Source organism: Alkalithermobacter thermoalcaliphilus JW-YL-7 = DSM 7308, assembly GCA_001584565.1.
In the GTDB taxonomy this organism is placed as follows: domain Bacteria; phylum Bacillota; class Clostridia; order Peptostreptococcales; family Peptostreptococcaceae; genus Alkalithermobacter; species Alkalithermobacter thermoalcaliphilus.
The window spans coordinates 57672-112997 of record LSFY01000001.1 but is presented as its reverse complement, the minus strand read 5'-3'; the positions used below and the strand labels follow the sequence as shown (position 1 = coordinate 112997).

Sequence of the window (55326 nt, the reverse complement as noted above, 5' to 3'; positions counted from 1 at the left end):
TATTCTATTTTCAGTTCCTGAAAGCTCATCCATAAGTTTTGATACATTTTGATTCGATTTAAGTTCTGGATAATTTTCCATAACTACAAGTAATCTTCCTAAAGCTCCTTCTAATTGGTTAGATGCTAAAACTTTCTCTTCTGTAGTTTGTGCTCCTGCCATTTTAGCTCTTGCTTCAGCTATTTGACCAAATATTTCTTGTTCTTGTTTCATAGACCCTTTAACTGCTTCTACTAGATTTGGTATAAGGTCATATCTTCTTTGTAGTTTACTTTCAACATTTGCCCACTGACTATCTACTTCTTCTGCTTTAGATACTAATCCATTGTATGTTCCTATTAAAGACATAGCTATAAATCCTATAACTAAAGCTATTGCTATTAATATTTTATTCATAATCTTACCTCCTCCTTCTTAATATATTTATGACTATTATATCATGTGAACATAACTATACAAACCTATCATTTGTGTATTGAATTTATAATTTATATTGCAACTTTCCATCGCTTCTGTTATATAATATATATAACAACTAGTGTAAAGGAGGTAAAAATGCTACTGAGTATAGATTTTGAATCTGAAATTCCTATATATCAGCAAATAAAAAATCAAATAATCAAAGGAATTGCTACTGGTCAGTTGTCTCCTGGGGAAAGTCTTCCTTCTGTAAGACAGTTAGCTGCTGATATTGGAGTTAATTTTCACACTATTAATAAGGTATATACACAACTTAAACAAGAAGGATGGGTTGTAATTCATCGTAGACAAGGAGTTATGATAAATCCTGAACTTAGTATTAATATCACTCAAGATTATATAGAATCACTAGAATCAACTCTTGAAGTTATTGCAGCCCAAGCATATTTAAGAGGAATATCTAAAGAAAAATTCATAGAAATTATAAATGAGAAATTTTCAAAATTTGCTAAGAAAGGGAGTGAGTAGGTGCTTTCGTTTGTGCTTTTTATAAATTTTTTTACTATATATCTTCCACTTTTGGTATTTGGTATATTAATGCCATATTACAGTAAAAAAACTTTACTTTTCGGAGTCAATGTGCCTCAGAATATATCTAGTGATGAAAAGGTTAAAAGACTTAAAAAAATTTATATGAGAAACTATAGTATATCTTTAACACTAGTTATGCTAATTTTTTATACTGTAGGGTTTATATATGAAATTCCCAATGCTTTCAATGTCAGCGTTTTTGCATTTATACTAGTTCTTACAGCTAACTATATTTATATACATCTTAAAGTTAAGAATCTTAAAAAAACTGAGGGCTGGATTATTGATAAAAAACAAGTTGTAATTGTAAGTACTAATAGTAATTCTCCTAAAAGAAAAATTTCTATGAAATATCACATAATACCCGCTGTCATAGTTTTGTTTACTTGGGTGATTAGTGCTATTTTATATCCTAATCTCCCAGATCAAATACCTACTCACTTTGACTTTAAGGGAGCAATAACTACTTATAAAGCTAAAAGCTTTGTTACAGTGTTTTCAGTTCCTATGACACAATTAGGTATGCTCATTATGTTTTATTTTATTTCTGTTATGATAAGTAAATCTAAGATGACAATTGATCCTGCAAAGCCAAAGACATCAGAAAAACAAAATTTAATAGCTAGTAGGCGTTGGGGACTGTTTACTATACTTACTTCTATTTGGATCATAACACACTTTTTATATATTCAGCTTTGTATTTTAGGAGTTATAAATTTTTCTCATACTTTTAATATTATTATAAATATTTTATCCATTGTATTTCCTCTAGTAGTCTTAACTGTTTTTTCTTTAATAACTGGTCAAAGTGGAAGTAGAGTTAATGTAGATAGTAATGAAATTGAGAATGAAAAATTAATTCATAAAGATGACGATGACTATTGGAAATGGGGTCTATTTTATTACAATCCTGATGATCCTAGCTTATGGATAGAAAAGCGTTTTGGAATTGGGTGGACTGTAAACTTTGCACATCCTGTAAGAATAGTTCTTGGCATTGCTACTATAATTATACTTATAGTATCTATAGTACTTGTTTTTAATACTTAGATAAGGGGTGAATATTTTGCTTATTTTAAATAACGTATCAAAAAGCTATGATAAGTCTAAAAAAGCAGTAGATAATATTTCTTTAGAAATAAACAAAGGAGAAATTGTTGGATTTATTGGTCCAAATGGTGCAGGTAAGACAACTACTATAAAAATGATAACTGGAATGATATCTCCTGATAGCGGAAAGATATCAATAAATGGATTAGATATTACTAAAGATCCTGTTGAAGCAAAGAAAAACTTTACTTTTGTTCCAGATCATCCTACTATTTTTGATAGCATCAAGGGTATAGATTATCTTAACTTTATTGCAGATATGTATGATGTTTCAATAAATGATAGAAAAAAAAGAATTGAAAAGTTCACTAAGACATTTCAAATTTACGATGCTCTCACAAAAACTATTAACTCGTATTCTCATGGTATGAGACAAAAACTGTTAATATCCGGAGCTTTACTTCCAAACCCTAAGTTATTTATATTAGATGAACCTTTAGTTGGCCTTGACCCTCATTCAGCTAAGATTTTGAAAGACCTAATGAAAGATCATTGTAAAAATGGCGGTACTGTATTTTTCTCATCTCACTTATTAGAAGTTGTTGAAAATCTTTGTGATAAGGTAGCTATAATCCATAAGGGAAGGCTAATAGCTTATGATACTGCTGAGAATATAAAAAGTAAATCTAATTCAACATTAGAAGAAATTTTCTTGGAGATGACTAAAGATGAATAAGATTATATCTTTAACTAAAATTCAATTAATAGATTTTTTTGCTAAATATACTCAGCAGATCAATGCAAGGAATAAGTATTTAAAGATTATTTCTCTTTTGATACCACTAGTTGTAGTTATGCCTGTTATTCAATTTGTATTAAAGATATATGATAATTTCTCGATGATAGGATACAAACAGCTTACAATTACTTATGTCTATATAGGTAGTGTTATGATTATGTTTTTTTCTAGCATTCCATTTGTTATTTCATCATTTTTTTATTCAAAAGACTTAAAGTTTTTAACTACACTTCCTATAAAAGCTAGTAATATTATATTTGCAAAATTGAGTGCTATCTACATTTATTTGTTTGGCATGGGACTATTATTATTTGGATCATCTTGCATAGTTTATATATTTAAATCAGGATTTGATCTATATACACTCTTAGCTTGCATAATAGCTTTATTACTTTTACCTATAGTTCCTTTACTTTTATCTATAATAATTGTACTTCCATTTATGTCTTTCTTAGCAAAAACTGATAAAAGAAATTTTTTAGTTCTTATAGGTAATATAGTTTTAATCGTTACTATAATATATGTTCAAATATATTTAGCTAAGGTTCAAATGGATCCTGAAAATTTTTCTAGTTTTTTACTTAAGGAGGATGGGCTTTTATACCTTATAGGAAGGAGATTCCCTCCTAGTATATGGTTAACTAAGATGGTTCAAGGCTCATTTATTAATGCTTTATACTTTATTTTGTTAAATATAGTTTTTGGGTTTGTATTTTACTTTATTTCTAGTTTACTTTATAAAAAAGCTTTACTTATATTTAATCAAGAAAGTAGTTCATTAGTTCAAAGAGGAAAAGTATATTATAAAAAGAAAAGTAAATCATACCAGATGGTTAAAAGACATATACTAATAATCTTTTCTAATCCTATATTTCTTTTAAATACAGTGCTTACAATGATGCTTCCTGTTATTATGTTTATAGTTTTGTTTTTTACAGGAGAAATTACAACAGATATATTTAATTCACCTGAAATTAAACCATACATTATATATATATATTCTCTAACAATTACAGCTCCTGCTATTGTAGGTGGCCTTTCTGCTACAGCAATTACCAGAGAAGGTAAGGCCTTTTGGGAAACAATGATTTTACCTATCTCTGCAAAAGATAATATAAAATATAGAGTTTATTCAAGTATAGTCTTATCACTTGCTTGTTCATTAGTTCTTTCACTTTTAGGAGGAATTTATTTACCAATATCTTTAAAGGTGCTTACTTTATCTTTAGTATTTTGTATTTGTTCAACTTTATTTTTCTCTACTATTGACATGATTATAAACATAAAAAGACCGCTGCTTAACTGGAGTAATCCAACTGCAGCAGTTAAAAACAACCTTAATGTGTTTTTATCTTTGAGTGTTAGAATTGTTATAGGTTTTGTATATTATTTTATTTATAAGATTATGGTAGGCTTTAGCGAAAGTGCTATTGTTTTAATATTTAGCGTAATATTCTTTATGCTCTACATTGCTACTAGATATATTCTTTATAATCACTATACTAAAGACTTTATGAATATAAGTTAGAAAAAAAGTACGATTATATCAAATGATATAGTCGTACTTTTTTGTGTTTATGAGATATTGTTATTTTTCAATAACTTTCTTAGTTGTATCATAAATAACTACTGATCCTAAAATCTATTCAACTGTTACTGATTTTGCTAAGTTTCTTGGCTTATCTACATCGCATCCTCTTTTTACAGATACATAGTAAGAAAGAAGTTGAAGTGGTATTACTGTTAATATACTTGCTAATATATCATTAACTTTTGGTATATAGATTACTCTATCTGCAGCTTTTTCTACTTCTTTGTTTCCTTCTTGAGCAACTGCTATAACATAAGCTCCTCTAGCTTTTACTTCTTCCATATTTGAAACCATTTTTTCAAATAAGCTACCTTGACTTGCTATTGCAACTACAGGAATATTTTCTTCTATTAAAGCTATTGTTCCATGCTTTAACTCTCCTGCTGCAAATGCTTCTGCATGCATGTAAGAAATTTCTTTTATTTTAAGAGCTCCTTCCATAGCAACATAGTAGTCAAGTCCTCTACCTATATAGAAAGCATTTTTTGCTTCTTTTATTTCCTCTGCTATTTTTTCTATTTCATCAGAGTTATTTAGTATTTCTTCTATTTTGCTTGGTATATTTTCTAAGTCATTTATAACTTGGTTATAAAACTCTTGTGTTATTGTTCCTTTTTTCATAGCCATATCAAGAGCTATCATATATAAAGAAACTAATTGTGTTGTATAAGCCTTTGTAGATGCAACTGCTATTTCTGGTCCTGCCCAAGTATAGAATACATCATCAGCTTCTCTTGATATAGAAGATCCTACAACATTAGTTATTGCAAGTATTCTTGCTCCCTTAGACTTAGCTTCTCTAAGTGCTGCTAGTGTATCTGCAGTTTCTCCAGATTGACTTACAACTATCAGTAGTGTATTTTCATCAACAAACGGATCTCTATATCTAAATTCAGATGCTACATCTGTTTCTACTGGTATCTTAGCAAACTTTTCTATAGCGTATCTTCCAACAAGCCCTGCGTGATAAGCTGTTCCACAGGCAACTATATATACCTTATTTATTTTATCTAAATCTTCTTTTGTAAGGTTTATATTATCTAGTTTTATATTTCTGTTTTCATCAAGCCTTCTAACTAATGTTTCTTTTACTCCATTTGGCTGCTCATTTATCTCTTTTATCATAAAGTGGTCATATCCACCTTTAGAAGCGGCTTCAACATCCCATGTTACATGGTAAACTTCTTTTTTAACTTCTTCTTTATTTTCGTTATATACCTTTACATCGTCTCTAGTTAAAACTGCTACTTCTCCATTTTCAAGTAAATATATATCTCTTGTATATTTTAATATAGCAGGAATATCTGATGCTATGAAGTTTTCTCCTTCTCCAAGTCCGACTATAAGTGGGCTATCTTTTCTAACTGCTATTAACATATCTGGATAATCTTTGCATGTAATTCCTAAAGCATATGCCCCTCTTAATTTTGCTACAGCTTTATATACTGCATCAAACAAATCTCCTTTATAGTATTTATCTATTAAATGAGCTACTACTTCTGTGTCTGTTTCTGATTTAAATACAACTCCTTCACTCATTAATTCTTCTTTTAATTCCATATAGTTTTCTATTATTCCATTGTGAACTACAGCTATAGTCTCATCCATATTAAGATGTGGATGTGAGTTTTTGTCAGATGGAGCTCCGTGTGTTGCCCATCTAGTATGACCTATCCCTAAATTCCCTTCTACTGGAAAATTCTTTAGATTTTCTTCAAGAACAGCAAGTCTTCCTTTAAACTTTCTTACCTGTAAACTTTCTCCAGTATTGATAGCTGCTCCTGCTGAGTCATAACCTCTGTACTCAAGCTTTGATAATCCTTCTACTAATACATCTGTTGCCTTTTTGTTTCCTATATAACCTACTATACCACACATAAAATATTTACCTCCTTAAAATTTATATTTTTTATTTAAGGAGGAAGGTCCATCCACTAATGTTCCTTTGTCCCTATAATCACTTATAGGTTTTGTGAATCATCTAACGACAGTGGATATGCCGCAGGGTATCCGCCGATATTCGATAAACCCTGTCCTCGTCAACTTAATATATATTAAGTCCTGGCGCTTTAGGCATAAAAATTTATGCCTATGATAATTTTGATTGTATTAAATTAGCAAGGTTTGTTGCTAATTCTTTTATTTGACCTTCCTCTTTTCCTTCAAGCATTACTCTAACTAGTGGCTCTGTACCAGATGGTCTTATTAAAACTCTTCCATTGCCATCTAATATCTTTTCTATTTTTTCTATTTCTTCTTTTATTTGTATATCTTCTAGATATTTATCTTTATTTTCATTTTTAACCTTTGCATTTACTAATACTTGAGGGTATTCCTTCATTATAGATGCAAGGTTTGAAAGAGTGCTTTTTTCCTTTTCAACTATTGAAGATAATATTAAAGAACTTAATACTCCATCTCCTGTAGTGTTGTAATCTAAAAATATTAAATGTCCTGATTGTTCTCCTCCGACATTATAGCCAGATTTAATCATTTCTTCAAGAACATATCTATCTCCAACTTTTGTTGAAACTGTATTTAATCCATTTTCTTTTGCTGCTATGTGAAGGCCTATATTGCTCATTACTGTAACTACTATTGTATCTTTTTTAAGTTTTCCACACTTTTTAAAGTACCTTCCACATATAGCCATTATATGATCTCCATTTACAATTTGACCCTTCTCATCTACTGCTATTAATCTATCTGCATCTCCATCATATGCAAGACCGATATCTGCACCAGTTTCTAAAACTTTTTGCTTAAGTTTTTCTGGATGAGTTGATCCACAATCTAAATTTATATTTTTTCCATCTGGATTGTTATTTATAGTAATTACTTTTGCTCCTAGTTCTTCAAATACTATAGGTGCAACCTCAAATGCAGCTCCATTTGCACAATCTAAAACTATTTTTAAATTAGTAAGATCTATATCTACTATTTCTTTGAGATAATTTATATAATCTCTCTTTGCATCTATTTTTTCTATTTTTCTACCTACATTTTCTCCTGTAGGTTTGTATTGTATTTTTTCTATGTTCAATATATATTCTTCTATTTTATCTTCTATTTCATCTGCAAGTTTATACCCGTCTTTGTTAAAAAACTTAATTCCGTTATACTCTACTGGGTTATGTGATGCTGATATTACAACCCCACAATCTGCTTCATATAGTCTTGTAAGATATGCAACTGCAGGCGTTGGAACTACCCCAACAGTTATTACATCAGCTCCAACTGACATTAATCCAGAAATTAATGCCGCCTCAAGCATATCACCTGATATTCTAGTATCTTTTCCTACTATTACTTTTATGTTCTTTTTTCCCTCTGTAAGAACATATCCTCCAGCTCTTCCTAATTTATATGCAAGTTCACATGTAAGCTGTGTATTTGCTATACCCCTTACTCCATCAGTTCCAAATAACCTTCCCATACCTGTGCCGTTACAGAAAACTTATAAAACTTTATAAAGTTTTTATCAAACCTTATAAAAGTTTACGTTTCCTTCCTTGTTCATCGTGTCCAGTTTCGAAAAATCTACTCCTGTTTATTTAACACTCCGAAGGCTTAAATTCCCGACTAACGAATCGGTACATATCAATAATAGCTTTAGGTGCTATGCTATTGATTTACCATAATTTTTTAGGTTTATACTTGCATTTAAGTCTCTATCTATCTCATAGCCACATTTATCGCATATAAATTTTCTTTCTGATAAAGAAAGTTTGTTTTTTAAAGCACCACATATGCTACAAGTTTTAGATGAAGGATAGAATGTATCTGCAAGTATAAATTTTATATCATTTAAGGCACATTTATATTCCATTTGTCTTTTAAATTCGTAAAATAGCTGCTCTTGTATAGCTTTTGATAATCTTTTATTTTTCAGCATTCCACAAGTATTTAAGTTTTCCATAACTACATACTCTGGCTTGGCTTTCACCAAAGATGCAGTTATCTGATGAATATAATTATGCCTTATGTTTTTAAGCCTTCTTCTCATTTTTAAAACAAGGAATTCTAACTTTTTTATATTGTTAGTTTTTCTGTAACGGTATTCACCTCCGTTCATTTGAATTTTGTTTAATTCATATTTTTTAGATAGCTTTTTTTGTAATCTTTTTTGTCTTTTCTCAAGTTTTTTAACTTTACTTGTTTTATTTATGTTTTTGTACTTTTGTCCTGTACTTATTGTATCTTGATAAAAACTTGGCTTACTTTTCTTTTTTGACTTAAACTTAGGAAAGTTTGCTCTACCTTCAAAGAAGTTTTTATATGCAATACAGGCATCTTTTATAGCTTGTTTTGTTATATTATTTGAGTAATTGTTAAGCCAAGTATATTCTTTTGTCTTTTTTAACTCTGTTAATCTTTTTCTAATCTCACCATCATTTAAAAATTTACCACCATTTTTATAGTTTTCTTGCTGTGTTGCTAACGCAAAGTTATATGCCCATCTTGCAACTGAAGCACACTCGAATAGCTTTGTTCGTTGTTTATTGTTAGGTAAAAGCTTAACTTTGTAAGTTTTAATCATCTTCTACCAGCACCTTAATCATTTTCTTAGATTTGTTTGCTCTATTTTTTATATCAACTTAGCAAATTCACCTATACTATAATATTTCATTTCCATCACCTCATAATAATCATAACGTGATGTTATAAAAGTTATAAGATTTTTGTATGAATTTGTAAATATTTTCTAACTGTTTGCACGCCTCCTTAAAAAAAATAAGGGCATAGATACCCTTTTAATATATTATCATAGTACTATTTTTTTTACAATAAATTTACACAAGTTAATATTTAGCTAAAAATTAAAGGCCACATATGTGGCCTTTAAAACTATCTTACACAAGCTGCTCCTCTTTCAAGAGCTTGTTCATTTATTGGTATTAGTTTTTCTTTAGATGGTCCGAATACTTTTCTAAGAGCTTCTATTACAGTTTCTACTTTCACTATTTTTGTAAGCTCAAGATATGCTCCAAGCATAACCATATTAGCAACTTTTATATTTCCTATTTCTAGTGCTATTTCATTAGCTGGTACATAATACGCTTTTATATCTTCTCTCTTAGCTTTTTCATCTATTAATGAACTATTTATTAATAAATTTCCACCTTCAACAACAGCTTGTTCAAACTTTAATAAGGACGGTAAGTTCATAACAATAGCCGTAGTACAATCATTTGTAACTACTGGTGATCCTACTGGCTTATCAGAAACTATAACAGAACAGTTAGCAGTTCCACCACGCATTTCTGGTCCGTAAGAAGGAAGCCAAGAAACTTCTTTTCCTTCAAGCATTCCTGCGTAAGCCAAAAGTTGTCCCATAGACATTATTCCTTGTCCACCAAATCCTGAACAGATTATTTTTTCTGTTGCCATACTATTTCACCTCCGCTACGTCTTTAACATTTCCTAATGGATAATAAGGGATCATGTTTTCTTCTAACCATTTAAGAGATTCTACTGGATGCATTCCCCAGTTTGTTGGACAAGTAGATAACACTTCTACTATTGTGAATCCTTTTCCTGCTATTTGAATTTCAAAAGCTTTCTTTATAGCTTTTTTAGCTTTTCTTATATTTGCTGGATTGTTAACTGCTACTCTTTCAACGAATACTGCTCCATCAAGAGTTGCAAGCATCTCAGAAACTCTAATTGGTGCTCCTGCATGATTTACATCTCTTCCATAAGGAGATGTTGTAGCCTTTTGTCCTGGTAAAGTTGTAGGTGCCATTTGTCCACCAGTCATTCCATATATAGCATTGTTTACAAATATAGTAGTTATTTTTTCACCTCTTGCTGCAGCGTGAACTATTTCAGCAGCACCTATAGAAGCTAAGTCTCCATCTCCTTGATATGTAAATACTACACTATCAGGATGAACTCTTTTTATTCCTGTTGCAACAGCAGGTGCTCTACCGTGAGCTGCTTCATGCATATCACAGTTAAAGTAATCGTATGCTAAAACTGAACATCCAACCGGAGCAACTCCTATAGCTTTTCCTAATACTCCTAACTCTTCTAAAACTTCCCCTACTAATCTATGGATTATACCGTGAGTACATCCTGGACAGTAGTGAACTTCTTTCTCTGTTAATCCTTCAGTTCTCTTAAATACAACTGCCATTATCTAGCACCCCCTAATACTTCTTTAGCTTTCTGTGCGATTGCATCTGGAGTTGGTATCATTCCACCAGTTCTTCCGTAGAAATGAACTGGAACTTTTCCTTCTACTGCTAACTTAACATCTTCTACCATTTGACCCATACTCATTTCAACAGACATTACATGTTTTGCATTTGGAATTTCATTAAATGCTTTGAATGGGAACGGCCATAATGTCTTAGGTCTTATAAGTCCTGCTTTTATTCCTTCTTCTCTTAAAGAATCCACTGTGTTTTTAACTATTCTTGCAGTTGTACCATAAGCTACAAATACAAACTCTGCATCTTCTGTTTTGTACATTTCGTATTGAACCTCATTTTTCTCTATTTCTTTATACTTAGCATCTAGTTTTATACAATGATCTTCTAACTGTTGAGGTTGTAAGAATAAAGAGTTTATTATGTTTGGTTTTCTTTCTCCTTTAGTTCCTGTTGTAGCCCAAGTTTTTTCTTTTAATTCTCTTTTCTTAGGAGCTTTAAATTCTACTGGCTCCATCATTTGTCCTATCATACCATCTGCTACAATCATAACTGGAGTTCTATAATAATCTGCAACATCAAATGCTTCCATTACCATATCAACTGCTTCTTGTATTGTAGCTGGAGCATAAACTGGAGTTCTATAGTCACCATTTGCTCCTCCTCTTGTTGACATGAAATAGTCAGCTTGAGATGGTTGTATACCACCAAGACCAGGTCCACCTCTCATTATGTTAACTATAACAGCCGGTAGCTCTGCTCCTGCTATATACGATATACCTTCTTGTTTAAGAGCTATTCCTGGTGAAGAAGATGAAGTCATAACTCTTGCACCTGAACCTGCAGCTCCATAAACCATGTTTATAGCTGCTACTTCTGACTCTGCTTGTAAGAAAACTCCATTTACTTTTGGTAATTCTCTTGACATATATTCTGGTAACTCATTTTGAGGTGTTATAGGATATCCGAAGAAATATCTACAACCAGCTTCTATCGCTGCTTTTCCTATAGCTTCGTTTCCTTTCATTAAAACTTTAGCCATTTTATTTCCCTCCTTATATGTTTATGTGTAATTAGTCTCTTTCTACTGTTATAACTAAATCTGGACACATCATTGCACAGTTTCCACAGCCAACACATTTTTCTTCTTCACTTACAGTTGCTGGGTTGTATCCTTTTTTGTTTATTTTACTTCTATCCATTATAACTATATTTACTGGACATACCGTTGTACAAAGTTCGCATCCTTTACAACGATTTTGGTCAAAACTTACTCTTCCTCTAGCCATTTTGTACCCTCCTTATGTTTAAAGTGTTAGGCATTTATGTTAATTAGGCTCATAATCCTAATTACATCCATTCTTCTCTCATATAAAGCTTTATTGGGAATACTTCCCCTTGTATGTCTTCAGGTAGACTATCTACAAGATGTTCTATGCAAGTTACATATCTAATAGGTATATTTGTTATTTGTGAAACTTGCCTTGTAATATCTTGCCCTTTCAATATATCCTCTAAAGTAGTTTGTCTTATTAAATGAGTGTTATTAACAAGTCCTGTAACCTTTAAATTAGTGGTTCTTTCTATTGCTTTTATATGCTCTATGACATCTTGTGCTGTTGATGTTTTTTCTCTATTGGCATTTACTATAAAAAACATATCATAGTTATCTTCTTTCAAAAGATGTGAAAATCTCGCTAGAGCCCTAGCTCCAACAGAATCTCCTCCAACATCCATTACATAATTAAAGCTTTCATCTTGAAGTGGTGCCATAACCTGAGCAGATACTGCCGGTACATCAACTGCAGATGCTTGAACTGATGCATCTATTGCAATTATATTGTTGCTTTCTAAAAGTTGTCTTTTTTCTCGAGTTCTAAAGTATACATTAACTACATCTAAATCTGCTATTGCAACTTTACCTTCAACTTCATTTCGCAACTTCATTACATAATTTATAGCAAACTCTGTTTTGCCACTTCCGTAGTGTCCTATTATTATTCTTATTCTTTTATCATCTTTTATCATTTGATCACCTACTAATATGACTTAGCTTCTTCTTCTCCTTTTAATACTCTAAGTCCACCTTGAGCTAAAGCTATCATTTCATCTTCTCCAGGATATACTTTAACTTCAGCTATAAATGATACTCTCTCTTTTATCCAGTTAACAAACATTTCTGAATATGCTATTCCACCTGTTAAGATTATAGCGTCTACTTTTCCTTTAAGAACTGCTGCACATGATCCTATTTCTTTGGCTACTTGATAAGCCATAGCTTCAAATATAAGTTTTGCTTTTTCATTTCCTTCTTCTATCATCTTAGTAACTTCTCTTGCATCATTAGTTCCAAGGTAAGCTACAAGTCCACCTTTTCCCTTTATCATTTTCTTTATTTCATCTAAAGTGTATTTTCCAGAAAAACACATTTTAGCTAAATCTCCAACTGGAAGTCCTCCACTTCTTTCTGGTGAGAAAGGTCCTTCACCGTCTAGTGCATTAGCAACATCTATTACTCTTCCCTTTTCATGAGCTCCAACTGATATTCCTCCACCCATGTGAGCTACTATTACATTTACCTCATCATAAGACTTGTTTACCTCTTTTGCAAACCTTCTTGCTGTAGCTTTTTGATTTAAAGCGTGGAATATACTTTTTCTTTCTATTTCAGGCATACCTGATATTCTAGCAACATCTTGAAGTTCATCTACTACAACTGGATCAACTATGAAAGCTTCACATCCTGCTTTTTGAGCTATTTCCTTAGCTATTATTCCTCCAAGATTTGATGCATGTTCTCCTAATACGCCTACTTTTAAATCTTTTATCATTTCTTCATTAACTTTATATGTTCCACCTGCTATAGGCTTTAAAAGCCCTCCCCTTCCTACAACAGCGTCAAGCTCTTCTATTTTAACTCCATTTTCTATCATAGCTTCTTCTATAACGTTTTTTCTAAATTCAAATTGATCAGAGATTCTATCATATTTTCCTATTTCCTCTGCAGAATGTCTTAATGTCTTTTCAAATACTAAATCTTCATTATCAAATACAGCTATCTTTGTTGATGTAGATCCTGGATTTATTGTAAGTATTCTAAATTTTGTATTCATAATGCCCTCCTACATACTATTTTAGTTTGCTTGCTGCTAAAACACCTAATGCTATAGAATTTAATTTTGTTTCCTCATTGTCTGCTCTTGAAGTTAATATGATAGGTGCTTTTGCTCCTACTATAACTCCAGCATTTTTTGCATTTGCAAAGAAAACCATAGATTTATAAAGTACATTTCCAGCTTCTATATCTGGAGCTAATAATATATCTGCTTTTCCTGCAACAGGATGATCTATTCCTTTATGCTTTGCAGCTTCTACTGATACAGCATTATCAAGAGCGAAAGGCCCTCCAACTATACATCCTTTTATTTCTCCTCTTTTATTCATTTCTTCTAATTCCTTAGCATGAACTGTATCTATCATTTTAGGATTTACTTTTTCTTTTGCACATATTACTGCAACTTTAGGCTCATTTATATCTAATCCATATGCTATTTGACAAGCATTTTCTATAATTTGCTTTTTAGTTTCAAGATCTGGAGCTAAGTTCATAGCAGCATCAGTTACAAAGAACAATCTATCATACCCTGGTACATCAAATACTGCAACATGGCTTAGTACATTTCCTGTTCTAAGTCCTATTTCTTTATCTAAAACTGCTTTTAGTATTATAGATGTATCAACAAGACCTTTCATAACCATATGAGCTTTTCCACTTGAAACCAGCTCTACAGCCTTTCTCGAAGCTTGTGTTAAATCTTTTTCGTCTATTAATTCATAGTTAGCAAGATCCATATTAAGTTCATCTGCTAACTCTTTAACTTGATCTAAATCACCAACTAATATCGCATTTGCTATTCCTTCTTTTCTAGCCATCTCAACTGCCATTAAAACTTCTTTATCTTGTGCACAAGCTACTGATATTGTTTTAGGTCCTCTTTCTTTTGCATATTTTATTACTTCTTCAAAGTTTCTCATTAAAACTTCACCTCTTGTTCGTATATTTTAGGAGTTTCTTCATTATTTATAACTCTTAACGCACCTTCATTAAGGGCTTTAAGTTCATCTTCTCCTGGCTCTACAATAACAGGTGCAATAAAGCTTACCATATCAGTTATGTAGTCAGTTAAGTATTTAGAATATGCAAGCCCTCCTGTTATTACTATAGCTTTTACATCTCCATTTAACACAGTTGCCATAGCTCCTATTTCCTTACCTATTTGATATGCCATTGCATCAAATACAAGTTTTGCCTTTTCATCACCATTTTCTATTCTTTTCATTACTTCTCTAGCATCATTAGTTCCAAGGTAAGCTACAAGTCCACCTTTTCCTCTTAGCTTAGTCTTTATTTCATTGAATGTATACTTACCTGAAAAACACATTTTTGCTAGATCTCCAACAGGTAATCCTCCTGTTCTTTCTGGCGAAAACGGTCCCATCTCATTTGCATTGTTATAATCTACATTCTTTCCTTTTTTAACAGGAGCTATACTTATTCCTCCACCTAAATGAGCTACTATCATGTTCATATCTTCAAATTTATATCCAAGCGAATTTGCTACTTTTCTTCCAACAGCTTTTATATTAAGTGCATGTCCTAATGACCTTCTAGTTATCTGTGGTATTCCTGATATTCTTGCTATATCCTCAAATTCGTCTACTGCTACAGGGTCAACTATATAGCTTTCTATATTTTCCATATCTGCTATTGCTTTTGCTATAATTCCTCCAAGATTTGAAGCGTGTTCACCTTGAACTCCTATTCTCAAATCTTCTATCATTTTATCAGTTACTTTATATGTACCTCCTGGCATTGGTCTTAAAAGACCTCCTCTACCCACTACAGCTATAAGTTGTGAAGTAGAATATCCCTCTTCTTCCATCCACTTTATTATCATGTTTTTTCTAAATTCATATTGATCTATTAATTTTTCATATTTTTCTAGTTCTTGTGAAGAATGTACCAAAGTTTTTTGGATAACGTTTTCTTTGCCTTTAAATATCCCTACCTTCGTTGAAGTAGAACCTGGATTTATAACAAGAATATACTCTCTTGACACAATATCACCTCATAAAAAGTTTTATCCTAATTTATATGATATCTCTAAAATATAAAAAATGCAATAAAAAATGCAGTCATAAGACTACATTTTTACATAAAAAATTATTATCATTTGTATATTTCAACATACCTAGGTACTACATCTACTCTTTCAACTGGATAAGGTATATTATACTTTATTTCGTATTTTGAAGTTTCTAAGATGTCATCTTGCATATTGACAAAAATTTGTATATCTTTTTCATCTATATCTCCTGCTAATTCCTCTAGATAAACTACTTTTACTAATATGTTTTCAGGAAGATTATTTTTTGAAATATCTAAATTTTGTATATTATTAAATATTATGCGTGATTTAGGTATATGAAAATCTTTTGTTATGAGTTTTGAAACCTTAAATTCTATCTCTATATCTTTAACAGATGCCTGTATATTTGGAGGGATTTCTAAATTTGCTATTATTTTTTTATCTTCTCTTATATTAGATATATCTATCTTGCTAGTGTATATTTCTTTTACTTTATCTAATTCATTTTGTTTTCCATAAATTACAACTGTATCATTTGATATATTATATGATATTAATTTGTAATCTTCATCTAGCTTACCTGTTAAATTTACTTTTATAGGAACTCTTTTTGAATTTGAAACACTAACATTTAAATAAGCGTATCTATCTTTTAAATTTATTCCCTCAATAACATTCCCTTGTTTATCTAATGGAACAATCTCTGTTCTTACATTAAAATCAGAATCTTTATTGTCTAAATTAAGTCTACACACTAATTTGTCTACCTTATTAACTATACTCTTTGGGCCTTCTATCCATGTGCTTTTAGGGCTTATATTAATATCTGTAATTTTTACTCCTTCTTTTAATCTTCCTGATTTTTGAACGTCTATCTCTTTTCTAATTACAACATTTTGCTCTAAAATTACGCCTAATTTTTCGGGCATAATTGTATACTCTATATTTTCTGGTAAACTTGCCTTTATATTGACTATGTTTTCTCCTAATTTAGGATTTTCTATCTGTCCATACAAAGATATTTTATCTTTTGTTATATCCTTAAATAAAGACCTTCTTCCTCTTAGTACTATGTTGCTCTTAAGATCAGAATCATAAGATATAGTCATTCCTTTTTCTTTTATCTGTTCTATATTAGTTATTCTAACTGGTATATCATTAAAATCTCTTATTACAATAGGGTCTGCCTCAACCATGACATAAATCCACATAATAAAAGCTAAAAATAAAGATAATAGTTTTATTTTTAGATTATTTTTGAATATATTTATCATTTAAATAAACCACCTTTTTTAAATATTCCTTTACCCTCTACTTCTTGCTTTAGTAATTTACTTAATACATCTTTAATATATTCTTTACTTATATTTCTATATATTTTACCGCTTTTAGCCATAGATATATATCCAGTCTCTTCAGATACCATTAATGATATGCAATCAGATCTTTCACTTATTCCAATTCCTGCTCTGTGTCTTGTTCCAAGTTCTTTATTTAAATTTTTATTTTCTGTTAAGGGTAAGAAACATCCTGCAGCTTTTATTTTACTTCCTTTTACTATTACTGCCCCATCATGAAGTGGTGTATTAGGTATAAAAATATTTATTAATAATTGTCTTGTTATTTTTCCTTCTACTATAGTTCCAGTTTGAATTATATCTCCTAATCCTGTTTCTCTTTCAATTACTATAAGTGCTCCTATTTTTTGTCTTGAGAGGGAATAAAGCGCTTCTACAATTTCTTCGATGCTTTTATCTATGCTTTCATTTTCGAATTCACTGCTTGATCTTATTATAAATTTAGTTCTTCCTATATATTCTAAAGCTCTTCTAAGTTCAGGTTGGAAAACTATCAAAAGAGCTATCAATCCTACAGTCATAGTATTTTTTAATATCCAGTTTACAACGTGAAGCTGTAAAACTTCGCTAGCTTTTGTTGCTACTAAAAGAACAACTATTCCCTTTACAAGCTGTTCAGCTCTTGTTTCCTTTATCAGTGTATAAAGCTTGTAAAAGGCATAAGCTACTATAACTATATCTATTATATCCAGTATTCCTATATTAGTTATTATGTCCTGTATATTCCACAAATTCAACCCTCCCGCTAAGCATCTTTCCTGTTGATTATTTTAATTATTTCACAAGTTATGTAAATTTTCAATAAGCAAAGCGTCCCTATTTTACTACATTATTCGCTCAATAAACAAAGCCAAGTCTTTTTTGAAAAATTAATAAAGAAAACTTTATTGTAACACATTACGGAAATTATAGCTTTCTTACAATTTATTAAAGTACATAATTTCCTATGTGTTATAAAATAGAAAAAGAGTTCCATAGTACTATGGAACTCTTTTGTATTGGCGTGCCTGAAGGGATTCGAACCCCTGACACGTGGCTTAGAAGGCCACTGCTCTATCCAGCTGAGCTACAGGCACATATTGGAGCGGAAGACGAGATTCGAACTCGCGACCCTCGCCTTGGCAAGGCGATGCTCTACCACTGAGCCACTTCCGCATAAAATAAAAAAGCTTCCCTCAGATAATTTAAAGGAATACTTTATTAGAATGCATAATTAGAATGCATAACACAACTTGCTGTGTTATAATGTGGTGCGGGTGGAGGGACTTGAACCCCCACGGTTACCCGCTAGATCCTAAGTCTAGTGCGTCTGCCAATTCCGCCACACCCGCATTATTTGGAGCTGGTGATGGGACTCGAACCCGCAACCTGCTGATTACAAGTCAGCTGCTCTGCCAATTGAGCTACACCAGCATATTGAATTTTGGCGACCTGGAAGGGACTCGAACCCTCGACCTCCAGCGTGACAGGCTGGCATTCTAACCAACTGAACTACCAGGCCATTTTATTGGTGGGATCAACAGGGATCGAACCTGTGACCCCCTGCTTGTAAGGCAGGTGCTCTCCCAGCTGAGCTATGATCCCACTTTATTTGGTGACCCATAGGGGATTCGAACCCCTGTTACCGCCGTGAAAGGGCGGTGTCTTAACCGCTTGACCAATGGGCCATTGGTTGCGGGGGTAGGACTTGAACCTACGACCTTCGGGTTATGAGCCCGACGAGCTGCCAACTGCTCCACCCCGCGATGTTGTGGTGCCGAGGACCGGAATCGAACCGGTACGGTCTGTAAGGACCGCAGGATTTTAAGTCCTGTGCGTCTGCCAGTTCCGCCACCTCGGCATTTTATTGGCTCCAAGGGTGGGACTCGAACCCACAACCTATCGGTTAACAGCCGAGTGCTCCACCATTGAGCTACCTTGGAACACAAACTGGCTACGTCCTACTCTCCCAGGAGGCTTCCCTCCAAGTACCATCGGCGCAAAGGAGCTTAACTTCTGTGTTCGGAATGGGAACAGGTGTATCCTCCTTGCTATAGTAACCAGATTCATTATCTTGAGAACATTTAATATATTATCACACTTTTGTGTTTGTGTCAACATATTTTTTAGCACACTCAAAACTGCATAGCATTTTTGGTCAAGTCCTCGACCTATTAGTACTCATAAGCTAAACACATTGCTGTGCTTACACCTTGAGCCTATCAACCAAGTAGTCTTCTTGGGGTCTTACCTTAAAAAGTGGGAAATCTTATCTTGAGGGTGGCTTCGCGCTTAGATGCTTTCAGCGCTTATCCAGTCCATACATAGCTACCCAGCTGTGCCACTGGCGTGACAACTGGTGCACCAGAGGTATGTCCATCCCGGTCCTCTCGTACTAAGGACAGCTCCTCTCAAATTTCCTACGCCTGCGACGGATAGGGACCGAACTGTCTCACGACGTTCTGAACCCAGCTCGCGTACCACTTTAATGGGCGAACAGCCCAACCCTTGGGACCTACTACAGCCCCAGGATGTGATGAGCCGACATCGAGGTGCCAAACCTCCCCGTCGATGTGGACTCTTGGGGGAGATCAGCCTGTTATCCCCAGGGTAGCTTTTATCCGTTGAGCGATGGCCCTTCCACTCGGTACCACCGGATCACTAAGCCCGACTTTCGTCCTTGCTCGACCTGTATGTCTTGCAATCAAGCTCCCTTTTGCCTTTACACTCTATGCACGATTTCCGACCGTGCTGAGGGAACCTTTGGGCGCCTCCGTTACTTTTTAGGAGGCGACCGCCCCAGTCAAACTGCCCACCTGACAGTGTCCCAAGACCGGATTCACGGCCTGTGGTTAGAATCCCAATACTACAAGGGTGGTATCCCAAGGATGGCTCCACCGAAACTGGCGTCCCGGCTTCTTGGCCTCCCACCTATCCTGTACATGTAGTATCAAGATCCAATGTCAAGCTACAGTAAAGCTCCATGGGGTCTTTCCGTCCTGTCGCAGGTATCCAGCATCTTCACTGGAATTACAATTTCACCGAGTCCCTTGTTGAGACAGTGCCCAAATCGTTACGCCTTTCGTGCGGGTCGGAACTTACCCGACAAGGAATTTCGCTACCTTAGGACCGTTATAGTTACGGCCGCCGTTTACTGGGGCTTAAGTTCAGTGCTTCGCAAAAGCTAACACATCCCCTTAACCTTCCAGCACCGGGCAGGCGTCAGCCCCTATACATCATCTTTCGATTTAGCAGAGACCTGTGTTTTTGGTAAACAGTCGCTTGGGCCTATTCTCTGCGGCCTCCTCGGGCATACACCCTAACGAGGCACCCCTTCTCCCGAAGTTACGGGGTCATTTTGCCGAGTTCCTTAACAAGGGTTCTCTCGCTGGCCTTAGGATTCTCTCCTCACCTACCTGTGTCGGTTTGCGGTACGGGCACCTCTTACCTCGGTAGAGACTTTTCTTGGCAGCATGAAATCAGCTACTTCGCTACTTAAATTCGCTCCCCATCACACCTTAGGATATGTTAAGACGGATTTGCCTATCTTAACTCCCTTGATGCTTGGACCTACGCGACCAGCGGTAGGATAGCCTATCCTTCTGCGTCATCCCATCCCTCAAACGGTAATTGGTGGTACAGGAATCTCAACCTGTTGTCCATCGCCTACGCCAATCGGCCTCGGCTTAGGTCCCGACTAACCCTGAGCGGACGAACCTTCCTCAGGAAACCTTAGGTTTTCGGCCCGTGGGATTCTCACCCACGTCTCGCTACTCATGCCAACATTCTCTCTTCTCTAAAGTCCACTAATCCTTACGGTTTAGCTTCAGCCCTTAGAGAATGCTCCCCTACCCATCCTTACGGATGCCGTAGCTTCGGTGATGAGTTTTAGCCCCGGTAATTTTCGGCGCAGGATCACTCGACCAGTGAGCTATTACGCACTCTTTAAATGAATGGCTGCTTCTAAGCCAACATCCTGGTTGTCTGTGCAATCCCACATCCTTTTCCACTTAACTCATACTTAGGGACCTTAGCTGACGGTCTGGGCTGTTTCCCTCTTGACTATGAATCTTATCACCCATAGTCTGACTCCCGAGCAAAAGAATAAGGCATTCGGAGTTTGATAGTCTTCGGTAACCCAAAGGGCCCCTAGGACAGTCAGTGCTCTACCTCCTTTTCTCTAAGCTCGAGGCTAGCCCTAAAGCTATTTCGGGGAGAACCAGCTATCTCCAAGCTCGATTGGAATTTCACCGCTACCCACAGCTCATCCCCGCACTTTTCAACGTGCGTGGGTTCGGACCTCCACGAAATTTTACTTTCGCTTCATCCTGTCCATGGGTAGGTCGCCTGGTTTCGGGTCTACGGCAAGTAACTAAAACGCCCATTTAAGACTCGCTTTCGCTGCGGCTCCAGACCTTAAGTCCTTAACCTTGCTACTTACCGTAACTCGTTGGCCCGTTCTACAAAAAGTACGCGGTCACACTAAAAATGTGCTTCCACAGCTTGTAGGCACAGGGTTTCAGGTTCTATTTCACTCCCCTCCCGGGGTTCTTTTCACCTTTCCCTCACGGTACTATGCGCTATCGGTCACCAAGTAGTATTTAGCCTTGGGGGGTGGTCCCCCCTGCTTCCCACAGGGTTTCACGTGTCCCGTGGTACTCTGGAGTATGCTCAAAAGGTTTCGTGTTTAATCTACAGGACTGTTACCTTCTGTGGTGGGCCTTTCCAGACCTCTTCGACTACACTACTAACTTTCTAAAGAGCATATCCGCAACCCCTATAAAGCGAAGCTTTATAGGTTTGGGCTAATCCCCTTTCGCTCGCCGCTACTTAGGGAATCGAATTTTCTTTCTCTTCCTCAGGGTACTTAGATGTTTCAGTTCCCCTGGTTCCCCTCCTTAGACTATGTATTCATCTAAGGATACCTAGACATTACTCTAGGTGGGTTTCCCCATTCGGAAATCTCCGGATCAAAGGTTGCTTGCACCTCCCCGAAGCTTATCGCAGCTTACCACGTCCTTCATCGGCTCTTGGTGCCAAGGCATCCGCCCTGCGCCCTTAATAACTTGACCAGCTATAATGCTATGCAATTTTCAAAGTGCTAAAGCACTTTAACTAAGTGCTAATTGGTGGAGATGAGGAGGATCGAACTCCTGACCCCCTGCGTGCAAGGCAGGTGCTCTCCCAGCTGAGCTACATCCCCACGTTTTCAGCAATGAACGCTGAAAACTAAACAGCAGGTAAAACTCCTTAGAAAGGAGGTGATCCAGCCGCACCTTCCGATACGGCTACCTTGTTACGACTTCACCCCAGTCATCGATTTCACCTTCGGCAGCCCCCTCCTTGCGGTTAGGTAGCTGACTTCGGGTGCCCCCGACTCCCATGGTGTGACGGGCGGTGTGTACAAGACCCGGGAACGTATTCACCGCGGCATTCTGATCCGCGATTACTAGCAACTCCAGCTTCATGCAGGCGAGTTTCAGCCTGCAATCCGAACTGAGACCAGCTTTAAGGGATTAGCTCAGCCTCACGACCTTGCAGCCCTCTGTACTGGCCATTGTAGCACGTGTGTAGCCCTAGGCATAAGGGGCATGATGATTTGACGTCATCCCCACCTTCCTCCGAGTTATCCTCGGCAGTCCCTTTAGAGTGCCCAACTTAATGCTGGCAACTAAAAGTAAGGGTTGCGCTCGTTGCGGGACTTAACCCAACATCTCACGACACGAGCTGACGACAACCATGCACCACCTGTCACCTCAGTCCCCGAAGGGAAGGCTCCGATTAAGGAGCTGCCTAAGGGATGTCAAGCCTAGGTAAGGTTCTTCGCGTTGCTTCGAATTAAACCACATGCTCCGCTGCTTGTGCGGGTCCCCGTCAATTCCTTTGAGTTTCACTCTTGCGAGCGTACTCCCCAGGCGGAGTGCTTAATGCGTTAACTACGGCACCGAGAGGGGTAACTCCCGACACCTAGCACTCATCGTTTACGGCGTGGACTACCAGGGTATCTAATCCTGTTTGCTCCCCACGCTTTCGTGCCTCAGCGTCAGTTGCAGTCCAGAGAGCCGCCTTCGCAACTGGTGTTCCTCCCAATATCTACGCATTTCACCGCTACACTGGGAATTCCACTCTCCTCTCCTGCACTCAAGCCCAACAGTTTCAAAGGCTTACTACGGTTGAGCCGTAGCCTTTCACCTCTGACTTGAAGGGCCGCCTACGCACCCTTTACGCCCAGTAATTCCGGATAACGCTAGCCCCCTACGTATTACCGCGGCTGCTGGCACGTAGTTAGCCGGGGCTTCCTCCTTGAGTACCGTCAGAATTCTTCCTCAAGGACAGAACTTTACGACCCGAAGGCCTTCATCGTTCACGCGGCGTTGCTGCATCAGGCTTTCGCCCATTGTGCAATATTCCCCACTGCTGCCTCCCGTAGGAGTCTGGACCGTGTCTCAGTTCCAGTGTGGCCGATCACCCTCTCAGGTCGGCTACCCATCGTCGCCTTGGTAGGCCGTTACCCCACCAACTAGCTAATGGGACGCGGGCCCATCCTGTACCGCAAAAACTTTGATCAAAAGAAGATGCCTTCCTTTGATATCATCTTGTATTAGCACACCTTTCGGTGTGTTATCCAAGTGTACAGGGCAGGTTACCCACGCGTTACTCACCCGTCCGCCGCTGAGGCAATACTTAACATTCAATACTCATCATGTGTTATGCTTTATTTTGCGTAAAGCTCGCTATCGCGTGCTTGACGCGGCTAGCTAATAATCTTTTTAGATAAATACTCAATGTTAAGCATTGCCTCCGCTCGACTTGCATGTGTTAGGCACGCCGCCAGCGTTCATCCTGAGCCAGGATCAAACTCTCAAATATAACTTTTATATTTAGTAACTGGCTTAATTACCTGCTGTTTAATTTTCAAAGTTCATTGTGAAGATGGTAGCGGCAACTAGATTCGAACTAGTGACCTTTCGGGTATGAACCGAACGCTCTAGCCAACTGAGCTATGCCGCCATGTATGGTGCCCAGAGGCGGAATCGAACCACCGACACGGGGATTTTCAGTCCCCTGCTCTACCGACTGAGCTATCTGGGCAAGTGGTGGGCCTTCAGGGACTCGAACCCCGGACCTGCCGGTTATGAGCCGGACGCTCTAACCAACTGAGCTAAAGGCCCCTATCACTTGTGGTGGGCTTAGCTGGACTCGAACCAGCGACCTCACGCTTATCAGGCGTGCGCTCTAACCGCCTGAGCTATAAGCCCGCATATTTTGGTCGAGGTGGAGGGACTCGAACCCCCGGCCCCATGGTCCCAAACCACGTGCGCTACCAAACTGCGCTACACCTCGTTTTTCTGGCGGAGAAGGAGGGATTTGAACCCTCGCGCCCCTTGCGAGACCTACTCCCTTAGCAGGGGAGCCTCTTCAGCCACTTGAGTACTTCTCCATTATGGCGGAGGGGGTGGGATTCGAACCCACGGCCCCTTGCGGAGTCACTGGTTTTCAAGACCAGCTCCTTAAACCACTCGGACACCCCTCCTTAGTTGGTGACCCATCCGCGACTCGAACGCGGGACACCCTGATTAAAAGTCAGGTGCTCTACCTACTGAGCTAATGGGTCTTATTAAGTTGGCTGGGGATGCTGGACTCGAACCAGCGAATGCAGGAGTCAAAGTCCTGTGCCTTACCGACTTGGCGAATCCCCAAAATCATGGCGTGCCTGAAGGGATTCGAACCCCTGACACGTGGCTTAGAAGGCCACTGCTCTATCCAGCTGAGCTACAGGCACATATTGGAGCGGGTGAAGGGGATCGAACCCTCGCAGCCGGCTTGGAAGGCCGGAACTCTACCACTGAGCTACACCCGCATGTCCATCTTGCTTGGTGGGCTTAGCTGGACTCGAACCAGCGACCTCACGCTTATCAGGCGTGCGCTCTAACCGCCTGAGCTATAAGCCCGCATATTTTGGTCGAGGTGGAGGGACTCGAACCCCCGGCCCCATGGTCCCAAACCACGTGCGCTACCAAACTGCGCTACACCTCGACTTATCATAGACTCAATATTGTATTTTGGCAGGGGTGGCAGGACTTGAACCCACGGCATACGGTTTTGGAGACCGTCGTTCTACCAACTGAACTACACCCCTAAGTTGGTGGGCCTTCAGGGACTCGAACCCCGGACCTGCCGGTTATGAGCCGGACGCTCTAACCAACTGAGCTAAAGGCCCTTGTTTAATTTGGTGGAGGGGACTGGATTCGAACCAGTGAAGGCGTTGCCAACAGATTTACAGTCTGCCCCCTTTGGCCACTCGGGAACCCCTCCTAATTTGGAGCTGGTGATGGGACTCGAACCCGCAACCTGCTGATTACAAGTCAGCTGCTCTGCCAATTGAGCTACACCAGCATATTGAATTTTGGCGACCTGGAAGGGACTCGAACCCTCGACCTCCAGCGTGACAGGCTGGCATTCTAACCAACTGAACTACCAGGCCATTTTATTGGTGGGATCAACAGGGATCGAACCTGTGACCCCCTGCTTGTAAGGCAGGTGCTCTCCCAGCTGAGCTATGATCCCACTTTATTTGGTGACCCATAGGGGATTCGAACCCCTGTTACCGCCGTGAAAGGGCGGTGTCTTAACCGCTTGACCAATGGGCCATTGGTTGCGGGGGTAGGACTTGAACCTACGACCTTCGGGTTATGAGCCCGACGAGCTGCCAACTGCTCCACCCCGCGATGTTGTGGTGCCGAGGACCGGAATCGAACCGGTACGGTCTGTAAGGACCGCAGGATTTTAAGTCCTGTGCGTCTGCCAGTTCCGCCACCTCGGCATTTTATTGGCTCCAAGGGTGGGACTCGAACCCACAACCTATCGGTTAACAGCCGAGTGCTCCACCATTGAGCTACCTTGGAACACAAACTGGCTACGTCCTACTCTCCCAGGAGGCTTCCCTCCAAGTACCATCGGCGCAAAGGAGCTTAACTTCTGTGTTCGGAATGGGAACAGGTGTATCCTCCTTGCTATAGTAACCAGATTCATTATCTTGAGAACATTTAATATATTATCACACTTTTGTGTTTGTGTCAACATATTTTTTAGCACACTCAAAACTGCATAGCATTTTTGGTCAAGTCCTCGACCTATTAGTACTCATAAGCTAAACACATTGCTGTGCTTACACCTTGAGCCTATCAACCAAGTAGTCTTCTTGGGGTCTTACCTTAAAAAGTGGGAAATCTTATCTTGAGGGTGGCTTCGCGCTTAGATGCTTTCAGCGCTTATCCAGTCCATACATAGCTACCCAGCTGTGCCACTGGCGTGACAACTGGTGCACCAGAGGTATGTCCATCCCGGTCCTCTCGTACTAAGGACAGCTCCTCTCAAATTTCCTACGCCTGCGACGGATAGGGACCGAACTGTCTCACGACGTTCTGAACCCAGCTCGCGTACCACTTTAATGGGCGAACAGCCCAACCCTTGGGACCTACTACAGCCCCAGGATGTGATGAGCCGACATCGAGGTGCCAAACCTCCCCGTCGATGTGGACTCTTGGGGGAGATCAGCCTGTTATCCCCAGGGTAGCTTTTATCCGTTGAGCGATGGCCCTTCCACTCGGTACCACCGGATCACTAAGCCCGACTTTCGTCCTTGCTCGACCTGTATGTCTTGCAATCAAGCTCCCTTTTGCCTTTACACTCTATGCACGATTTCCGACCGTGCTGAGGGAACCTTTGGGCGCCTCCGTTACTTTTTAGGAGGCGACCGCCCCAGTCAAACTGCCCACCTGACAGTGTCCCAAGACCGGATTCACGGCCTGTGGTTAGAATCCCAATACTACAAGGGTGGTATCCCAAGGATGGCTCCACCGAAACTGGCGTCCCGGCTTCTTGGCCTCCCACCTATCCTGTACATGTAGTATCAAGATCCAATGTCAAGCTACAGTAAAGCTCCATGGGGTCTTTCCGTCCTGTCGCAGGTATCCAGCATCTTCACTGGAATTACAATTTCACCGAGTCCCTTGTTGAGACAGTGCCCAAATCGTTACGCCTTTCGTGCGGGTCGGAACTTACCCGACAAGGAATTTCGCTACCTTAGGACCGTTATAGTTACGGCCGCCGTTTACTGGGGCTTAAGTTCAGTGCTTCGCAAAAGCTAACACATCCCCTTAACCTTCCAGCACCGGGCAGGCGTCAGCCCCTATACATCATCTTTCGATTTAGCAGAGACCTGTGTTTTTGGTAAACAGTCGCTTGGGCCTATTCTCTGCGGCCTCCTCGGGCATACACCCTAACGAGGCACCCCTTCTCCCGAAGTTACGGGGTCATTTTGCCGAGTTCCTTAACAAGGGTTCTCTCGCTGGCCTTAGGATTCTCTCCTCACCTACCTGTGTCGGTTTGCGGTACGGGCACCTCTTACCTCGGTAGAGACTTTTCTTGGCAGCATGAAATCAGCTACTTCGCTACTTAAATTCGCTCCCCATCACACCTTAGGATATGTTAAGACGGATTTGCCTATCTTAACTCCCTTGATGCTTGGACCTACGCGACCAGCGGTAGGATAGCCTATCCTTCTGCGTCATCCCATCCCTCAAACGGTAATTGGTGGTACAGGAATCTCAACCTGTTGTCCATCGCCTACGCCAATTGGCCTCGGCTTAGGTCCCGACTAACCCTGAGCGGACGAACCTTCCTCAGGAAACCTTAGGTTTTCGGCCCGTGGGATTCTCACCCACGTCTCGCTACTCATGCCAACATTCTCTCTTCTCTAAAGTCCACTAATCCTTACGGTTTAGCTTCAGCCCTTAGAGAATGCTCCCCTACCCATCCTTACGGATGCCGTAGCTTCGGTGATGAGTTTTAGCCCCGGTAATTTTCGGCGCAGGATCACTCGACCAGTGAGCTATTACGCACTCTTTAAATGAATGGCTGCTTCTAAGCCAACATCCTGGTTGTCTGTGCAATCCCACATCCTTTTCCACTTAACTCATACTTAGGGACCTTAGCTGACGGTCTGGGCTGTTTCCCTCTTGACTATGAATCTTATCACCCATAGTCTGACTCCCGAGCAAAAGAATAAGGCATTCGGAGTTTGATAGTCTTCGGTAACCCAAAGGGCCCCTAGGACAGTCAGTGCTCTACCTCCTTTTCTCTAAGCTCGAGGCTAGCCCTAAAGCTATTTCGGGGAGAACCAGCTATCTCCAAGCTCGATTGGAATTTCACCGCTACCCACAGCTCATCCCCGCACTTTTCAACGTGCGTGGGTTCGGACCTCCACGAAATTTTACTTTCGCTTCATCCTGTCCATGGGTAGGTCGCCTGGTTTCGGGTCTACGGCAAGTAACTAAAACGCCCATTTAAGACTCGCTTTCGCTGCGGCTCCAGACCTTAAGTCCTTAACCTTGCTACTTACCGTAACTCGTTGGCCCGTTCTACAAAAAGTACGCGGTCACACTAAAAATGTGCTTCCACAGCTTGTAGGCACAGGGTTTCAGGTTCTATTTCACTCCCCTCCCGGGGTTCTTTTCACCTTTCCCTCACGGTACTATGCGCTATCGGTCACCAAGTAGTATTTAGCCTTGGGGGGTGGTCCCCCCTGCTTCCCACAGGGTTTCACGTGTCCCGTGGTACTCTGGAGTATGCTCAAAAGGTTTCGTGTTTAATCTACAGGACTGTTACCTTCTGTGGTGGGCCTTTCCAAACCTCTTCGACTACACTACTAACTTTCTAAAGAGCATATCCGCAACCCCTACAAAGCGAAGCTTTATAGGTTTGGGCTAATCCCCTTTCGCTCGCCGCTACTTAGGGAATCGAATTTTCTTTCTCTTCCTCAGGGTACTTAGATGTTTCAGTTCCCCTGGTTCCCCTCCTTAGACTATGTATTCATCTAAGGATACCTAGACATTACTCTAGGTGGGTTTTCCCATTCGGAAATCTCCGGATCAAAGGTTGCTTGCACCTCCCCGAAGCTTATCGCAGCTTACCACGTCCTTCATCGGCTCTTGGTGCCAAGGCATCCGCCCTGCGCCCTTAATAACTTGACCAGCTATAATGCTATGCAATTTTCAAAGTGCTAAAGCACATCGCCAACGAAATCAAAGATTTCCGTTGCTCAAAGTGCTAGTGCAGTTTAACTAAGTGCTAAACTCTCAAAATCAAACAGCAGGTAAAACTCCTTAGAAAGGAGGTGATCCAGCCGCACCTTCCGATACGGCTACCTTGTTACGACTTCACCCCAGTCATCGATTTCACCTTCGGCAGCCCCCTCCTTGCGGTTAGGTAGCTGACTTCGGGTGCCCCCGACTCCCATGGTGTGACGGGCGGTGTGTACAAGACCCGGGAACGTATTCACCGCGGCATTCTGATCCGCGATTACTAGCAACTCCAGCTTCATGCAGGCGAGTTTCAGCCTGCAATCCGAACTGAGACCAGCTTTAAGGGATTAGCTCAGCCTCACGACCTTGCAGCCCTCTGTACTGGCCATTGTAGCACGTGTGTAGCCCTAGGCATAAGGGGCATGATGATTTGACGTCATCCCCACCTTCCTCCGAGTTATCCTCGGCAGTCCCTTTAGAGTGCCCAACTTAATGCTGGCAACTAAAAGTAAGGGTTGCGCTCGTTGCGGGACTTAACCCAACATCTCACGACACGAGCTGACGACAACCATGCACCACCTGTCACCTCAGTCCCCGAAGGGAAGACTCCGATTAAGGAGCTGCCTAAGGGATGTCAAGCCTAGGTAAGGTTCTTCGCGTTGCTTCGAATTAAACCACATGCTCCGCTGCTTGTGCGGGTCCCCGTCAATTCCTTTGAGTTTCACTCTTGCGAGCGTACTCCCCAGGCGGAGTGCTTAATGCGTTAACTACGGCACCGAGAGGGGTAACTCCCGACACCTAGCACTCATCGTTTACGGCGTGGACTACCAGGGTATCTAATCCTGTTTGCTCCCCACGCTTTCGTGCCTCAGCGTCAGTTGCAGTCCAGAGAGCCGCCTTCGCAACTGGTGTTCCTCCCAATATCTACGCATTTCACCGCTACACCGGGAATTCCACTCTCCTCTCCTGCACTCAAGCCCAACAGTTTCAAAGGCTTACTACGGTTGAGCCGTAGCCTTTCACCTCTGACTTGAAGGGCCGCCTACGCACCCTTTACGCCCAGTAATTCCGGATAACGCTAGCCCCCTACGTATTACCGCGGCTGCTGGCACGTAGTTAGCCGGGGCTTCCTCCTTGAGTACCGTCAGAATTCTTCCTCAAGGACAGAACTTTACGACCCGAAGGCCTTCATCGTTCACGCGGCGTTGCTGCATCAGGCTTTCGCCCATTGTGCAATATTCCCCACTGCTGCCTCCCGTAGGAGTCTGGACCGTGTCTCAGTTCCAGTGTGGCCGATCACCCTCTCAGGTCGGCTACCCATCGTCGCCTTGGTAGGCCGTTACCCCACCAACTAACTAATGGGACGCGGGCCCATCCTGTACCGCAAAAGCTTTGATCAAAAGAAGATGCCTTCCTTTGATATCATCTTGTATTAGCACACCTTTCGGTGTGTTATCCAAGTGTACAGGGCAGGTTACCCACGCGTTACTCACCCGTCCGCCGCTGAGGCAATACTTAACATTCAATACTCATCATGTGTTATGCTTTATTTTGCGTGAAGCTCGCTATCGCGTGCTTGACGCGGCTAGATGATAACCTTTTTTAGATAAATACTCAATGTTAAGCATTGCCTCCGCTCGACTTGCATGTGTTAGGCACGCCGCCAGCGTTCATCCTGAGCCAGGATCAAACTCTCAAATATAACTTTATATATTTAGTAACTGGCTTAATTACCTGCTGTTTAATTTTCAAAGTTCATCTTTGCTTGTCTTAGCGACAAGTAATAATATATCATCTTTCATTGTTTAAGTCAACATTTTTTTGTTGTTATTTTTTGGAGCGGGTGAAGGGGATCGAACCCTCGCAGCCGGCTTGGAAGGCCGGAACTCTACCACTGAGCTACACCCGCATATTCTTTTGTGTCTGGCACGTGTAATAATATATCATGCATAAAGTTTTGTGTCAATATATTTTTAAATATTTTTTTGTTGTATTTTGTGCCCATATTATATTAGCAATTATACATTCTTGACATTCTCTTATATCTTTAAATACAAAAAGGATAGACTTTAAAGTCTATCCTCTAGATAGTTAATTTAATATACTATATTAACATACCTGCTATTGTAGCTGTTAAGAACGCAGCAACAGTACCTCCAATTAAAGCTTTAACTCCTAATTGAGCTAAATCCTTTCTTCTATTTGGAGCTAATGATCCTATTCCACCTACTTGTATAGCTATAGAAGCAAAGTTAGCAAATCCACATAATGCATAAGTTAGTATTACTATTGTTCTTGGAAGCAATGTTCCATTTGCTATATGATCAGCTAACTGTGCATAGGCAACAAACTCGTTTATAACTGTTTTTTGTCCAAGTAAAGAACCTGCAGTAACTATATCTTGAGTTGGTACTCCCATAACAAATGCAAATGGTGCAAATAAATATCCTAAGATATTTTCTAAAGTTAATCCTTGTATTCCTACAAGATTTCCTATAGATTCAAATCCTACATTTATCATAGCTATCAAAGAAACAAAAGCTAAAAGCATAGCTGCAACATTTAATGCAAGTTGAAGTCCTTCTGATGCACCTCTAGCAGCTGCATCTATTATGTTAGCATCTATCTTTTCTATTTCAAACTTAACTTCACCTTTAGTAACAGGTTCTTCAGTTTCTGGAACTATTATTTTAGCAGCAACTAAAGCAGCTGGAGCAGACATTACCGATGCAGCAAGTAAGTGTCCTGCACTAACTCCCATTCCAACGTATCCTGCCATAACTCCTCCAGCAACAGTAGCCATACCTCCTACCATTACTGCAGCTAGTTCTGATCTTGTCATTTTCTCAATGTAAGGCTTTATAACAAGTGGAGCTTCTGTTTGTCCAACGAATATATTAGCAGCTGATGATAAAGATTCAGCTCCAGAAGTTCCCATAAATTTAGCCATAACGCCTGCTATATGTTTAATTATAAACTGCATAACTCCTAAGTGATATAATACCGCCATAAATGCTGAGAAGAATATTATAGTTGGTAATACTTTAAATGCAAATATAAAACCAACAGCTTCAACATTTACTAAGTTTCCAAATAAAAACTCTGCTCCGTGTCCACTAAAGTCTAATAGTGCAGTTATTATGTCTGATAATTTTTGGAATATCGCTTGTCCTATCTTAGTTTTTAAGATTACAAATGCAAATATTACTTGCATTAATATTCCTATCGTTACTAGTTTAAAGTCGATTTTCTTTTTGTTCTCTGATACTAAATAACAGCAACCAAGTAAGATAAATATACCTAGAAAACTTATTAACCTTTCCATTTTCTTCTCTCCTTTTTAATATTTATTTATATTTGTAACGTTTTCATCTCAGCTTTTATATAATATCATATTTTGTCGAAGAAAACAATTGCCTGGCGAAATTTTTTTTTGTTTTTTTATCTTTTTCTAAAGTTATATTTTAAATTTTATTATTTTTCTGAAAAATAAAGTCTTCCTTTAATCTTTTAAAGGAAGACTTTGCTCGATATTTTAATGAACACTCTATTCTATGGAGCTAAAATATTTTTGTATTCCTATATATATAGCCCATGCTATTTTATCTTGATAACTATCTGTTTTTAAAAGCTCAGCTTCTCGTTCATTTGATAAAAAGCCACACTCTATAAGAACTGATGGTATATTATTATTTTCTAACAAATATATATTATCTCTAGGTTTTATATTTCTTTTATTCTCTTTATCTAATACTCGCCTTAACTCTTCTTGTATAAACTGTGCTATTTCCTTGCTTTTTTTATCTGATTTTGGATAAAAAACTTGTGCTCCATAATACTTTTTTTGTGGAAAACTGTTCAAATGTATAGATATTAATAAATCTGCTTTAGAGTCTTTTATTAGTTGCTTTCTATTTCTCAAGTCTTCTAGATACTTTTCTCTTATTGTCTGTGCTTTATCATATAATCTTTGGTCTTTTTCTCTAGTTAATATAACTAATGCTCCACTTTCTTCTAGTAAAGTCCTTAATTTTAATACTATTTGTAAATTTATATCTTTTTCAAATGTATTGTTCTCTCCAACAGCCCCTGTGTCTAAATCTCCATGACCTGCATCTAATATTATAACTTTGTTTGTAACAGGCATATTTGTACTTACTTTTGATGTATTGTCATTTACTAAATATATACTTAAACATAATAATAATATAAATGCAAATATTCCATATATAAATTTTTTATTAATAAATATAATCATTCTCCTCCCCCCAAGCCAAACTTTAGAAACAAAGTTTGTCAATCTAAAATCTGATCGGCTGTTATGAATATATGAAAAAAGACTCTGGAATATTCCAGAGTCTTTTTTGCATATTATCTCTTTGAGAATTGTGGAGCTCTTCTTGCTGCTTTTAATCCGTATTTCTTTCTTTCTTTCATTCTTGGATCTCTAGTTAAGAATCCTGCTTTCTTTAAAGTAGGTCTTAACTCTGCATCTACTTTAAGTAAAGCTCTAGAGATACCATGTCTTATAGCTCCTGCTTGTCCTGTAAAACCTCCACCTTGAACCTTAACTATAACATCATATTTTCCTGCTGTTTCTGTAAGTACAAGAGGTTGCATAACTTCTCTTTTTAAAGTTTCGTAGTTGAAGTATTCATCTAAAAATCTTCCATTTATTATTACATTTCCTTCTCCAGGGATTAATCTAACACATGCTACTGAGCTTTTTCTTCTACCTGTTCCGTAATATTGAACTTTTTCCATGAGTATATCCTCCTTTCAAGATAAGTAACAATTATATATCTAATACTTCTGGTTTTTGAGCTTCATGAGTATGTTCTGATCCTGCAAATACTCTTAATCTTGTCATCATTCTTTTTCTTAGTTTGTTTTTGCAAAGCATACCACTTACAGCATGTCTTATAACTTCTTCAGGTTTTTCAGCTAAAAGTCTTCTGTATGGTATTTCTACTAGGTTTCCTACGTATCCAGTGTGATATCTGTATAATTTTTGATCTAATTTCTTTCCTGTTAATTTAACTTTTGCTGCATTAACAACAATAACAAAGTCTCCACCATCTACATGTGGTGTAAATGTTGGCTTGTGTTTTCCTCTTAATATTTTTGCAACTTCACTTGCTAAACGACCTAAAGTCTTTCCTTCAGCATCAATGATATACCATTTTCTTTGAACTTCATTTGGCTTTGCTATATATGATTTCATTACTTTTCCCTCCTTACTCAATTCTTAAAGTTTATACCGTGTATATAAAGTCCGGGGCTAGTGGACTTATCAACATACGCATTCTTATATAGTTTAATACATAGAGCCGGGTGTGTCAAGCTAATAATATACTTTTTTCAAAAACAAACCCTTAGCTGGTGCAGTATGTCCAGCTTTGTTTCTATCTTTAGATTCTATTATTAAGGTTAAGTCTTCATTAATTTTTCCTCGTCCTATATCTACTAGTGTTCCTACAATTATTCTGACCATATTATATAAAAAACCATTTCCTTCTACTTCTAAAATTATAAAGTCATCTTTCTTGTATAGATCAATATCATAAATTGTTCTAACTGTATCTTTTACAGATGAACCACTACCCATAAACCCTACAAAATCGTGTGTTCCTATTAAGGATTTAGCTTGTTGTTTCATCTTTTCAATATCTAACTTATACGGAATATTATATGCATAGTTTCTATATAAAGGCATTTCAAAACTAAAGTTTGTCATAATGTACTTATATCGTTTCTTTATCGCACTGTATCTAGAGTGAAAATCTAGCGAAACCTCATCAGCTGAAATTATCCTTATATCAGGAGGCAATTTAGAATTTATAGCTTTAGGAATACTTTTTAAAGGAATTTTAGTATTTGTTAGAAAGTTTGCTACTTGTTCTAATGCATGAACTCCACTATCTGTTCTTCCAGATGAAATTAAGTTTACTTTTTCTTTTGTTATACTAAATATAGCTTCTTCTATTATTTGTTGTATACTTACTGCGTTTTTTTGCCTTTGCCAGCCAGCATAGTTTGTTCCATCGTACTGTATTGTAAGTCTTACATTTATCATTTTTACCACCTAAGTTGAAATGCTATTACAATTATAAAATATAAAGCAAGAATAGAAAATGCGATATAATCTTTTTTGCCTAATTTAATTTGTTTCATTTTTGTTCGATTTTCTCCACCTCTATAACATCTAGCCTCCATAGCCATAGCAAGTTCATCTGCTCTTCTAAATGAGCTTATAAATAGTGGTACTAAAAGCGGTATTAGACTCTTTGCTCTATTTAAAAAATTCTTGCTCTCAAAATCTGCCCCTCTAGCCATCTGCGCTTTCATTATTTTATCTGTCTCATCTAAAAGCGTAGGTATAAATCTTAATGCTATTGTCATCATCATAGCAAGTTCATGAGAAGGAACTTTTATTTTCTTGAATGGATCAAGAAGTTTTTCTATTCCATCTGTAAGCTCTATTGGAGATGTAGCTAGTGTAAGCAAAGAAGTTCCTGTTATTAAAAATATAAGCCTTATGACCATGAATACTCCTTGTGTTAATCCTTCTTTTGTTATTGTAACTGTTTTTATAGAATATATTACTTCTCCTGGTGTCATAAATGCATTTATAACTAGCGTAAATATAAGAATAAATAAAAGAGGTCTTAATCCTTTTAGTACATATCTAACAGGTATTTTAGATAACCTTAAAGAAAATATTAAAAACATTAAAACCCATATATATGTTCTAAAACTATTTATGATAAACAAAGAAATCATAAATAAAAAAGTTCCTATTATCTTAACTCTTGGATCTAATTTATGAACTATTGAATTTGTAGGGTAATACTGACCAATTGTTATGTCTTTTATCATATTTTTTTACCTCTCATGTACTTTATTATTTCCTCTTTAGCTTCTTGTATAGTAATTATATCCTCTCTTATATTAAATCCATTTTGTCTTAATTTTTTAACTAAATCACAAACAAGAGGAACATCAAGTCCTACACTCTTTAGTTTATCAGCTTGCATAAAAACTTCTTTAGCTTTTCCTTGCATATAAACTTTACCTTTTGCCATAACTACTATTTTAGTTGCTATTTTAGCCATATCTTCCATACTATGAGAAGACAATATGATTGTCATTTTTTCATTTTTGTGCAAATCTTTTATTTGACTTAATATTTCATCTCTTCCTTTTGGATCAAGGCCTGCAGTTGGTTCATCTAGTACAAGTATTTTAGGTTTCATAGCTAATACGCCAGCTATAGCAACTCTTCTTTTTTGGCCTCCTGAAAGTTCAAAAGGTGATCTATCTTTTATTTGTTCATAATTAAGTCCTACTAGTTTCATAGCTTCTATAACTCTTTTATTTATTTCATCTTCACTAAGTCCCAAATTCGAAGGACCAAATGCTATATCTTTATATACAGTTTCCTCAAATAACTGATACTCTGGATATTGAAATACTACTCCTACTTTTTTTCTTATATTAGATAAGCTTATATTTTCATCTGTTATATCTACATCATCTATGAAAATTTTACCACTTGTTGGTTTTAGTATACCATTTAGATGCTGTATAAGAGTAGATTTTCCTGATCCTGTATGGCCTATAAGCCCAACTAATTCTCCGCTTTGTATTTCTAGATTTATATCATCTAATGCTAAACTTTCAAATGGTGTATTTTGATTATACACATGTTTGAGGTTTTTTATTGATATTGACATAAATTGATCACCATCTCATCTACCGTTAATATATCTTTGTCTATATTTAATCCTGATTTTTTAAGTTCATATGCAAGCTCTGTCATGCTCGGAACATCTAGTCTTAGTTTTTTAAGTTTATCTACTTGAACAAATATCTCTCTTGGTTTCCCATGCATAACAATTCTTCCGTTTTCCATAACTATAACTTTGTCTGCTTCTACTGCTTCTTCCATAAAGTGAGTTATATGGATTATTGTAATTTTTTCTTCTTTATTCAATTTAGTTATAGTTTCCATAACCTCTTTTCTTCCTGATGGATCAAGCATAGCTGTTGCTTCATCTAGTATTATGCAATCTGGCTTCATAGCTATTATTCCAGCTATAGCAACTCTTTGCTTTTGGCCTCCTGAAAGCAAATGTGGAGCTTTATTTCTAAATTCATACATATCTACAGCTTTTAGTGAGTTTTCTACTCTTATTTTTATTTCTTCAGGATCTATTCCTAAATTTTCTGGTCCAAATGCAACATCTTCTTCTACTACAGTTGCTACGATTTGATTATCAGGGTTTTGAAATATCATTCCTGCACTTTGCCTTATTTGCCATAGCTTGTCTTCATCTTTTGTGTTTATCCCTGCGACTATAACATTTCCATGTTTAGGCTTTAATATAGCATTTAAGTGTTTTGCAAGTGTTGATTTCCCTGAACCATTGTGCCCTATTATTGCTACAAATTCTCCTTTTTTTATATCTAAGTTTACATTGTCTAAAGCTTTTAAACTATTTTCTTCTTGAGAATATTCATAAACTACATCTTTTACCTGTATTATGTTATCCATAAAAATACCTCTCTTAATGTTTTTTCATTCCTTAAATATTATATAAAAATAAAGGTATTTTTAAAAGAAAAATATATAAGTATATATAGTAAAAGGGAATTAAGCAGTTTGCTCAATTCCCGTAAGTTTTACACTAATTCTATTATAGACATTTCTGCTCCATCGCCTCTTCTAGGACCAACTTTTACTATTCTAGTGTATCCACCATTTCTCTCTTTGTATTTAGGAGCTATTTCTTCAAATAACTTAGTAACAACACTTTCATCTAATATATAAGCTAATGCCTGACGTCTAGCGTGAAGATCTCCTCTTTTAGCTAGAGTTACCATTTTCTCAGCCATTCTACGAGTTTCTTTTGCTCTTGTAGTTGTTGTTTCTATTCTTCCATTTCTAAGTAAATCTGTAACTAGGTTTCTAAGCATCATATTTCTATGAGCAGTTACACGACCAAGTTTACGATATACAGCCATGCCTATCCCTCCTTTTCTGCCTGCTATTCTTCAGAAGGCTTAAGACCTAAGCCTAGTTCTTCTAATTTTTGGATAACTTCTTCTAGGGACTTTTTGCCAAGATTTCTTACTTTCATCATTTCTTCTTCTGTTTTATTAGTTAATTCTTCAACTGTGTTTATTCCCGCTCTTTTTAGACAGTTGTAAGATCTAACTGAAAGATCTAGTTCTTCTATTGTCATTTCTAGAACTTTTTCTTTCTTATCTTCTTCTTTTTCAACCATTATTTCAACATTGCTTACATGTTGAGTTAAATCTATGAATAGATTTAAATGTTCAACTAAAATCTTAGCTCCTAAAGATATCCCTTCTTGAGGATTAACGCTTCCATTTGTCCATACTTCAAGTATTAGCTTGTCATAGTCTGTTACCTGACCTACTCTAGTATTTTCAACTCTATAGCTAACTTTTTCTACAGGAGTATATATAGAATCTACTGGTATTACTCCTATAGGCATATCGTATGTTTTATTGTTTTCAGCTGGAACGTATCCTCTTCCTTTGTCTATAGTTATTTCCATATAAACTTTAGCATCTTTGTCTAAAGTCGCTATGTGTAAATCTTTGCTTAATATTTCTACATCAGGTGGGCATAATATATCCTTACCTGTTATTATGCCTTCACCTTGTGCTTGTATTTTTAGAGTTCTTGGCCCTTCTCCATTTATCTTAGCAGATAACTCTTTTAAAGAAAGTATTATCTCTGTAACATCTTCCTTTACTCCTGGTATAGTTGAAAACTCATGTAAAACTCCATCTATCTTAATAGATTTTACAGCTACACCAGGAAGAGAAGACAATAAAACTCTTCTTAAAGCATTTCCTAAAGTTATCCCATAGCCTCTTTCTAGAGGTTCTATAACAAACTTTCCGTATTTGTTGTCTTCGCTTATTTCTACTATTTCTATTTTTGGCTTTTCTATTTCTATCATTAATAAAACCCTCCTTAAAGTTTATTAATCCACTGAGGGCAACTAATTCTTTGTCAAAGCTGAGTCTACTATTTAGAGTAAAGCTCTACTATTTGATGCTCTTCTATGTGAAGATCTATATCTTCTCTAGTTGGAAGTGCAACTATTTTTCCTGTCATGTTTTCTAGATTCATTTCTATCCATTTCGGAGCTGTTTTAGTAGTATCTTGTACTAATCCTTTGAATTTGCTTGAAGATCTTGATCTTTCTTTAACTTGGATAACATCTCCTAGATCAACTATTAGTGATGGTATATCTACTTTATTTCCATTTAAAGTGAAATGACCATGTCTAACTAATTGTCTAGCTTCTTTTCTTGATGATGCAAGTCCCATTCTGTAAACAACATTGTCTAATCTTCTTTCTAACAGGCTAAGTAAATTTTCCCCTGTTATTCCTGGCATTTTTTCTGCTCTTTCATATAAATTTCTGAATTGAGTTTCTAAAACTCCATATATTCTCTTAACTTTTTGTTTTTCTCTTAACTGAGTACCATAGTTAGATAATTTTTTTCTATTTTGTCCGTGTTGTCCTGGAGCGTAGTTTCTTCTGCTTACAGCACATTTATCTGTATAGCATCTATCTCCTTTAAGGAATAATTTCATTCCCTCTCTACGGCAAAGTCTACATACTGCACCTGTATATCTTGCCATGCTTTAATACACCTCCTACTATTAAATTACACTCTTCTTCTCTTTGGTGGTCTACAACCATTGTGTGGTACTGGAGTAACATCTTTTATTGTTGTAACCTCAAGTCCTGCTACTTGAAGAGATCTTATAGCTGCTTCACGACCTGCTCCTGGTCCTTTAACAAATACTTCTACTGTTCTTAATCCATGCTCCATAGCTGATTTTGCTGCAGTTTCAGACGCAACTTGAGCTGCAAATGGAGTAGATTTTCTCGAACCTTTAAATCCTAACTGACCCGCACTTGCCCATGAAATTGTATTTCCATTAACGTCAGTTATTGTAACTATTGTATTGTTGAAAGTCGATTGAATATGAACATGACCACGCTCTATATTTTTACGCTCTCTTCTCTTAACACGAGTAGCCTTATTTTTAGGTTTAGCCATTTATCTTCCCTCCTTACTTACAAATTATTTTTTCTTCTTACGAGATACAGTTTTTCTAGGACCTTTTCTAGTTCTAGCATTTGTCTTAGTTCTTTGACCTCTTACAGGAAGACCTTTCATATGACGAATTCCTCTGTAACATTTTATATCTCTTAATCTTTTTATGTTTAGAGCTATTTCTCTTCTTAGATCTCCCTCTACTAAGTACTCTACATCTATTATTTTTCTTAGAGTATTAACTTCTTCTTCTGTTAAGTCTTTTATTCTTGTATCTGGATTAATGTTTGCTTTGCTTAATATTTGTTGAGAAGTCTTTCTACCTATACCATATATATAAGTTAGGCCTATTTCTACTCTTTTATCTCTTGGTAAGTCAACTCCGGCTATTCTCGCCATGCTTTTACACCTCCTAAACTGTAAGTTAACAAAAGCTTCTAAAAAGTTTTATAATCATATTCCGAAGGCTTAGTTTGTCTAATTTTAAGCTCTTTTTACCACAATTTAATATTATAATATATTAAATATTAAATTACTAGCCCTATATTATCCTTGCTTTTGCTTGTGTTTTGGATTTTCGCAAATAACCATTACTTTTCCTTTTCTCTTGATTATTTTGCATTTTTCACATATAGGCTTTACAGATGGTCTAACCTTCATTAATATCCCTCCTTAGACTACTTCTTTCGCCAAGTAATCCTTCCTCTTGCTAAATCATAAGGTGAAAGTTCTACATTTACTTTGTCACCTTCAAGTATTCTTATAAAATTCATTCTAAGTTTTCCTGATATATGGCATAATATCTCATGTCCATTTTCTAGTTTAACTTTAAACATAGCATTTGGTAGAGCTTCTACAACCGTACCTTCTAGCTCTATGACATCTTTTTTGGCCATTAAGTAACCAAACCTCCAATCTGCAAATTAAGCTTTTAAACTTAATCGCTTCAGCTCACTTCTTAAAAAAGCATTGTTAATCTGTTTGTTTTGTAATATTGCTTCTTTTAAATCTTGAGACATTTTATTAGTTTTTTTCAGGTGTCTTATTTTTTTTAGCTTTGGCTTTTCTATTTTTCTTAGATCGCCATCTGCAACTAATAGATATTCATCATCTACTAGTTTTACGACAAAGAAATATCTGCCTTTGTCTCTTCCAGCTTTTGATATAACCACCTGACCTATATTTATATCACTAATTTCCACTAGTTTCACCTCTTTTACTGGATTAAAGAGACGTTAATATTAACGGCTCATCTCCAGTTATAGCTATGGTATGCTCATAGTGAGCTGACTTTTTACCATCTACTGTAACAGAGGTCCATCCATCTTTTAATATTTTAACATGGTAAGATCCAGCGTTAACCATTGGTTCTATAGCTAAAACCATTCCTTCTTGGAGTCTTACCCCTTTACCTTGTGGTCCATAGTTAGGAATTTGAGGGTCTTCATGTAAATCTGATCCTATCCCATGTCCTACAAAATCTCTTACAACCGAAAATCCATTGGCCTCAACATAACTTTGAATTGCATAAGATATATCTGAAAGTCTATATCCTACCTTTGCAAATTTTATACCCTCATAAAAACTACTTCTTGTAACTTCTATAAGTTTTTTATCTTCATCTGATATTTGGCCAACAGGATATGTTTTTGCTGCATCACCGTGGTATCCTTTATAGAAAGCTCCTACATCAATGCTTATTATATCCCCTTCTTTTAAGACTCTATTTCCTGGTATTCCATGTACAACTTCCTCATTTACTGAAGCACATATTGATGCAGGATATCCACTATATCCCTTAAAGGAAGGTATTGCATTTAGCTTTCTTATAGTTTCTTCTGCTATTTCATCTAATTCTTTTGTTGTAATGCCCGGTCTTATAAATTTTTTCAATGCTTCATGAGTTTTAGCTACTATCTGACCTGCTTCTCTCATAAGCTGAATTTCGCTACTAGACTTTATTATAATCATTATTCTACACTTCCTAAAGCAGCAACAATATCTTCAAAAACTTTGTCTATTGATTGTTCTCCATTTATATTAAGAAGTATACCTTTTTTAGAATAATAATCTGTTAAAGGTTTTGTTTCATTTAAATAAACTTCTATTCTCTTAGACACCGTCTCTTCATTGTCATCTGCTCTTTGATATAACTCTCCGCCGCAAACATCACATTTGCCTTCAAGTTTTGGAGGATTAAATTCTACATGGAATGTAGCTGAACAGCTTTTACAGATTCTTCTTCCTACCGCTCTTTTAACTAATATATCCATGTCTACTTGAATATTGATTACTTTGTCTAAGCTCATATTCATTTGCTCTAAAACTTGATCTAAGGCTTCAGCTTGCACTACAGTTCTTGGAAATCCATCTAGTAAGAATCCACTTTTGCAATCTTCTTCTGTAAGTCTTGATTTTACTATTTCTACAACAAGATCATCTGGAACTAATAATCCTTTATCCATGTATTCTTTTGCCTTTTTCCCAAGCTCAGTTCCCTCTTTTATATTTTTTCTAAATATATCTCCTGTAGATATATGAGGTATTTTATATTTTTCAACTATACCTGAAGCTTGTGTTCCTTTTCCAGCTCCAGGAGGTCCGAGTAATATAAGTCTCATCAAATCATCTCCTGGGTAATTTTATTTTAAGAAGCCTTGGTAATGTCTTACTACCATTTTAGCTTCAACTTGCTTCATAGTTTCAAGTGCAACCCCAACTACTATAAGTAATCCAGTTCCTCCTAATCCAAATGGAATAGTAGTGAATCTAAATACAAACATTGGTAGCACTGCTATTAAAGCAAGGAATACTGCTCCTGCTAAAGTTAGCCTCATAAGAATTTTGTTTAAGTACTCTTCTGTAGATCTTCCTGGTCTTATTCCTGGTATAAATCCACCGCTGTTTTTCATATTGTCTGAAATCTCTTTTACGTTAAAAGTAATGGATGTATAAAAATAAGCAAAGAATATTATAAGTATCACTTCAAGTGCCATGTATATCCAAATTCCAGGATCTCCAGATGGTGATAACCATTTATTTATAAAATTTTGATAGTTTCCCTTAAAGAAAAGTGTTAAAGTCTGTGGGAAAACTAACATAGATGATGCAAATATTACTGGTATAACACCTGCTTGATTTACCTTCATAGGTATATGAGTACTTTGTCCTCCATACACCGTTCTTCCTACAACTTTCTTAGCGTATTGAACTGGAATTTTTCTAGTAGCTTGAGTTATTGCAATTACAGAAACTACTATAGCTAATCCAATAGCACCAAATATTATCAGCTGTATTATGTTTATCTGTTTTTCTCTTACAAGTCTATAAGTATTTATAACAGAACCTGGCAATCTAGATATTATACCTACAAATATTATTAGCGAAATTCCGTTCCCTATGCCTTTTTCAGTTATCTGTTCTCCTAACCACATTAAAAACGTAGTACCGGCAGTTAAAGTCAACACTACTACTGTAACTGAAAAAGCATCTTTAGATATCAAAGCGTTATTAAACAATCCTACACTTATAGCTGTTGATTGCAAAAGTGCAAGAGCTATAGTTGTCAATCTTGTATATTGAGTTATTTTCTTTCTTCCGTCTTCTCCTGATTTAGATAATTCTTCTAGGCTTGGAATTGCAAATGTTAAAAGCTGTATTACTATTGATGCTGTAATGTATGGAGTTATACTTAGTGCAAATATTGTAAAATTACTAAATGCTCCTCCAGCAACCATATCATAGAAGGAAAGAAGACCTGCCTGGTCTACTACCTTCTTTATGATATCTATATCAATTCCAGGAACAGGCACAGATGATCCAATCCTAAACACAACAAGCATTAACAACGTATATAACGCTCTTTTTCTTAGATCATGAATTTTCCAAGCATTCTTTAAGGTAGTAATCACCTTAGATCACCTCTGCCTTTCCTCCAGCAGCCTCTATTTTTTCAGTAGCTGATTTAGTAAACTTATGAGCTTTTATGTTTAATTTTCTCTCTAAGTTACCTTCTCCTAATATCTTAACTCCGTCTTTCTCAATTTTTCTTATTATTCCTTTTTCTTTTAAGATTTCTGGAGTTACATCAGCACCATCTTCGAATATATTTAACTTTTCAATGTTCACTAGTGAATAAACTTTCTTGAATGGATTGTTAAATCCTCTCTTAGGAAGTCTTCTGTATAGAGGCATTTGTCCTCCTTCAAATCCTGGTCTTACTCCTCCACCAGAACGAGCTCCTTGTCCTTTTTGTCCACGTCCAGCAGTTTTTCCTTGACCAGTTGCAGTACCTCTTCCTAATCTTTTTCTTTCTTTAACAGCACCTTCGGCAGGTCTTAATTCATGTAACTTCATGAGTACACCTCCTTATCTTGAAAATTAACCTTCTATTACTTCTACTAAGTGACTTACTTTTTCTATCATTCCTCTGATTTGAGGATTGTCTGGTTTCTCAACTACTTGCTCTCTTTTTCTTAAACCAAGAGCTTGTATAGTTTTTCTTTGTTTAGGGTTAGTTCCTATTACGCTTCTTTTTAGCTTTATTTTTAAAGTAGCCATTACATTTCCCTCCTAACCTAGAAGATCTTCTACCTTTTTACCTCTAAGTTTAGCTATTTCTTCAGCAGTTTTTAAAGTTTTAAGACCTTCTATAGTAGCATTAACCATGTTTCTTGAATTGTTTGTTCCGATAGATTTTGCTCTAACGTCTTTTAATCCAGCTAATTCAAGAACTGCACGAACAGGACCTCCTGCGATAACTCCTGTACCTTCTTTTGCTGGCATTATTAAAACATTACCCGCACCAAAATGTCCTTGTACTTGATGAGGAATTGTAGTACCAACTATTGGTACATGTATAAGGTTTTTCTTAGCATCTTCAATAGCTTTTTTAATTGCATCTGGTACTTCCATCGCCTTACCAGTACCAATTCCAACATGTCCGTTTTCATCTCCAACAACTACTAAAGCTGAGAATCTGAATGTTCTACCACCTTTAACAACTTTAGTAACACGTCTTATCTCAACAACTTTTTCTTTTAGATCAAGTTGTCTTGCATCTATAGGCTTACGAAGCATTTATTTCCCTCCTTCTATTAAAAGTTCAGTCCGCCTTCTCTAGCACCTTCAGCTAGTTCTTTTACTCTTCCATGATATAAGTATCCACCACGGTCAAATACAACTTTATCTATTCCTTTTTCTAAAGCTTTCTTAGCAACAAGTTTTCCTACAAGTCTAGCAGCTTCTTTGTTTCCTGTAGATTTTACTTGCTCTTTTACTTCTTTTTCTAGGCTAGATGCAGCAACTAATGTAGTTCTATTTACATCATCTATTATTTGTGCATAGATGTTGCTGTTACTTCTAAACACATTTAATCTAGGTCTTTCAGGTGTTCCGAAAACTTTTCTACGAACTCTTTTGTGTCTTTTTAGCCTAGTTTCGTTTTTGCTAACCTTTTTGAACAATTCGATTCACTCCTTTCTATTTCTTACCTGTTTTACCTTCCTTACGTCTTATAACCTCACCAGCATATTTAATACCTTTACCTTTGTATGGCTCTGGCTCTCTCCAAGCTCTTATTTTAGCAGCATAGTTACCAACTAATTGTTTGTCTATACCTTTAACTATAATCTCAGTTTGACTTGGAACTTCTACAGTTATTCCTTCTGGATCTTCCATTTCAACAGGATGTGAGAATCCTAAACTCATAACTAGTTTCTTTCCTTGTTTTTGTGCTCTATAACCTACACCAACAAGCTCTAGTTTCTTCTCGTATCCTTTAGTAACACCTTCTACCATGTTAGCTATTAAAGTTCTTGTTAATCCGTGTAATGATTTATGTTTTTTGTTGTTAGTTGGTCTTTCAACTGTTACAACATTTCCCTCAACGCTTATTTTCATATCAGATGAAAATTGTTTTGTAAGTTCTCCTTTAGGTCCTTTTACTGTTACCGTATTGTTTGAATCTACTTTAACCTCTACACCTTGAGCTATTTCAATTGGTTTAACACCTATTCTTGACATTCCTACACCTCCTTACATTTGCGTGATTTATTACCAAACGTAGCAGATAACTTCTCCACCAGTGTTTTCTTTTCTCGCTTGTTTGTCAGTTAATATACCTTTTGAAGTAGATATTATTGATATTCCTAATCCATTTAAAACTCTTGGTATTTCGTCTTTAGCAGCATAAACTCTCATTCCTGGTTTTGATATTCTTTTTATACCGCTTATTACTCTTTCTCCATTTTTTCCGTACTTTAGTTGAATTCTTATTATTCCTTGCTTTCCATCTTCTATAACATCGTATCCTTTTATGAATCCTTCTTCTAAAAGAATTCTAGCTATTTCCTTCTTTATATTTGAAGCAGGTATGTCAACTGTTTCATGTTTAACCATGTTAGCATTTCTTATACGAGTTAGCATATCTGCAATTGGATCTGTCATTGTCATCGCTTAAACCCTCCTTCCGTTTATCCTACCAACTTGCTTTTTTAACACCAGGTATTTGACCTTTGTAAGCTAATTCTCTAAAGCATATACGGCAAATACCGAACTTTCTTAAAACAGCATGCGGTCTTCCACATATAGTACATCTTGTATATTCTCTAGTTTTGTACTTTTGCTTTCTTTGTTGTTTAACAATCATCGCTTTTCTAGCCACTGGAGTCCCTCCTTATTTACTTACTAAATGGCATTCCTAATAACTTTAATAATTCACGAGCTTCTTCATCAGTTTTCGCAGTAGTTACAAATATTATGTCCATACCACGAATCTTATCAACTTTATCGTACTCTATTTCAGGGAATATTAATTGTTCTTTTATTCCTAAAGAATAATTTCCTCTTCCATCGAAAGAATTAGATTTTACACCTGCAAAGTCTCTAACCCTTGGTAAAGATATATTCATTAATTTATCAGCAAAGTGATACATTTTTTCTCCTCTTAAAGTTACTTTAGCTCCAACAGGCATACCTTCTCTTAATTTGAAGTTTGCTACTGATTTTTTAGCTCTAGTAACTACAGGTTTTTGACCACTTATTATTGTTAACTCTTCAACTGCTTGCTCTAATCCTTTTGGATTATCCTTAGCATCTCCAAGTCCCATGTTTATTACTATTTTTTCTAATCTAGGTACTTGCATTATATTTTTATATCCAAACTTTTGCATTAAAGCTGGCACAACTTCTTTTTTGTATTTTTCAGCTAATCTTGAAGCCATTTTGGTCCCTCCTTTCGATATTGCATTGCGTTATATTTCTTCTCCGGTCTTTTTAGATATTCTTACTTTTGTTCCATCAGCTAATAATTTGTATCCTACTCTTACACCTTTTCCTGCTTTTGGATCAAATAGCATAACGTTCGAAACATGAATTGGCGCTTCTTTGTTGATTATTCCTCCTTGAGGAGATTTTGCGTTTGGTTTTTGATGCTTTGTTATCATGTTCACGCCTTCAACTATTACTCTTTGCTCTTTAGGCATTGCTTTTAAAACTTTGCCTTTTTTTCCTTTGTCTTTTCCCGTTATAACTACAACAGTGTCACCTTTTTTAACGTGCATTTCGTACACCTCCTTAATTATAATACCTCTGGCGCAAGTGAAACTATTTTCATAAAGTCTTTTTCTCTTAATTCTCTTGCAACAGGTCCGAAAATACGAGTTCCTACAGGAGTTTTGTCATCTTTTATTATAACTGCAGCATTTTCATCGAACTGAATATAACTTCCGTCTTTACGTCTTAAACCTTGTTTTGATCTAACTATTACAGCTTTTACAACTTTACCTTTTTTAACAACTCCACCAGGTGTTGCACTTTTAACGCTAGCAACTATAATGTCACCTATATTACCAGCTTTTCTCTTACTTCCTCCTAAAACACGTATACATAATAATTCCTTAGCTCCTGAGTTATCCGCAACTTTTAAACGTGTTTCTTGTTGTATCATGGTAATACCTCCCTTCGTTTTTACTTATCAGCTTTCTCTATGATTTCAACTAATCTCCAGTTTTTATCTTTAGATAAAGGTCTTGTTTCCATTATTTTAACTTTATCGCCTATTTTACACACATTGTTTTCGTCGTGAGCTTTATATTTTTTAGTTCTTTTTACTGCTTTTGAGTAAAGAGGATGACGAATAAAGTCTTCTACAGCAACTACTATAGTTTTGTCCATTTTGTCACTAACTACACGACCGATTCTTACTTTTCTTCTTGCTCTTTCCATTTAAAAGCCTCCCTTCTGTATTAAGCTCTAGCTTCCTTTAATTCTCTTTCTCTTAGGATGGTTTTTACTCTAGCTATACTTTTCTTTACAGCTTTTACTCTAGCTGTATTTTCAAGCTGTCCTGTAGCTAATTGGAATCTTAAGTTGAATAGCTCAGCTTTTAGCTCATTTAGCTTTTGCCCTAATTCTTGACTTGTCATATCTCTTAATTCTTTAGCTTTCATCAGCTTCACCACCCTTTGTTTCAATTTCTTCACGTTTTACAAATTTACATTTAACAGGGAGTTTATGCATAGCTAGTCTCATAGCTTCTCTAGCTTTTTCTTCTGATACACCAGCAAGTTCAAACATTACTCTTCCTGGCTTAACTACTGCTACCCAGTATTCTGGTGAACCTTTACCAGCACCCATACGTGTTTCAGCTGGCTTTCTAGTTACAGGCTTGTGAGGGAATATTTTTATCCAAACCTTACCCCCTCTTTTTATATATCTTGTCATAGCAATTCTGGCAGCTTCTATTTGGTTAGAAGTTATCCAAGCTGGCTCTAAAGCAACAAGTCCGAACTCTCCATAAGTAACTTTATTTCCTTTATGAGCCTGACCTGTCATTCTACCTCTATGAACTCTACGACGTTTTACTCTTTTAGGCATTAACATGAGTATCTTCCTCCTTCCTTAACTCTGTATTACTCTTCTCTTTTTTCTCTTCTTGGTTTAAAGTTTCTATTTTCTCTTCTTTTATTGTCTCTTCTTTCTCTTCTCTTTGGCTCTTCTACTCTTGGAGTTTTTTCATTTCTTGTTGGAAGTACTTCTCCATGGTAAATCCAAACCTTTACTCCGATTTTTCCGTAAGTAGTGTTTGCTTCAGCAAATCCATAGTCTATATCTGCTCTTAATGTTTGAAGTGGCACGTTTCCTTCGCTGTATCCTTCAGTTCTAGCCATTTCCGCTCCACCAAGTCTACCCGAAGTTGCAACTTTAATTCCTTTTGCTCCAGCTTTCATAGCTCTTTGAATAGCTTGTTTCATAGCTCTTCTGAAAGCTACCCTTCTTTCAATAGCTAATGCTATATTTTCTGCTACTAACTGAGCATCTTTTTCCGGGCTCTTAACTTCATTTATATTTACAACTACATTTTTCTTAGTCATATTTTCTAATTCATTTTTTAGTGTTTCTATTCCAGCTCCACCTTTTCCTATTACCATTCCAGGTTTAGCAACGAATAGATTAACTTTAACTTTATTTGCCGTTCTCTCTATTTCAATTTTAGATACTCCAGCAGTGTATAGCTTTTCTTTTAAACTCTTACGAACTCTGTGGTCCTCTAATAATAAGCTTGCGAATTCTTTTTTGTTTGCAAACCATCTAGAATCCCAATCTTTAATTATTCCAACTCTCAGACCGTGTGGATTAACCTTTTGTCCCATTTATTTCCCTCCTATCTTTCTTTTAATACTACTCCTATATGGCTCGTTCTTTTTCTTATCGCAGTAGCACGACCCATCGCTCTTGGCATAAATCTTTTCATTGTAGGTCCTTGGTTAGCATATATCTCTGCAATATATAATTTATCTGGATCCATGTTTTTATTGTTTTCTGCATTAGCCATAGCAGATTTTATAACTTTAGCAACTATTGGCGCAGCTGCTCTTGGAGTATATTTTAATATAGCTAACGCCTCATTTACATTTTTTCCTCTTACAAGATCAGCTATTTGTCCTGCTTTTCTTGGTGTTACACGTACGTATTTAGCAATTGCTCTAGCTTCCACGTTGGTTACCTCCTTCCCTAAGCTACTATTTTCTTTTTGTAGTTTTTTCGTCGCCTTTATGTCCTTTGAATGTTCTTGTAGGAACAAATTCTCCTAATTTATGCCCTACCATATCCTCTGTTATATAAACCGGAACATGCTTTCTTCCATCATGAACTGCTATTGTGTGTCCTACCATTTGAGGGAATATAGTTGACGCTCTTGACCAAGTTTTTATAACTTTCTTTTCATTTGCTTCGTTCATTTGCTCTATTTTCTTTAAAAGCCCAGCGTGAATAAAAGGTCCTTTCTTAGTTGATCTTCCCATTTGTATTCCTCCTTTCCAGGTTTTTAGATGTTATCTATTTCTTTCTTCTTGAAACTATCATCTTATCAGAAGCTTTATTTTTCTTACGAGTCTTATGTCCAAGAGTTGGTTTACCCCAAGGAGTAACTGGTGTTGGTCTTCCTATAGGAGCTCTACCTTCTCCTCCTCCGTGTGGATGGTCGTTAGGGTTCATAACAGATCCTCTAACTGTAGGTCTTATACCCATATGTCTCTTTCTTCCTGCTTTACCTATAGTAACATTTTCATGTTCTAAGTTACCAACTTGTCCTATTGTAGCTTTACAATTTGCGTTTATATATCTCATTTCTCCTGATGGTAATCTTAATAAAGCATTTTTTCCTTCTTTAGCCATTAATTGAGCAGCTGCTCCAGCTGATCTAACTAATTGACCACCTTTTCCTGGTTTCATTTCTATGTTGTGAACTAATGTACCAACAGGAATATCTTTTAATTTTAAAGCATTTCCTACTTTTATATCCGCTTCTTCTCCTGATACTACCATGCTTCCTACTTTTAATCCATTAGGAGCTAGTATATATCTTTTTTCTCCATCTACATAGTGAAGTAGCGCTATGTTAGCTGATCTATTTGGATCATACTCGATAGTAGCAACCTTAGCAGGTATACCATCTTTATCTCTCTTAAAGTCTATTAATCTATATTTTCTCTTAGCTCCACCACCTCTGTGGCGAACAGTTATTTTCCCTTGAGCATTTCTACCAGCATTTTTCTTTAATGTAACAAGTAATGATTTCTCTGGCTCATGTGCTGTTATTTCATCAGAAACTAAAACCGTCATGTGTCTTAAACTAGGAGTAATCGGTTTAAACTTCTTAATTGCCATCCTGTTTTCCCTCCTTTTTATATGCGTTTATTAATTAAGCTCCTTGAAAGAACTCTATTTCTTTGCTATCAGCTGTTAACTTAACTACAGCTTTTTTGTAGCTTGCTGTTCTTCCTTCGTGTTTACCCATTCTCTTAACTTTACCGCTGTAATTTAAAGTATTAACTTTTTCTACTTTTACACCGAATATAGTTTCCACAGCTTTTCTTATTTCAGTTTTATTAGCCTTTTTACTAACTATGAAAGTGTATTTTTTCTCAGCCATATCTGCCATACTTTGCTCAGTTACAACAGGCTTTATTATTATATCGTGTGGATTAGTCATTATGCGTACACCTCCTCCACTTTTTTAACAGCATCTTTAGTTATTATGAACATATCGTGTTTTAATATGTCGTATACATTTATAGTGTTTGTTAAAGCAGTTTGTACTCCTTGAATGTTGTTTGCTGATTTTATAACATTTTCATCTTTCTCAGCTAAAACAACTAAAGCTTTTTTATCAACTTTAAGGTTGTTTAGTATTTTAACGAACTCTTTAGTTTTAGGAGCTTCCATAGTTAATGAATCTAAAACTATTAATTGTCCATTTTTAACTTTAGCACTTAAAGCACTTCTCATAGCTAGTTGTCTTACTTTTTTAGGTAAAGTATATCTGTAATCTCTTGGTTTTGGAGCAAATACAACTCCTCCACCTATCCATTGTGGAGATCTTATACTACCATGTCTAGCTCTTCCTGTTCCTTTTTGTCTCCAAGGTTTTCTTCCTCCACCTCTTACTTCTGCTCTTGTTTTAGCAGATTGAGTACCTTGTCTTTTATTAGCTAATTGATTTTTTACTACCTCGTATAAAACATGTTCGTTTATTTCAGCGCCAAACACGTTTTCAGATAATACTATTTCATCAATCGCTTCACCATTTATATTGTATACCGCTACTTTTGGCATATTGTATCCTCCTTTCCTACCTTAAATATTAATTATTTATTTTTAACCGTTTCTTTTATCATTACTAATGATTTTTTAGGTCCTGGTATAGCACCTTTAACTAATATGATGTTCTTTTCAGCATCTACTCTAACTACTTCTAAGTTTTGAATAGTTACTCTTTCAACTCCCATGTGTCCAGCTAATTTTTTACCTTTGAACACTCTTCCTGGGCTAGTTCCTGCTCCTAAAGATCCTGGTCCTCTGTGGTATCTTGAACCGTGGCTCATAGGTCCTCTGCTCTTACCATGTCTTTTGATAGGTCCTTGGAATCCTTTACCTTTAGAAGTTCCCGTAACATCTACTTTGTCTCCAGCAGCAAATATATCTGCCTTTATTTCTTGACCTACTGTATATTCTTGAGGATTTTCAACTCTAAATTCTCTTAAGAATTTTTTGTAAGGTAAATCAGCCTTTTCGAATTGTCCTTTTTCTGGTTTGTTTAAGCTTTTTGGTTTAGCATCTTCAAAACCAACTTTTATAGCATTGTAACCATCAACTTCTTCAGTTTTAACTTGAGTTACAACCACTGGACCTGCTTCTATAACAGTAACAGGTATAACTCTTCCCTCTTCATCGAATATTTGAGTCATTCCTATTTTTTTCCCTAAAATTCCTTTCATCTTCTTACACCTCCTATAATCTTACAGCGGATTGCATCAAGGCAATCATTCTAAGATAAGGTTTATATATCCATATCTTAGGTACTTATTGATATTATAATTTTATTTCTATGTCAACACCAGCAGGTAAGTCAAGTCTCATTAGAGAATCAACTGTTTTAGCTGTTGGACTAGATATATCTATAAGTCTTTTGTGAGTTCTTATTTCAAACTGCTCTCTTGAATCTTTGTACTTGTGAACTGCTCTTAATATAGTAACCACTTGTTTTTCTGTTGGTAGTGGTATTGGACCCGAAACTTTAGCTCCAGTTTTTTTAGCAGTTTCAACTATTTTTTCAGCAGATTGATCTAATATTTTGTGATCATATGATTTTAATCTTATTCTTATTTTTTCATTACTAGCCATTTTATTTCCCTCCTTCATCGCACGCTATACTAATTTACGTACGACCGATACCGATAAACTGCTCCGGGTGTGTTGTATTTTGTTTTTTAAGTTTGAAACATAGTCTTGGTATCATGTCGCCCGATTCTAAGATACGAACATACTCAATAAAAATTACCTGGTATACCAGCAACCTTTTATATCATCGCACTGTGCAAACACACTATTATATTTTATATTAAATGTTTTTATATTGCAAGTTATTTTTGATTTTTTTGTCGTATTTTTTTATGAATTAAAACAAAAACTTACTAAAATACATAATTTCATATATGTCATAAAAAAAGAAGGGATAACCCCTTCTTTTTTACTATTCTATTATGCTAGCAACTACTCCTGCTCCTACTGTTCTTCCACCCTCACGGATAGCGAATCTTAATCCTTCTTCTATAGCTATTGGAGTAATTAATTCTACTGTCATTGTTATGTTATCTCCAGGCATTACCATCTCTACTCCATCTGGAAGTTTGATAGCTCCTGTTACGTCTGTTGTTCTAAAGTAGAATTGTGGTCTATATCCATCGAAGAATGGAGTATGTCTTCCTCCCTCTTCTTTCTTTAATACGTATACCTCTGCTTTGAATTTAGTGTGAGGTTTGATTGTTCCTGGTTTTGCAAGAACTTGTCCTCTTTCGATTTCGTCTCTTTGAACTCCTCTTAATAATGCTCCTATGTTATCTCCAGCTTGCGCTTGATCTAATAACTTTCTGAACATTTCTACTCCTGTTACTACTACTTTTCTTGGCTCATCTGTAAGTCCTACTATTTCTACTTCGTCTTGTACTTTTAAGATTCCTCTTTCTACTCTACCAGTTGCAACTGTTCCTCTTCCTGTGATTGAGAATACGTCTTCTACTGGCATTAGGAATGTTTTGTCTATATCTCTTTCTGGCTCTGGAATGTATGCATCTATTTGCTCGAATAATTCTACTATTTTGTCTCCCCATGGTCCCATTGGATCGTTAAGCGCTTGTAAAGCTGATCCTCTTACTATTGGAGTGTCATCTCCTGGGAACTCATATTGATTTAATAAGTCTCTTATTTCCATTTCAACAAGTTCTAATAACTCTTCGTCATCTACCATATCACATTTGTTTAAGAATACTACGATGTATGGAACACCAACTTGTCTTGATAATAGTATGTGCTCTCTTGTTTGTGGCATTGGTCCATCTACTGCCGAACAAACAAGTATCGCTCCATCCATTTGTGCTGCTCCTGTGATCATGTTTTTAACGTAGTCAGCATGTCCTGGGCAGTCAACGTGTGCATAGTGTCTGTTTGGTGTTTCGTACTCAACGTGTGCTGTTGATATTGTAATTCCTCTTTCTCTTTCTTCTGGAGCTTTATCTATGTTTTCAAAATCTACTGCTTCTCCAAGTCCATATCTTGCATGTAATGTCTTTGTTATAGCTGCTGTTAATGTTGTTTTACCGTGGTCAACGTGTCCTATTGTTCCAATGTTAACGTGTGGCTTAGTTCTTTCAAATTTAGCTTTTGCCATTTTAAACCCTCCTTAATTTTATAGTGATCATTTTATGTATGATAGGGCAATCGCCCTATCATATAGAATTATTTTTCTTTTTCGATTATTTTCTTAGCAACTCCAGCTGGTACTTGCTCGTAGTGGTCAAATATCATTGTATATGTTGCACGTCCTTGAGACATAGATCTTAGTGTAGTAGAGTATCCGAACATTTCTGCTAGAGGAACTACAGCTTTTATAACTTGAGCTCCCATTCTAGCTTCCATTCCTTCTATTCTACCACGTCTTGAGTTAAGATCTCCCATTACATCTCCCATGTAATCTT

Annotated in this window: 60 protein-coding genes, 35 tRNA genes and 6 rRNA genes (2 of these 101 running past the window's edge); 4 read left to right on the top strand and 97 right to left on the bottom strand. The window is 36.7% G+C overall.

What is annotated here, in order from left to right:
• Window positions 1-396, bottom strand: partial view of a LemA family protein gene (locus tag JWYL7_RS00785; RefSeq protein WP_066067500.1) — the 5' portion only. Its footprint begins 159 nt before the window's first position; the window shows 396 of its 555 coding nt (coding positions 1-396); it begins with the start codon at window positions 394-396; its stop codon lies off the left edge, out of view.
• 159 nt (window positions 397-555) lie between these two features.
• On the opposite strand from JWYL7_RS00785, the gene JWYL7_RS00780 reads away from it, so the two are divergent.
• From JWYL7_RS00780 to JWYL7_RS00765, 4 genes are read left to right on the top strand one after another with little or no spacing between them, the layout of a single operon-like run.
• Window positions 556-948 (top strand): GntR family transcriptional regulator, encoded by a 393-nt coding sequence (locus JWYL7_RS00780; RefSeq protein WP_066067497.1) that lies wholly within the window; start codon window positions 556-558, stop codon window positions 946-948.
• Entirely contained in the window at window positions 949-2061 is a 1113-nt protein-coding gene (locus JWYL7_RS00775) for a DUF1648 domain-containing protein (protein WP_066067494.1), read from the top strand. It begins immediately after the preceding gene.
• A gap of 7 nt (window positions 2062-2068) precedes the next feature.
• Window positions 2069-2797, top strand: coding sequence for an ABC transporter ATP-binding protein (locus JWYL7_RS00770; protein ID WP_334292115.1), 729 nt, complete (start codon window positions 2069-2071; stop codon window positions 2795-2797).
• Window positions 2790-4388: a putative ABC transporter permease subunit gene (locus tag JWYL7_RS00765; RefSeq protein WP_066067487.1), complete on the top strand. Its 1599-nt coding sequence runs from the start codon at window positions 2790-2792 to the stop codon at window positions 4386-4388. The genes JWYL7_RS00770 and JWYL7_RS00765 overlap by 8 nt, the downstream gene beginning before the upstream one ends.
• A gap of 114 nt (window positions 4389-4502) precedes the next feature.
• Here JWYL7_RS00765 and glmS read toward each other — a convergent pair whose 3' ends face one another.
• The 96 genes from glmS to fusA form a co-directional block, all read right to left on the bottom strand.
• Complete coding sequence (gene glmS, locus JWYL7_RS00760) at window positions 4503-6329, bottom strand: glutamine--fructose-6-phosphate transaminase (isomerizing) (RefSeq protein WP_066067484.1); 1827 nt, start codon at window positions 6327-6329, stop codon at window positions 4503-4505.
• Between the two features lie 211 nt (window positions 6330-6540).
• Window positions 6541-7887 carry a phosphoglucosamine mutase gene (gene glmM / locus JWYL7_RS00755; RefSeq protein WP_066067481.1) on the bottom strand — a complete coding sequence of 449 codons (1347 nt, stop codon included), beginning with the start codon at window positions 7885-7887 and terminating at the stop codon, window positions 6541-6543.
• Between the two features lie 183 nt (window positions 7888-8070).
• Entirely contained in the window at window positions 8071-8991 is a 921-nt protein-coding gene (locus tag JWYL7_RS00750; RefSeq protein ID WP_066067478.1) for an RNA-guided endonuclease InsQ/TnpB family protein, read from the bottom strand.
• A 308-nt stretch (window positions 8992-9299) separates the two neighbouring features.
• Complete coding sequence (locus JWYL7_RS00745) at window positions 9300-9842, bottom strand: 2-oxoacid:ferredoxin oxidoreductase subunit gamma family protein (protein WP_066067476.1); 543 nt, start codon at window positions 9840-9842, stop codon at window positions 9300-9302.
• 1 nt (window position 9843) lies between these two features.
• Window positions 9844-10590: a thiamine pyrophosphate-dependent enzyme gene (locus JWYL7_RS00740; protein WP_066067471.1), complete on the bottom strand. Its 747-nt coding sequence runs from the start codon at window positions 10588-10590 to the stop codon at window positions 9844-9846.
• Window positions 10590-11648 carry a 3-methyl-2-oxobutanoate dehydrogenase subunit VorB gene (locus JWYL7_RS00735; protein WP_066067469.1) on the bottom strand — a complete coding sequence of 353 codons (1059 nt, stop codon included), beginning with the start codon at window positions 11646-11648 and terminating at the stop codon, window positions 10590-10592. The genes JWYL7_RS00740 and JWYL7_RS00735 overlap by 1 nt, the downstream gene beginning before the upstream one ends.
• A gap of 31 nt (window positions 11649-11679) precedes the next feature.
• Window positions 11680-11895, bottom strand: a complete 216-nt coding sequence (locus JWYL7_RS00730) for a 4Fe-4S binding protein (protein WP_066067466.1) — start codon at window positions 11893-11895, stop codon at window positions 11680-11682.
• Between the two features lie 61 nt (window positions 11896-11956).
• Complete coding sequence (locus tag JWYL7_RS00725) at window positions 11957-12634, bottom strand: ATP-binding protein (RefSeq protein WP_066067461.1); 678 nt, start codon at window positions 12632-12634, stop codon at window positions 11957-11959.
• Window positions 12635-12645: 11 nt separating this feature from the next.
• A complete protein-coding gene (gene buk, locus JWYL7_RS00720; RefSeq protein WP_066067458.1) occupies window positions 12646-13719 on the bottom strand; it encodes a butyrate kinase in 1074 nt (357 codons plus the stop codon).
• 16 nt (window positions 13720-13735) lie between these two features.
• Window positions 13736-14641, bottom strand: coding sequence for a phosphate butyryltransferase (gene ptb, locus JWYL7_RS00715; RefSeq protein WP_066067454.1), 906 nt, complete (start codon window positions 14639-14641; stop codon window positions 13736-13738).
• The gene (buk, locus tag JWYL7_RS00710; RefSeq protein WP_066067450.1) at window positions 14641-15726 is read right to left on the bottom strand and encodes a butyrate kinase; all 1086 of its coding nucleotides are present in this window, start codon (window positions 15724-15726) and stop codon (window positions 14641-14643) included. Before buk (JWYL7_RS00710) ends, ptb begins: the two co-directional genes overlap by 1 nt.
• A 110-nt stretch (window positions 15727-15836) precedes the next feature.
• Window positions 15837-17030 carry a CdaR family protein gene (locus JWYL7_RS00705; protein WP_066067446.1) on the bottom strand — a complete coding sequence of 398 codons (1194 nt, stop codon included), beginning with the start codon at window positions 17028-17030 and terminating at the stop codon, window positions 15837-15839.
• The gene (gene cdaA, locus JWYL7_RS00700) at window positions 17027-17845 is read right to left on the bottom strand and encodes a diadenylate cyclase CdaA (RefSeq protein WP_066067443.1); all 819 of its coding nucleotides are present in this window, start codon (window positions 17843-17845) and stop codon (window positions 17027-17029) included. The genes JWYL7_RS00705 and cdaA overlap by 4 nt, the downstream gene beginning before the upstream one ends.
• A gap of 268 nt (window positions 17846-18113) precedes the next feature.
• A tRNA-Arg gene (locus tag JWYL7_RS00695) sits at window positions 18114-18190 on the bottom strand.
• 4 nt (window positions 18191-18194) lie between these two features.
• Window positions 18195-18269 (bottom strand) — tRNA-Gly (locus JWYL7_RS00690).
• A gap of 93 nt (window positions 18270-18362) precedes the next feature.
• A tRNA-Leu gene (locus tag JWYL7_RS00685) sits at window positions 18363-18445 on the bottom strand.
• A gap of 6 nt (window positions 18446-18451) precedes the next feature.
• Window positions 18452-18527 (bottom strand) — tRNA-Thr (locus JWYL7_RS00680).
• An 11-nt stretch (window positions 18528-18538) separates the two neighbouring features.
• A tRNA-Asp gene (locus JWYL7_RS00675) sits at window positions 18539-18615 on the bottom strand.
• A 7-nt stretch (window positions 18616-18622) separates the two neighbouring features.
• Window positions 18623-18698, bottom strand: a tRNA-Val gene (locus JWYL7_RS00670).
• 8 nt (window positions 18699-18706) lie between these two features.
• Window positions 18707-18781 (bottom strand) — tRNA-Glu (locus JWYL7_RS00665).
• A 2-nt stretch (window positions 18782-18783) separates the two neighbouring features.
• Window positions 18784-18859 (bottom strand) — tRNA-Met (locus JWYL7_RS00660).
• A 6-nt stretch (window positions 18860-18865) separates the two neighbouring features.
• Window positions 18866-18954: transfer RNA gene (locus JWYL7_RS00655), tRNA-Leu, on the bottom strand.
• A gap of 7 nt (window positions 18955-18961) precedes the next feature.
• A tRNA-Asn gene (locus JWYL7_RS00650) sits at window positions 18962-19036 on the bottom strand.
• A 5-nt stretch (window positions 19037-19041) separates the two neighbouring features.
• Window positions 19042-19158 (bottom strand): 5S ribosomal RNA (gene rrf, locus JWYL7_RS00645).
• Between the two features lie 89 nt (window positions 19159-19247).
• Window positions 19248-22165 (bottom strand): 23S ribosomal RNA (locus JWYL7_RS00640).
• Between the two features lie 55 nt (window positions 22166-22220).
• A tRNA-Ala gene (locus JWYL7_RS00635) sits at window positions 22221-22296 on the bottom strand.
• A gap of 51 nt (window positions 22297-22347) precedes the next feature.
• Window positions 22348-23963 (bottom strand): 16S ribosomal RNA (locus JWYL7_RS00630).
• The 16S, 23S and 5S rRNA genes sit together here with 34 tRNA genes alongside, the layout of an rRNA operon.
• A gap of 64 nt (window positions 23964-24027) precedes the next feature.
• Window positions 24028-24104: transfer RNA gene (locus JWYL7_RS00625), tRNA-Met, on the bottom strand.
• A gap of 5 nt (window positions 24105-24109) precedes the next feature.
• A tRNA-Phe gene (locus JWYL7_RS00620) sits at window positions 24110-24185 on the bottom strand.
• 3 nt (window positions 24186-24188) lie between these two features.
• Window positions 24189-24265 (bottom strand) — tRNA-Ile (locus JWYL7_RS00615).
• Between the two features lie 10 nt (window positions 24266-24275).
• Window positions 24276-24352: transfer RNA gene (locus tag JWYL7_RS00610), tRNA-Ile, on the bottom strand.
• Window positions 24353-24360: 8 nt separating this feature from the next.
• Window positions 24361-24437 (bottom strand) — tRNA-Pro (locus tag JWYL7_RS00605).
• 6 nt (window positions 24438-24443) lie between these two features.
• Window positions 24444-24534: transfer RNA gene (locus tag JWYL7_RS00600), tRNA-Ser, on the bottom strand.
• 4 nt (window positions 24535-24538) lie between these two features.
• Window positions 24539-24627 (bottom strand) — tRNA-Ser (locus JWYL7_RS00595).
• A gap of 5 nt (window positions 24628-24632) precedes the next feature.
• Window positions 24633-24708: transfer RNA gene (locus tag JWYL7_RS00590), tRNA-Lys, on the bottom strand.
• 9 nt (window positions 24709-24717) lie between these two features.
• Window positions 24718-24793 (bottom strand) — tRNA-Gln (locus tag JWYL7_RS00585).
• Window positions 24794-24799: 6 nt separating this feature from the next.
• Window positions 24800-24876: transfer RNA gene (locus JWYL7_RS00580), tRNA-Arg, on the bottom strand.
• 4 nt (window positions 24877-24880) lie between these two features.
• Window positions 24881-24954, bottom strand: a tRNA-Gly gene (locus JWYL7_RS00575).
• A 14-nt stretch (window positions 24955-24968) separates the two neighbouring features.
• Window positions 24969-25045 (bottom strand) — tRNA-Ile (locus JWYL7_RS00570).
• 8 nt (window positions 25046-25053) lie between these two features.
• A tRNA-Pro gene (locus JWYL7_RS00565) sits at window positions 25054-25130 on the bottom strand.
• Between the two features lie 27 nt (window positions 25131-25157).
• Window positions 25158-25233: transfer RNA gene (locus tag JWYL7_RS00560), tRNA-Trp, on the bottom strand.
• 4 nt (window positions 25234-25237) lie between these two features.
• Window positions 25238-25314, bottom strand: a tRNA-Ile gene (locus JWYL7_RS00555).
• Window positions 25315-25324: 10 nt separating this feature from the next.
• Window positions 25325-25409, bottom strand: a tRNA-Tyr gene (locus JWYL7_RS00550).
• A gap of 5 nt (window positions 25410-25414) precedes the next feature.
• Window positions 25415-25490, bottom strand: a tRNA-Thr gene (locus JWYL7_RS00545).
• Window positions 25491-25501: 11 nt separating this feature from the next.
• Window positions 25502-25578, bottom strand: a tRNA-Asp gene (locus JWYL7_RS00540).
• 7 nt (window positions 25579-25585) lie between these two features.
• Window positions 25586-25661 (bottom strand) — tRNA-Val (locus tag JWYL7_RS00535).
• 8 nt (window positions 25662-25669) lie between these two features.
• Window positions 25670-25744: transfer RNA gene (locus JWYL7_RS00530), tRNA-Glu, on the bottom strand.
• A gap of 2 nt (window positions 25745-25746) precedes the next feature.
• Window positions 25747-25822, bottom strand: a tRNA-Met gene (locus JWYL7_RS00525).
• Between the two features lie 6 nt (window positions 25823-25828).
• Window positions 25829-25917: transfer RNA gene (locus tag JWYL7_RS00520), tRNA-Leu, on the bottom strand.
• Window positions 25918-25924: 7 nt separating this feature from the next.
• A tRNA-Asn gene (locus JWYL7_RS00515) sits at window positions 25925-25999 on the bottom strand.
• Window positions 26000-26004: 5 nt separating this feature from the next.
• A 5S ribosomal RNA gene (rrf, locus tag JWYL7_RS00510) occupies window positions 26005-26121 on the bottom strand.
• Window positions 26122-26210: 89 nt separating this feature from the next.
• Window positions 26211-29128 (bottom strand): 23S ribosomal RNA (locus JWYL7_RS00505).
• Window positions 29129-29264: 136 nt separating this feature from the next.
• Window positions 29265-30881, bottom strand: a 16S ribosomal RNA gene (locus tag JWYL7_RS00500).
• 133 nt (window positions 30882-31014) lie between these two features.
• A tRNA-Gly gene (locus JWYL7_RS00495) sits at window positions 31015-31088 on the bottom strand.
• A 195-nt stretch (window positions 31089-31283) separates the two neighbouring features.
• Window positions 31284-32504 carry a NupC/NupG family nucleoside CNT transporter gene (locus JWYL7_RS00490; RefSeq protein WP_066067440.1) on the bottom strand — a complete coding sequence of 407 codons (1221 nt, stop codon included), beginning with the start codon at window positions 32502-32504 and terminating at the stop codon, window positions 31284-31286.
• A 222-nt stretch (window positions 32505-32726) separates the two neighbouring features.
• Window positions 32727-33437, bottom strand: coding sequence for an N-acetylmuramoyl-L-alanine amidase CwlD (gene cwlD, locus JWYL7_RS00485; RefSeq protein WP_066067437.1), 711 nt, complete (start codon window positions 33435-33437; stop codon window positions 32727-32729).
• A gap of 113 nt (window positions 33438-33550) precedes the next feature.
• The gene (gene rpsI, locus JWYL7_RS00480; protein ID WP_066067434.1) at window positions 33551-33943 is read right to left on the bottom strand and encodes a 30S ribosomal protein S9; all 393 of its coding nucleotides are present in this window, start codon (window positions 33941-33943) and stop codon (window positions 33551-33553) included.
• Between the two features lie 31 nt (window positions 33944-33974).
• On the bottom strand, window positions 33975-34403 hold the full coding sequence (gene rplM, locus JWYL7_RS00475; RefSeq protein ID WP_066067430.1) for a 50S ribosomal protein L13: 429 nt from the start codon (window positions 34401-34403) through the stop codon (window positions 33975-33977).
• A 120-nt stretch (window positions 34404-34523) separates the two neighbouring features.
• Entirely contained in the window at window positions 34524-35255 is a 732-nt protein-coding gene (truA, locus tag JWYL7_RS00470) for a tRNA pseudouridine(38-40) synthase TruA (RefSeq protein ID WP_066067428.1), read from the bottom strand.
• 2 nt (window positions 35256-35257) lie between these two features.
• Window positions 35258-36058: an energy-coupling factor transporter transmembrane component T family protein gene (locus tag JWYL7_RS00465; protein WP_066067425.1), complete on the bottom strand. Its 801-nt coding sequence runs from the start codon at window positions 36056-36058 to the stop codon at window positions 35258-35260.
• Window positions 36055-36915 carry an energy-coupling factor transporter ATPase gene (locus tag JWYL7_RS00460; protein ID WP_066067422.1) on the bottom strand — a complete coding sequence of 287 codons (861 nt, stop codon included), beginning with the start codon at window positions 36913-36915 and terminating at the stop codon, window positions 36055-36057. Before JWYL7_RS00460 ends, JWYL7_RS00465 begins: the two co-directional genes overlap by 4 nt.
• Entirely contained in the window at window positions 36900-37736 is an 837-nt protein-coding gene (locus tag JWYL7_RS00455) for an energy-coupling factor transporter ATPase (RefSeq protein WP_066067420.1), read from the bottom strand. The genes JWYL7_RS00460 and JWYL7_RS00455 overlap by 16 nt, the downstream gene beginning before the upstream one ends.
• A 128-nt stretch (window positions 37737-37864) precedes the next feature.
• Entirely contained in the window at window positions 37865-38206 is a 342-nt protein-coding gene (gene rplQ, locus JWYL7_RS00450; RefSeq protein WP_066067418.1) for a 50S ribosomal protein L17, read from the bottom strand.
• 23 nt (window positions 38207-38229) lie between these two features.
• Window positions 38230-39177, bottom strand: a complete 948-nt coding sequence (locus tag JWYL7_RS00445) for a DNA-directed RNA polymerase subunit alpha (RefSeq protein WP_066067415.1) — start codon at window positions 39175-39177, stop codon at window positions 38230-38232.
• A gap of 68 nt (window positions 39178-39245) precedes the next feature.
• Window positions 39246-39869 carry a 30S ribosomal protein S4 gene (rpsD, locus tag JWYL7_RS00440; RefSeq protein WP_066067412.1) on the bottom strand — a complete coding sequence of 208 codons (624 nt, stop codon included), beginning with the start codon at window positions 39867-39869 and terminating at the stop codon, window positions 39246-39248.
• A 26-nt stretch (window positions 39870-39895) separates the two neighbouring features.
• The gene (rpsK, locus tag JWYL7_RS00435) at window positions 39896-40294 is read right to left on the bottom strand and encodes a 30S ribosomal protein S11 (RefSeq protein ID WP_066067410.1); all 399 of its coding nucleotides are present in this window, start codon (window positions 40292-40294) and stop codon (window positions 39896-39898) included.
• A 24-nt stretch (window positions 40295-40318) separates the two neighbouring features.
• Entirely contained in the window at window positions 40319-40690 is a 372-nt protein-coding gene (gene rpsM, locus JWYL7_RS00430) for a 30S ribosomal protein S13 (protein ID WP_066067407.1), read from the bottom strand.
• A 147-nt stretch (window positions 40691-40837) separates the two neighbouring features.
• Window positions 40838-40951, bottom strand: a complete 114-nt coding sequence (rpmJ, locus tag JWYL7_RS00425) for a 50S ribosomal protein L36 (RefSeq protein ID WP_008516283.1) — start codon at window positions 40949-40951, stop codon at window positions 40838-40840.
• 17 nt (window positions 40952-40968) lie between these two features.
• Window positions 40969-41187 carry a translation initiation factor IF-1 gene (gene infA, locus JWYL7_RS00420; protein ID WP_066067404.1) on the bottom strand — a complete coding sequence of 73 codons (219 nt, stop codon included), beginning with the start codon at window positions 41185-41187 and terminating at the stop codon, window positions 40969-40971.
• A gap of 27 nt (window positions 41188-41214) precedes the next feature.
• The gene (locus JWYL7_RS00415; protein ID WP_066067401.1) at window positions 41215-41493 is read right to left on the bottom strand and encodes a KOW domain-containing RNA-binding protein; all 279 of its coding nucleotides are present in this window, start codon (window positions 41491-41493) and stop codon (window positions 41215-41217) included.
• Between the two features lie 22 nt (window positions 41494-41515).
• Entirely contained in the window at window positions 41516-42262 is a 747-nt protein-coding gene (gene map, locus JWYL7_RS00410) for a type I methionyl aminopeptidase (protein WP_066067398.1), read from the bottom strand.
• A complete protein-coding gene (locus JWYL7_RS00405; RefSeq protein ID WP_066067395.1) occupies window positions 42262-42912 on the bottom strand; it encodes an adenylate kinase in 651 nt (216 codons plus the stop codon). Before JWYL7_RS00405 ends, map begins: the two co-directional genes overlap by 1 nt.
• 21 nt (window positions 42913-42933) lie before the next feature.
• Window positions 42934-44202 carry a preprotein translocase subunit SecY gene (gene secY / locus JWYL7_RS00400; RefSeq protein ID WP_066067392.1) on the bottom strand — a complete coding sequence of 423 codons (1269 nt, stop codon included), beginning with the start codon at window positions 44200-44202 and terminating at the stop codon, window positions 42934-42936.
• A 1-nt stretch (window position 44203) separates the two neighbouring features.
• On the bottom strand, window positions 44204-44647 hold the full coding sequence (rplO, locus tag JWYL7_RS00395; protein ID WP_066067389.1) for a 50S ribosomal protein L15: 444 nt from the start codon (window positions 44645-44647) through the stop codon (window positions 44204-44206).
• A 24-nt stretch (window positions 44648-44671) separates the two neighbouring features.
• On the bottom strand, window positions 44672-44851 hold the full coding sequence (rpmD, locus tag JWYL7_RS00390; RefSeq protein ID WP_066067386.1) for a 50S ribosomal protein L30: 180 nt from the start codon (window positions 44849-44851) through the stop codon (window positions 44672-44674).
• 12 nt (window positions 44852-44863) lie between these two features.
• Entirely contained in the window at window positions 44864-45370 is a 507-nt protein-coding gene (rpsE, locus tag JWYL7_RS00385) for a 30S ribosomal protein S5 (protein WP_066067383.1), read from the bottom strand.
• A 17-nt stretch (window positions 45371-45387) separates the two neighbouring features.
• Window positions 45388-45756: a 50S ribosomal protein L18 gene (rplR, locus tag JWYL7_RS00380; RefSeq protein WP_072280140.1), complete on the bottom strand. Its 369-nt coding sequence runs from the start codon at window positions 45754-45756 to the stop codon at window positions 45388-45390.
• 16 nt (window positions 45757-45772) lie between these two features.
• Complete coding sequence (gene rplF, locus JWYL7_RS00375; protein WP_066067377.1) at window positions 45773-46315, bottom strand: 50S ribosomal protein L6; 543 nt, start codon at window positions 46313-46315, stop codon at window positions 45773-45775.
• 30 nt (window positions 46316-46345) lie between these two features.
• Window positions 46346-46744: a 30S ribosomal protein S8 gene (rpsH, locus tag JWYL7_RS00370; RefSeq protein ID WP_066067374.1), complete on the bottom strand. Its 399-nt coding sequence runs from the start codon at window positions 46742-46744 to the stop codon at window positions 46346-46348.
• A gap of 25 nt (window positions 46745-46769) precedes the next feature.
• On the bottom strand, window positions 46770-46955 hold the full coding sequence (locus tag JWYL7_RS00365) for a type Z 30S ribosomal protein S14 (protein ID WP_066067365.1): 186 nt from the start codon (window positions 46953-46955) through the stop codon (window positions 46770-46772).
• A 16-nt stretch (window positions 46956-46971) separates the two neighbouring features.
• Window positions 46972-47514: a 50S ribosomal protein L5 gene (gene rplE, locus JWYL7_RS00360; protein ID WP_066067362.1), complete on the bottom strand. Its 543-nt coding sequence runs from the start codon at window positions 47512-47514 to the stop codon at window positions 46972-46974.
• Window positions 47515-47544: 30 nt separating this feature from the next.
• The gene (gene rplX / locus JWYL7_RS00355) at window positions 47545-47853 is read right to left on the bottom strand and encodes a 50S ribosomal protein L24 (protein ID WP_066067359.1); all 309 of its coding nucleotides are present in this window, start codon (window positions 47851-47853) and stop codon (window positions 47545-47547) included.
• A 17-nt stretch (window positions 47854-47870) separates the two neighbouring features.
• The gene (gene rplN, locus JWYL7_RS00350) at window positions 47871-48239 is read right to left on the bottom strand and encodes a 50S ribosomal protein L14 (protein ID WP_066067356.1); all 369 of its coding nucleotides are present in this window, start codon (window positions 48237-48239) and stop codon (window positions 47871-47873) included.
• A 20-nt stretch (window positions 48240-48259) separates the two neighbouring features.
• A complete protein-coding gene (gene rpsQ, locus JWYL7_RS00345) occupies window positions 48260-48517 on the bottom strand; it encodes a 30S ribosomal protein S17 (RefSeq protein WP_066067354.1) in 258 nt (85 codons plus the stop codon).
• Between the two features lie 20 nt (window positions 48518-48537).
• Window positions 48538-48741 carry a 50S ribosomal protein L29 gene (gene rpmC / locus JWYL7_RS00340; RefSeq protein WP_066067351.1) on the bottom strand — a complete coding sequence of 68 codons (204 nt, stop codon included), beginning with the start codon at window positions 48739-48741 and terminating at the stop codon, window positions 48538-48540.
• The gene (gene rplP, locus JWYL7_RS00335; RefSeq protein ID WP_066067348.1) at window positions 48731-49174 is read right to left on the bottom strand and encodes a 50S ribosomal protein L16; all 444 of its coding nucleotides are present in this window, start codon (window positions 49172-49174) and stop codon (window positions 48731-48733) included. Before rplP ends, rpmC begins: the two co-directional genes overlap by 11 nt.
• A 29-nt stretch (window positions 49175-49203) precedes the next feature.
• Window positions 49204-49944, bottom strand: coding sequence for a 30S ribosomal protein S3 (rpsC, locus tag JWYL7_RS00330; RefSeq protein WP_066067346.1), 741 nt, complete (start codon window positions 49942-49944; stop codon window positions 49204-49206).
• An 11-nt stretch (window positions 49945-49955) separates the two neighbouring features.
• Window positions 49956-50288 carry a 50S ribosomal protein L22 gene (gene rplV / locus JWYL7_RS00325; protein ID WP_066067343.1) on the bottom strand — a complete coding sequence of 111 codons (333 nt, stop codon included), beginning with the start codon at window positions 50286-50288 and terminating at the stop codon, window positions 49956-49958.
• 25 nt (window positions 50289-50313) lie between these two features.
• Window positions 50314-50595: a 30S ribosomal protein S19 gene (gene rpsS / locus JWYL7_RS00320; protein WP_066067340.1), complete on the bottom strand. Its 282-nt coding sequence runs from the start codon at window positions 50593-50595 to the stop codon at window positions 50314-50316.
• 34 nt (window positions 50596-50629) lie between these two features.
• Window positions 50630-51460 carry a 50S ribosomal protein L2 gene (rplB, locus tag JWYL7_RS00315; protein ID WP_066067338.1) on the bottom strand — a complete coding sequence of 277 codons (831 nt, stop codon included), beginning with the start codon at window positions 51458-51460 and terminating at the stop codon, window positions 50630-50632.
• Between the two features lie 34 nt (window positions 51461-51494).
• Complete coding sequence (rplW, locus tag JWYL7_RS00310; protein ID WP_066067335.1) at window positions 51495-51785, bottom strand: 50S ribosomal protein L23; 291 nt, start codon at window positions 51783-51785, stop codon at window positions 51495-51497.
• Window positions 51785-52408: a 50S ribosomal protein L4 gene (gene rplD / locus JWYL7_RS00305; RefSeq protein WP_066067332.1), complete on the bottom strand. Its 624-nt coding sequence runs from the start codon at window positions 52406-52408 to the stop codon at window positions 51785-51787. The genes rplW and rplD overlap by 1 nt, the downstream gene beginning before the upstream one ends.
• A gap of 32 nt (window positions 52409-52440) precedes the next feature.
• Complete coding sequence (gene rplC, locus JWYL7_RS00300) at window positions 52441-53070, bottom strand: 50S ribosomal protein L3 (RefSeq protein WP_066067329.1); 630 nt, start codon at window positions 53068-53070, stop codon at window positions 52441-52443.
• Window positions 53071-53164: 94 nt separating this feature from the next.
• Window positions 53165-53476, bottom strand: a complete 312-nt coding sequence (gene rpsJ, locus JWYL7_RS00295; RefSeq protein WP_066067326.1) for a 30S ribosomal protein S10 — start codon at window positions 53474-53476, stop codon at window positions 53165-53167.
• Between the two features lie 349 nt (window positions 53477-53825).
• On the bottom strand, window positions 53826-55019 hold the full coding sequence (tuf, locus tag JWYL7_RS00290; protein ID WP_066067286.1) for an elongation factor Tu: 1194 nt from the start codon (window positions 55017-55019) through the stop codon (window positions 53826-53828).
• Window positions 55020-55087: 68 nt separating this feature from the next.
• Window positions 55088-55326 carry the 3' portion of an elongation factor G gene (gene fusA / locus JWYL7_RS00285; RefSeq protein ID WP_066067323.1) on the bottom strand. 1831 nt of this gene lie beyond the right edge of the window, so only the last 239 of its 2070 coding nucleotides appear in the window; its start codon lies off the right edge, out of view; its stop codon occupies window positions 55088-55090.

Coding starts and splice junctions, on each gene's coding strand:
- rpmD (WP_066067386.1), bottom strand. CDS start 44,851: ATGGCTACTTTAAAAATAAAGCTAAAAAGAAGCGTAATAGGAACTAAC.
- truA (WP_066067428.1), bottom strand. CDS start 35,255: ATGATAAATGTAAGACTTACAATACAGTACGATGGAACAAACTATGCT.
- rpsQ (WP_066067354.1), bottom strand. CDS start 48,517: ATGGAAAGAGCAAGAAGAAAAGTAAGAATCGGTCGTGTAGTTAGTGAC.
- rplQ (WP_066067418.1), bottom strand. CDS start 38,206: ATGGCTGTATATCGTAAACTTGGTCGTGTAACTGCTCATAGAAATATG.
- rplF (WP_066067377.1), bottom strand. CDS start 46,315: ATGTCAAGAATAGGTGTTAAACCAATTGAAATAGCTCAAGGTGTAGAG.
- JWYL7_RS00765 (WP_066067487.1), top strand. CDS start 2,790: ATGAATAAGATTATATCTTTAACTAAAATTCAATTAATAGATTTTTTT.
- JWYL7_RS00725 (WP_066067461.1), bottom strand. CDS start 12,634: ATGATAAAAGATGATAAAAGAATAAGAATAATAATAGGACACTACGGA.
- rpsJ (WP_066067326.1), bottom strand. CDS start 53,476: ATGGCTAGTAATGAAAAAATAAGAATAAGATTAAAATCATATGATCAC.
- rpsS (WP_066067340.1), bottom strand. CDS start 50,595: ATGGGAAGATCAACTAAGAAAGGACCTTTTATTCACGCTGGGCTTTTA.
- rplO (WP_066067389.1), bottom strand. CDS start 44,647: ATGAAGTTACATGAATTAAGACCTGCCGAAGGTGCTGTTAAAGAAAGA.
- rplM (WP_066067430.1), bottom strand. CDS start 34,403: ATGAAATCATATATAGCAAAGCCAAATGAAGTTCAAAGAAAATGGTAT.
- JWYL7_RS00705 (WP_066067446.1), bottom strand. CDS start 17,030: ATGATAAATATATTCAAAAATAATCTAAAAATAAAACTATTATCTTTA.
- rplX (WP_066067359.1), bottom strand. CDS start 47,853: ATGCACGTTAAAAAAGGTGACACTGTTGTAGTTATAACGGGAAAAGAC.
- JWYL7_RS00445 (WP_066067415.1), bottom strand. CDS start 39,177: ATGATAGAAATAGAAAAGCCAAAAATAGAAATAGTAGAAATAAGCGAA.
- rplP (WP_066067348.1), bottom strand. CDS start 49,174: ATGTTAATGCCTAAAAGAGTAAAACGTCGTAGAGTTCATAGAGGTAGA.
- buk (WP_066067458.1), bottom strand. CDS start 13,719: ATGAATACAAAATTTAGAATACTTACAATAAATCCAGGATCTACATCA.
- JWYL7_RS00490 (WP_066067440.1), bottom strand. CDS start 32,504: ATGGAAAGGTTAATAAGTTTTCTAGGTATATTTATCTTACTTGGTTGC.
- rpsE (WP_066067383.1), bottom strand. CDS start 45,370: ATGCTTCGTAAGCCTATAGATGCAAGACAACTTGATCTAAAAGAAAAA.
- rplB (WP_066067338.1), bottom strand. CDS start 51,460: ATGGCAATTAAGAAGTTTAAACCGATTACTCCTAGTTTAAGACACATG.
- rplC (WP_066067329.1), bottom strand. CDS start 53,070: ATGAAAGGAATTTTAGGGAAAAAAATAGGAATGACTCAAATATTCGAT.
- rplN (WP_066067356.1), bottom strand. CDS start 48,239: ATGATACAACAAGAAACACGTTTAAAAGTTGCGGATAACTCAGGAGCT.
- rpsI (WP_066067434.1), bottom strand. CDS start 33,943: ATGGAAAAAGTTCAATATTACGGAACAGGTAGAAGAAAAAGCTCAGTA.
- rpsC (WP_066067346.1), bottom strand. CDS start 49,944: ATGGGACAAAAGGTTAATCCACACGGTCTGAGAGTTGGAATAATTAAA.
- map (WP_066067398.1), bottom strand. CDS start 42,262: ATGATTATAATAAAGTCTAGTAGCGAAATTCAGCTTATGAGAGAAGCA.
- JWYL7_RS00735 (WP_066067469.1), bottom strand. CDS start 11,648: ATGGCTAAAGTTTTAATGAAAGGAAACGAAGCTATAGGAAAAGCAGCG.
- rpsH (WP_066067374.1), bottom strand. CDS start 46,744: ATGACAATGACAGATCCAATTGCAGATATGCTAACTCGTATAAGAAAT.
- rplE (WP_066067362.1), bottom strand. CDS start 47,514: ATGGCTTCAAGATTAGCTGAAAAATACAAAAAAGAAGTTGTGCCAGCT.
- rpmJ (WP_008516283.1), bottom strand. CDS start 40,951: ATGAAGGTTAGACCATCTGTAAAGCCTATATGTGAAAAATGCAAAATA.
- rpsD (WP_066067412.1), bottom strand. CDS start 39,869: ATGGCAAGATATACAGGTGCAGTATGTAGACTTTGCCGTAGAGAGGGA.
- JWYL7_RS00465 (WP_066067425.1), bottom strand. CDS start 36,058: ATGATAAAAGACATAACAATTGGTCAGTATTACCCTACAAATTCAATA.
- rpmC (WP_066067351.1), bottom strand. CDS start 48,741: ATGAAAGCTAAAGAATTAAGAGATATGACAAGTCAAGAATTAGGGCAA.
- JWYL7_RS00745 (WP_066067476.1), bottom strand. CDS start 9,842: ATGGCAACAGAAAAAATAATCTGTTCAGGATTTGGTGGACAAGGAATA.
- glmS (WP_066067484.1), bottom strand. CDS start 6,329: ATGTGTGGTATAGTAGGTTATATAGGAAACAAAAAGGCAACAGATGTA.
- rpsM (WP_066067407.1), bottom strand. CDS start 40,690: ATGGCGAGAATAGCCGGAGTTGACTTACCAAGAGATAAAAGAGTAGAA.
- ptb (WP_066067454.1), bottom strand. CDS start 14,641: ATGAGAAACTTTGAAGAAGTAATAAAATATGCAAAAGAAAGAGGACCT.
- tuf (WP_066067286.1), bottom strand. CDS start 55,019: ATGGCAAAAGCTAAATTTGAAAGAACTAAGCCACACGTTAACATTGGA.
- rpsK (WP_066067410.1), bottom strand. CDS start 40,294: ATGGCTAAACCTAAAAATAAGGCTACTCGTGTTAAGAGAAGAGAGCGT.
- JWYL7_RS00455 (WP_066067420.1), bottom strand. CDS start 37,736: ATGGATAACATAATACAGGTAAAAGATGTAGTTTATGAATATTCTCAA.
- cwlD (WP_066067437.1), bottom strand. CDS start 33,437: ATGATTATATTTATTAATAAAAAATTTATATATGGAATATTTGCATTT.
- JWYL7_RS00460 (WP_066067422.1), bottom strand. CDS start 36,915: ATGTCAATATCAATAAAAAACCTCAAACATGTGTATAATCAAAATACA.
- JWYL7_RS00730 (WP_066067466.1), bottom strand. CDS start 11,895: ATGGCTAGAGGAAGAGTAAGTTTTGACCAAAATCGTTGTAAAGGATGC.
- infA (WP_066067404.1), bottom strand. CDS start 41,187: ATGGCCAAAAAAGATGTCATAGAGCTAGAAGGTACGGTTGTAGAAGCT.
- JWYL7_RS00740 (WP_066067471.1), bottom strand. CDS start 10,590: ATGGCAGTTGTATTTAAGAGAACTGAAGGATTAACAGAGAAAGAAGTT.
- JWYL7_RS00780 (WP_066067497.1), top strand. CDS start 556: ATGCTACTGAGTATAGATTTTGAATCTGAAATTCCTATATATCAGCAA.
- rplW (WP_066067335.1), bottom strand. CDS start 51,785: ATGACTAATCCACACGATATAATAATAAAGCCTGTTGTAACTGAGCAA.
- rplD (WP_066067332.1), bottom strand. CDS start 52,408: ATGCCAAAAGTAGCGGTATACAATATAAATGGTGAAGCGATTGATGAA.
- glmM (WP_066067481.1), bottom strand. CDS start 7,887: ATGGGAAGGTTATTTGGAACTGATGGAGTAAGGGGTATAGCAAATACA.
- JWYL7_RS00750 (WP_066067478.1), bottom strand. CDS start 8,991: ATGATTAAAACTTACAAAGTTAAGCTTTTACCTAACAATAAACAACGA.
- JWYL7_RS00405 (WP_066067395.1), bottom strand. CDS start 42,912: ATGAGACTTATATTACTCGGACCTCCTGGAGCTGGAAAAGGAACACAA.